This is a genomic window from uncultured Thiohalocapsa sp., assembly GCF_913062725.1.
GTDB lineage: Bacteria > Pseudomonadota > Gammaproteobacteria > Chromatiales > Chromatiaceae > Thiohalocapsa.
On the sequence record NZ_CAJXWY010000004.1, the window covers coordinates 1 to 57671 of the forward strand.

Here is a 57671-nt window from a genome sequence, read left to right on the forward strand (position 1 = left end):
TCGCGAGAAAAGGTTTCCACGTGCTTACGTCATGTCAGCATGTTTCCCCCTCTTCCAGGCTTTGCCTGGCGCAATAACTCTTCAGCGCCTCATCAGCAATCTTCCGGTCGATTGTCCCGACCTGCGCGAGCCGCGTATCCGCCATCGCCCAATCCGCTGTCACGATCAGCCGGCAGCGTCCCAACCCGCTCGGATCAATCGTGTAGGGCTGCGGGAAGCGGTACATCTTGCGGTCCCGGATGAAGCCGTCACCGTAGGAGCCGAAGCCATCGATGCCCTCGTTGATGTGTGCGGCGGCGACGGCATGATCGGCATTGATCAGATCGGTTTGAGCGATGCACAGGGAATGGACCGGCCGCGGGTCGCCGCGCGAGCCGGTGTAGAGAAAGAACACCAAGAACACGTCGCGGCCGTCCTTACGTCCGGAAGGAATCGTGCTGTTCGAGTCGTAGTCCCGCCGCGCCGGCCGGCCGTTGCTGAACGCGAGCGACTTGATCTCAAAGCCCTCGACCGGCGGGCTTCCGTCGCCCCCGACCCAGAAGTCCGGGTAGCTGTTACGGCCTTGGGCCGCGAACGGCAGCCCCAGTGCGGATACCCGATCCGCAAACCAGTCCTGCGGAAAATACTCCTTGTCGTTCGCGCTTCGCGGGGTCATGGGTATACCGGCGGCAACAGCCTGTTGCGCCGCAACGAAAATCTCGATGCTGTGCGTCATTGCCCGAGGCGAGGAATCGTTCTGTAGGAATCCACTTAAGGCCGAGCAATGTAATCCGCGGCAACGACGGCATCAATGCTAGTTCTCGGCTACGGCGCCCAGATGGCGCACTGGAGCTGCGCGAGACCCTGCGCCGGGTGCTGCGCACCCTGTACGAGCGCGGCCGGCTCTGCCGCGGCATGGTAAGCCTGCTCGACCCCGACATCGACGAGCGCGAGCGCGTCATCGCCGCCCTGGAGCAGGCCGGCTGGGTGCAGGCCAAAGCCGCCCGGCTGCTCGGCATGACCCCGCGCCAGATCGCCTACCGGATTCAGACCATGAAGATTCGGGTGAAGCAGTTTTGACGAGGCTGGACAGGACGCGTCATTTCTGATCCGATGCCGCGCAACGGCACAGGCCTCCGTGCCGACTGCCCGACCATACGCATCGCTGGAGCACCATGAAGCAGGCCAGACAACTGCTCGACGAAGCCCTTAGCCTGTCCCTGGACGAGAAGCTGCTTCTCGTCGAGGAAATCTGGGACAGTATCGCCGCCGACGGAGCGCCACCTCCGCTCACCACATGGCAGGAAGCCGAGCTCGACAGGAGGGAGCAGCGCTACCGTGAAGGCGCCGAGCCGCTGCATGCTGCCGACGAGGTTCACGCCAGGTTGCGCAAGCGCCCGTGAAGGCCGTCTATACCAGCCGTGCCGTCACAGAGCTGGAGGCTGCCCACAATTGGTATGAGCAACAACAACGCGAAGCTCTCGGGGAGGAGTTTCTCCACGAGCTTGACGCGGCTGTTGCGCGTATCGAAGCGGTGAAAGGCGGCGGTTGCTCACCCCCGGCTCATGATGAACCCGGTGCCTGTCCCGGGGCGGGCCGGTCCGCGGATTCCGGCCCGGCCTGGTCTCGCTGCTTGAGCTTTTTCATGTGGGCCAGCTGCGCGAAGGCCAAATAGACTGCAAAGGCCCCAAGGATGGTGAGTTCGGCTGCAAGGAGGGCGTTCATTTCAATGCGAGATTTTCGGTGGAGCGGTATGGCTGTGAGCGCGGGGCGCAGTAACCGCGTCGATGGTACACCGCCGGCGCTTCTACGTTCGTCCGACTTAAGGCGCGACAGCCGTATTTCAACCCGGTGCGTGATGTGCCTTTTCGGCTGACCCAGAGCTTCATCACAGACAAATCCGGGCGGTAACCGACGGCCTCGAGGTTGACCTGTCGAGCCAGCGGCCCTAGTCGCCGTTCCAACGCGTAAGTCAATGAAGATCTTGAATATTCTGCACAAGCTCATTGCCCGAATTCCTTCGCTGCTCGATCGCTGCATCACAGCACCCCACCGCTGGACTCTGCCCAACGAGCACTTCATAACATCCTGTTACCAAGGCTTGCTGGGCCGCCACCCAAGCCCTCCTGAGCTCCGGGGCTACCTCGCGTCCATGGCGCTCGGCAAATCAGAGCGCGACATTCTCGAAGCATTCATCCATTCCGACGAGTTCAGCGTTCGCCAGCAACGACTGACGGTGCCCGCCGACGACCCCGGCACACCCGCTGCGTATTTCGTGCACATCCCAAAGACCGCCGGGATGAGTGTCAAGCGCTGGATTGCCCACAGCGCGGAAAGCGTGGGCGGGCGCATGTTTCCGGGCGCGTTCATGGCCGACCTGTTCCTATTTGCGGATGCGCGCTCCTACACTCACTACGCCGGACACTTCGGAGGCTTCCTCCAGCCATTTCTGGCCCGACCAACACGCACCGCTGTCCTGCTGCGCGATCCTGTGGAGCGCGTGATCTCACACCACGCCCACGGGCTGCGTGATCCGAGTCTGCCCCTGCATGCGTTGATCGATGGCCGCTCGCTCGACGAAGCGCTGCTCGACCCTGCCACCAGCGGCTATGTTCAAAACTATCAGGCCAAGTTCCTCGCCTCACTCGACTACGGTCGCTATCTGCTACCACACACACGAGCTGCACAATCTCTCATGGCCAAGTACCGACGACGACCTGCTGCATGCCGCACAGCGCGCGCTGGACGCCATCGATATCGTTGGTGTCTTCGAAGAGCTGCCCACCTTTCTGGACCGCCTCGCCGACGGCTGGAGCATGCCCGCTTACCGTCGCCAACGCCCGCCAACATCGGCTACAATCGTCCGCGCGAGCAGCTCCAGCCAGACGTGAAACAACGGCTGCAAGCGCTGAACGCCGTGGACTATGCGCTCTACGACTACGCAGCAACGCGTGCCCGACAACGCGACCGGGCACGCTAGCGAACAGTTGCTCCGCGACTTTCCAACAACCCGCCCGCTGCGCGCTTGCGCAACCGCCATCACAAATGGTGGTCTGTGAGGCCGCGCCTTTGGCATAGCGCTTGGCATGGCGCTTGGACACAACCGAGGGCACGCATCCGGGGATACGCCATCCGAGGCCGCCATGCCGACCGTTTATCCGCCCTGGGCCACTCGGCAACGACTATCTGCGACTGTCGCGTGTATCCTGCGATACACACTTACCAAGCACCATCCCCTATCCGGGCGCACCTCCTGGCAATTGCAATGACCGCTATCCCTGGCAAGGCCGACACCTGCGTGATCCATATCGGTACAGAGAAAACCGGGACCAGCAGCCTCCAGCGTTTTCTCTCTAAGAATCGCCTGGCATTCAAAGCAGAAGGCGTCGTCTATCCCAGCTTTACCGGAGCTAATGGCGGCAGTCAATGGGGCTTTTTTGCAGCGCTGCCCCGCGAATGCTGGCAAGCTGAGGTCGGCGCGCGACTTGGCATTTCCGACCGCAGAGCCGCGGAGCGCTATGGCGAAGACCTCATAAAATCCATCGATCACGAACTTGCCAGCTGCCCGAGTCCACGCACGCTTGTGATCTCAAGTGAGCATTTTCACAGCCGCCTCCAATCCTCTGAGTCCATCGCCGCCCTAAAGCACTTGGTGAGCCGCTGGTCCGATAACTTTCGCATCATCGTTTACTTCCGCCGCCAGGATCGGGTTGCACTCAGCTACTACTCAACAAAGCTGAAGACAGGTGATAGACAGGTTCAGGTCTTCCCTGCCGCCGGCCCCAACGATCTGCCCTATTATTACGATTACGCGCGCATCTACAGTAATTGGGCGTCTGTTTTCGGCGCAAGCGCGATGCGCCCAAGGCTATACGCGCGCCACGAGCTCGCAGACGGAGACTTGATCACCGATTTCTGCCTTAGCACAGGCCTGCACCCTGGGGGGAAGCCGCGGCCCCCGCGCATTAACGAGTCTCTTAACAAGCACGGCATTGCGCTCATACACATTCTCAACGACCTCTGGCCCGCGACGACAGCACGTAAAGTCCAACCCTTCCGGCACAGGCTAGTGTCTCTGATTAGCAAAACTTTTTCGGGTCAGACGTATCCTGTCTCACGCGACGAAGCAAGGCGCTTTTATGGGCAATTTCGAGCGTGCAACAGGCAGCTCGCTTCGCAGGCCTTCCCAATGCGAAAGGCCCCCCTGTTCTCGGAAGATTTCAGTGACTATCCAGCCACGCTGGCAGACTCTGAAACATAAGCGGCCATTGTCAAGTCATATTCTATGGCAACGGCAATCCGGCTCCGCCCTATCCCTATGTCGATTCCCCAAAGACCGCGGCAACGACATTACAAAACACCCTGACCCCAAAGTGACCCGGGCTTCTCCATCGCCGCACGCGCTGTCATGATCGGCGGGCAGCGTCACGCGACAGCTGGACGTTGACGACTGGAAATCGTTGATTCAGCCGATATGCTTGACGCCGATCATGCACGTTAGGCCACCCGTTGTGAGCAAGCTCGAAGCGTATCCCCGAAGACTTTTCGTTGAGTGTACCCATACCTATCTCAAAGGCGGCTCGGATGGCATCCGACGAGTCGCGAGAGGCTTGGCCAATCAATGTCGCGACGTTTCTACCGACGATATCATGCTCGTGCCAGTGATTTGGGGCGGCATTGGTTTCTATGCTCCGCGCGCACCCTTCGGCCATGGACCCCATCCATTGCACAAATTGGCGACGAAGGGCGTCGCACTCTTTCGGCGCTTTGGACTGGCACCCAAGTCGCATCCCGCCGATAACGGCGCCACATCTCACACGCCTCGCGGCGGCGGTCTTTCCTTCCGGGATAAAATTGAACAGGCGTTTTATGTCCTTTTCGGCATTCTTGCATCAATATCCGGTCCGTTGATGGCACATCGGGTTCGCTTCCGCCCGGGGGACATCATCGTCCTCGTTGATGCTACGTGGGACTCGGACGCCATGCTCAATGCCCTGTTTTCTGCCCGGCACAAAAAAGGCATCTGCTTGGGTGTCATGGTGCATGATCTCTTCCCCCTGACCGCTCCCGAGTGGTGCGAGGAAAAGACGGTCGGTAGCTTTGGACGGTGGTTCCATCGTGTGGCTCCCAATGCGGACTTTTTCATCACCAATTCCGAGGCCACCAGACGATCACTGCATGACTTCCTCGCCGATCATCCGACGATCAGAGTACAGCCCGTGCGGAGCGCGAGCTTTCGTTTGGGCTCGGATCTGGGCCGATCGCTTGCGTCGACGGGCGACACACCAGCGAGCATCAGCGCGCTGCCTGGCTTTGTCGTGCTCGCCGTTGGAACGCTGGAGCCGCGCAAGAATTACGAGGTGCTGCTCGACGCCATGGATAAGCTATCGCTAGCCCAAAGCGTTTCGCTGCTGATTGTGGGGAAAGTCGGCTGGTCGTGCCAGAGCATCGTTCAGCGTATTGCTCAACATCCGCTGCGAGGCACCCGCATCTTTCACTTCGACGACGCTGATGATGGTGAGTTGTTAGCCGCCTACCGTCGGGCGGATTGTCTGGTGTGTGCTTCGTGGGCCGAAGGCTTTGGGCTGCCCATCGTTGAGGGGTTATTCCACGGTCTGCCCGTGATTGCGAGCGATATCGCCGTGTTTCGGGAGATCGGCGAGGATCATTGCCGGTACTTCCCGGCGGGCGATGCGTCGGGTCTCGCTCAGCAAATTCTTGCCGTTGCTCGGGAGCAATCCAAGCGAGCGCCCGCCCGCGCGGACATCGGCACGTTATGCCCATCGTGGCTGGAAAGCACCCGGCAATTCAAGGATGCGACATTCGCCATCGCCGCAGATGCTTGTGGCGGGCAGCCTTGATCATCTGCGCGACAGCACCGGCTCGTCAAGCGCCTGGCGCCCTCACACAAAGTCGGGTTGATGCTATGAAGTGCACACCGTGCTGGAGGTCGCGATGAACGTTGCTGAGCCACAGAAAAAGTTATTTTCCTTTTCCTCGATCCATTCCGTTCGCCAGTTTCCGGCCGTGTTTTTCGAGTCCGACGCAGGATTCGCTGCGGGCGTTGGCAGCGCCCGTGGTCAGGCGCAGAATAAGCGTTTGTGGAGCCTCGAGACGCCCGAAAGCTATAACCCGACAGGGATCGCGGCATTGTGCGACTGGCAGGTCATGAGCAGCAGGGATGGCAGATGCTTGTTACATCGCAACGGCACAGTCAATCCCCGCACGATTTTTTTGTCCCTCAGAGGACGCTTCGCCGCATTCGAGTACTTCAAGCATGAGGTTTTGTCATCAATCGCAAAACCGTTCGTGCTCGTCAGCGGCTCCGAGGACATCACGATTCCAAACCAGGTCGACCGCCGCCAGCCAAGATTTACTCGATCGCAGAAAATGCTATTGGAGCAGATTCGGTCTGATACCCGATTAGTCGCTTGGTTCGCGGAGAACCTGGATGAGACAAAGCCAAAGATGGTTGCGCTGCCGACCGGCTATGTGTTCGCTGGAAGTGGTGCGCCCGTAGACGCCGTTGAAGTTACAACCACGCCGTTATCCAGCCGGCCGCCACGGGTGTTGTGCGCACATCGCATTCGCAGGGGTCGCCAATGGAAGATGCGCGAGCGGGTGTCTGGGCTATGTAAAAAGCAGTGGCGCTCGTTCGCTACGTCAATAGAGCAGGAAGTATCGCTTCAAGACTTCATGGCGCTGATGCGCGCGCATCCGTTTGTATTGTGTGTGGAGGGCGGAGGGCTTGATCCTTCGCCCAAGGCATGGCTCACGTTGGCGCTTGGATCGATACCTGTGATCAGACGCAGCGCGACGTCAGCCGCCTATGAAACGGCCTTGCCCGTTGCCGTTGTCGATCAGTGGCGCCCCAATGCCCTCTCCCCTGCAACACTTCAGCGGTGGTGCGAAGAGTTCTCACCTTGGATTGCGTGCCCCGAGCGACGCAAAGCGCTGGAATGTCGATTGTCGACGCACTATTGGTGGCGGATCATCGAAGCCAGCTATCGGGACGGTCATCCTGGCTGATACAGGGGGACGTCGGCCCCTTGGGAGGGCCGACGCCTCGGCACCGCGTGAGCGCCCCCTCAGCCGTTGTCCGGCTCCTCCAGGCAGGGCAGGTCGAGTAGGCGCTGGTAGTCGTCCAGACCACCGCCGTCCAGGCAGCATTCGATGATGCGCTGGCCGGCGGGCAGCAGATCAGCGCCCAGGAAGGCCTCGAGCTCGCGCTTGAAGAAGTCGGTGAGGATCGCCGCGCCCTGGTCATAGGCGACCGTGCCCACCTCTGGCTGCAGCTCCACCTCGAAGAACCAGGCGCCGAGGGTGCTGCCCTCCACCATCATGCTGCCCGGGGTGTAGCCGAGCAGCGGACACCGGCTCTTGCGCAGGCGATTGGCGGCGAAGCGGGCACCACCACGGCGGGCGAGGTACTCGCGGGTGATCCACTGGGGCATGAAGCCCACTTCCCAGGCGCCGATGTGCTGGTTCGGGATCAGCACGTAGCGCACCTCCGGTGTCTCCATGATCTGGCTCAGCAGCAGATTGGCGTGGTCCACCATGCGCCCGGTGGCGAAGGGCCAATAGGAGCCGACCCCTTCGGAGGTCATACCGTCGGTCTCAACGATGCTCGGATTGGCATGCCCGCGGGGGGCCACCAGCCGCCACAGCCAGGCGAGCGCCGGCGGCAGCACGTGGAACAGGCCGATGATGCCGTAGCTCGGGCGCTCCGCGGTGCAGGGCGGTGTGCGCACGCCCATGCTGCGCACGTCCACGTCCACCGCGCCGCGCACCACATTGGGAATGATCTTGCGCGGAATGATCACGCGTGGGTTGGGGCAGGGCTCGCCGGGGGCGTCCTCGATGTGCTCCCAGAGCAGCGTGGTGGCGCCGGGGCGGCCATAGATGTTGAGGAACAGGAGCGGCTCCGGCGGGTGGACGGTCAGGGCCTCGATGTTCGGGTCCGTACCGTAGCGGTCGATGTGATTGCAGCGCACGAACCAGGCCTCTTCCGCGTCCATCAGGGTCAGGCGGCCGTTGCCCTTTTCCAGCGACGGATGGCACAGGGCCATGTCGTCCGTCACCGGGCGCAGCTCGCAGCCCCGCGGCAGCGGCAGACTGCGCTCCTCGCCGGTCTCCAGGTTGCGGCCGATGAGCAGCGTGCCGTCCTGCTGGCGGTGGGCGTACTCCAGCATCTCGCTCTTGCCGCCGCCGCTCGCACCCTCGTGGGAAATGACCACCCGGTTGTCGTAGGGCGTGACCACCTGCACCGTCGCACAGTGCATGGTCACCCAGCGCTCTTCCTCGCCGATGTTGAGCAGCACACCATAGACCCCCTTCTTGGCGCTGGGCCCGGGGTAGAGGTTGTAGCTGAAGAGCTCGTGCAGCCCGTCGCGACGATTGTGCACCACCACTTGCCGGCCGTCGAAATGGGTGTGCCGGAACGGCGGCGCGACATAGATGACGGCCTTGGGCGCGAAGTCGTCCGGCAGCTCCGCCACCGGCACGATGCCCTGTAAGAGGGCGAGACCCAAAGCAAAGAACCCGGCGTTGTCCGGTGCGATCACCAGCGCCTGGGTGGCGGGGCTCGGCAGCCCGGCGTAGAAGGCGAAGGCGGCCAGTGGCTGGGTCTTCAGCCAATCGAAGGTCGCCTCACGCACCGGGTCGAAGTCTTCGCCGAAGCGCTCGGTGTAGGTGGGCTTGTCCGTGGGGCGCGCGTCGCCGATCACCAGACAGTCGGGATCCCGGCGGCGCATGTAGGCCTCGTTGTAGTTGGCGCAGATGCCATTGCGGGTCCGGCAAACGGTGGCCTCCACCACCCGGCCGACGCCGGGCACCTCGTAGGCGACCTCGTGCTCGCCGGCGTGCGCGTCGCGCACGGCGAGCTGAATCAGTTGATCGTGGGTATCGGCCACCGCGACACTCGGGGCGGCGTTCAGCAGGTTGCGGGTCTCCGGCGGCAGATCGAGATCGAGCAGGCGGCGCGTTGAATGACTCGTCATAGTTGCGACTCGGTGCGTTGACGGTTTCACTGGGCGCGGGGCGCATGCTGCGCCCATGGCTTCGGGTGCTCGGGGTCAGTGGTGCTGAGCGCGATTCGACCGACGGGGATGCCGGCATTAACGGGCTGCGGCGGAGGATCGCCGGCGGCTCCTTTGGTGGGGGTTTTCCGACAATGATACGCACCTAGAACAGCGCAAGCCCTGCCTGTCCCTTCGAAATTTCTTTCTATAGCTCGAATTAATCGAGCTATTTGCTTGCGGTGTCGTCATCGACATCACGCTGCGGTGACCGCCCGGCGGGGTGGAGGCGGTGGCTGATGACGAGCGTCTCGGTGGCGGGGATGTTGGTGCGAATCCACATATAGAGTACTTCTCATCCCACATCGGTGGCCACTCGACGCGCGATACCGGAGACTGAGATCGCCATGGGGCCATGACCCAGACGGCCCGCGCAACGCACCGCGAGGGCGGCGTCGGTGTTCGACTGACGTTCACTGCATCGATCAGCTCGCCACCATACCGTCGGTCGGCCAGCACCCTGCCGAGCAGGCGCCGGATGAGCGCCGCATTCATCCACAGCGGATGCCGACAACCACGCGGCTCAGCGCCCGGGAATGGCAAATTATCCACAAGTTATGCCCAGGCCACCAACGGCTTGACCACCAGATCAATCACAATATGTTGTGATTGACAGCCTAGCCAGAGCATATATATTGCTTTGGCACCGCCCGGAGCCCGGCCCCGCGGCAGCGCCGGCCGCCCCGCGGGCCCGGCGCCGCAGCCGCAGCTCCCCGCCATCGTTCACCGCCCCGTCCGACTCACTCCCGAGTCGGAATCCGCCCCAAGGAGTGCCGCCATGTCCGCCGCCGCCGCACGCGACGACAACCCACACATTGAGCAGCCGGAATCGGACAAGAGCACCGCGACGGTTGTCCACGAGCAGGCACAACCTGGCCAATCGACGGCCCCGCGGACACCGCCGGCAGCGGCGGTGGACACGGGCGTACATCAACCGGGACGTGTGCGGGTGATCCGCCGCAACGGCAAAGTCACGCACTTCGATCCGAACAAGATCAAGGTCGCCATGACCAAGGCCTTCCTGGCGGTGGAAGGCGGCAGCGCCGCAGCGTCGTCACGTATCCATGACCAGGTGGAGCGCCTCACCGAGCAGGTGGCGAGCGCACTCACCCGCCGCCTGCCCGGCGGTGGCACCGTGCACATCGAAGACGTCCAGGATCAGGTGGAGCTGGCACTGATGCGCGCCGGCGAGCACAAGGTGGCCCGCGACTACGTGCTCTACCGCGACGCCCGCGCCCGTGAGCGCGCCGAAAAAAGCGCCGCCCAGGCCGCCGCGGCGGGCGCCGCCGAGCAGCGCATCAATGTGACGCTGGCAAACGGCGATAGCCGCCCGCTGGACACCGGGCGGCTCGCGAAGCTGGTCGAAGAGGCCGCCCGCGGGCTCGATGGCGTGGACGCCGAGGCCATTCTCAAGGACACCCTGCGCAACCTCTTCGACGGCGTGAAGGAGACCGACGTCGGCCAGGCGCTGGTGATGTCCGCCCGCGCCCTGATCGAGCGTGAGCCCGCCTACAGCCAGGCGGCGGCGCGCCTGCTGCTGGACATCATGCGCCGCGAGGCCCTGGGCTTCCTGGACATGGCGGTGGGCGTCGAGACCCAGGCGGACATGGGCGAGCGCTACGCCGATTACTTTGCGGCCTACGTGCAGCGCGCCGGCGACCTGGAGCTGCTGGACAAACAGCTGGCACGCTTCGATCTGGCGCGCCTGGGCGCGGCACTCAGGCCCGAGCGGGACCTGCAGTTCACCTACCTGGGTCTGCAGACCCTCTACGACCGCTATTTCATCCACACCGAGACTGGCACCCGCTTCGAGCTGCCCCAGGCCTTCTTCATGCGCGTGGCCATGGGGCTGGCCATCAACGAGATCGACCGCGAAGAGCGCGCCATCGAGTTCTACGAGCTGCTCTCCAGCTTCGACTTCATGAGCAGCACACCGACCCTGTTCAACGCGGGCACACTCCGGCCCCAGCTCAGCTCCTGCTACCTCACCACGGTGCCGGACGACCTCGACGGCATCTACGGCGCCATCAAGGACAACGCCCTGCTCAGCAAATTCGCCGGGGGCCTGGGGAACGACTGGACCCGCGTGCGCGGCATGGGCGCCCACATCAAGGGCACCAACGGTAAGAGCCAGGGCGTGGTGCCCTTCCTCAAGGTGGCCAATGACACGGCGGTGGCGGTGAACCAATGCTTCGCGCCGGAGACCACGGTGCTCACCGCCGACGGCCCCAAGCCCATCGCCGAGGTGAAGCGTGGCGATCTGGTGCTCGGCCAGCGCGGGCGCTATCGCGAGGTCACCGAGCACTTCGTCTACGACCAGCAGGACGCGCCGATGGTGCAGGTACGGCTCCAGCATGCGGTGGACGACCTACGCGTCACCGCCGGCCACCCGTTCTGGGCCATCCGCGGTGTGCCGCAGGGGCAATCCATCGAGCGCACGCTCGAGCGGATCGAGCAGGGCGGTCACGCGCCGGACTGGGTCGAAGCCGGCGCGCTCGGCCGCGGCGACTATGTGGCGCAGGTCATCCCGGGCGAGGTGGTGCCGGTAGACGGCTTCACCGAGGCCGATGCCCGCTTCTACGGCCTCCTGCTCGGCGACGGGCAGCTGACCCGGGGCGGCGAATTCGGCATTTCCGGCGAGCCCGCGGTGGATGGCGGTTACCTGGACTTCGTGCGCGCCTATCTGCGCGAGCGTCAGATCCAGTTCTGGGAGGACGCCCGGGGCCATGCGTCGCTTCAGATCCGGTGGTCCGTCGGCGAGGGTCTCGTGCGCTGCGCCACCACCGGCCAGTGGATTGGACAGGAGCAGACCGCCCTGCCCTTCACGCAGGACGAACTTTACGACGCCGCCCATCACAAGCGCATCGCCCGGCGCTTCAGCCACCTGCCGCACAACCAGGCGCTGGCCCTCATCCAGGGCCTGCTGGAAACCAATGGCGACATCCGCCACCGCAACGGCAACGAGCGGGCGATCGACTTCACGAGCCCCTCGGCACCACTGACCCAGGGCCTGCGCTACCAGCTGCTGCGCTTGGGTATCCCCTGTTCGGGATCAGGCGCCGGCGAGCGCAGCGACGCCGACGATGGCAGCCGCTCTGATGGCAGCGTCGTCTCAATCACCGGGAGCGGCCGCGCCTTCGCACTGCGCATCCCCGCCGTGGCGCCCATCGCCGACTTGGCGGGCGTGCCTGCGCTCGCCCGGCCAAACTGGCTGCGGCTCGGCAACTGGGTCTTCACCCGCGTCGAGGCCGTCGAGACCATCGCGCCGCTGCCCGAAGTGCATGACCTGAAGGTCGACGGTGACGCGAGCTACATGACCGCCGCCGCCCTGGTGCACAACGGCGGCAAGCGCAAGGGCGCCGTCTGTGCCTACCTCGAGACCTGGCATGTGGACATCGAGGAATTCCTGGATCTGCGCAAGAACACCGGCGACGACCGCCGGCGCTGCCACGACATGAACACCGCCAACTGGGTGCCGGACCTGTTCATGAAGCGCGTCGCCGAGGATCAGCATTGGAGCCTGTTCAGCCCCGACGAGACCCCGGACCTGCATGACCTCATGGGTCAGGACTTCGAGCACGCCTACAGCGCCTACGAGGCGCGCGGCGAGCGCGGGGAGCTGCGCGTCTACAAGCGCATCAAGGCCGTGGACCTGTGGCGCAAAATGCTGGCCATGCTGTTCGAGACCGGCCATCCCTGGATCACCTTCAAGGATCCCTGCAACCTGCGCTACACCAACCAGCATGTGGGTCAGGTGCACAGCTCCAACCTCTGCACCGAGATCACACTGCACACCAACGACCAGGAGATCGCCGTCTGCAATCTGGGCAGCGTCAACCTGGCCAACCACGTGGGCGCCCAGGGTTTGGACACCGCCAAGCTGCAAAAGACCGTCGGCACCGCCATGCGCATGCTCGACAACGTCATCGACTACAACTTCTACAACGTCCCGCAGGCGCGCAAATCCAACCTGCGCCACCGGCCGGTGGGGCTTGGCATCATGGGCTTCCAGGACGCGCTGTATAAGCTCGGCATCGCCTATGCGAGCACCGAGGCGGTGCAATTCGCCGACCAGAGCATGGAGATCCTGAGCTACTACGCCATCAGCGCCAGCACCGATCTGGCCTGTGAGCGCGGGCGCTACCAGAGCTTCGGCGGCAGCCTCTGGAGCCAGGGCATCCTCCCCATCGACAGCGTCCGGCTGCTGGCGGCGGGCCGCGGCGGCTATCTCGAGATGGACACCGGCACCACGCTGGACTGGGAGGCGCTGCGTGAGCGGGTCACCAGCGTCGGCATGCGCAACAGCAACTGCATGGCCATCGCGCCCACGGCCACCATCAGCAACATCTGCGGCGTCAGCCAGTCCATCGAGCCCACCTACCAGAACCTGTTCGTCAAATCCAACCTCTCCGGTGAGTTCACCGTCGTCAACCCCTACCTGGTGGCGGACCTGAAGGAGCACGGTCTCTGGGACAACGTCATGGTCAACGACCTGAAGTACTACGACGGCAGCGTCCAGCAGATCGACCGCATCCCCGACGACCTGAAGCGGACCTACGCCACCGCCTTCGAAATCGACCCGCGCTGGCTGGTGGAGGCGGGCAGCCGCCGCCAGAAATGGCTCGATCAGGCCCAGAGCCTGAACCTCTACATGAGCGAGCCCAGCGGCAAGAAGCTCGATAACCTCTACAAGCTCGCCTGGGTACGGGGGCTCAAGACCACTTATTACCTGCGCTCCATGGGCGCCACCCATGTGGAAAAGTCCACCATGGACGATGCGAGCAAGGCGAATCGGCTCTCGGCCGTCGGCGGCAGCTATGTCTCGCTCGGCAAGGGCAAGGCCAATGGCAAGGGTAACGGTCGCGCCGACGCGCAGCCCAGCGCCTGCTCGGTGCTCGATCCCGACTGCGAGAGCTGTCAATGAGGGACAGCGGCAGGGCAGGCACGCTTGCCCGCCGGAGGATTGCGGCGGCATTCGGGGGTATGAGCAGCTGCTCGAAACCCTGGCGGATCCTTCTCATCCTGAGCACCAGGCGATGCTCGAATGGGTCGGCGGTCAGATCGACCCAGAGGCATTTGATCTCGATGAGACCAATCGGGCATTCGCCACGCTCAAAACCCTCTGGTAGCGACTACCAGCCAGACCGCACCACGGGGCGCAAGACAGTCAAAGACACAAGCAGTCATGATCCAGATCCCCCAATATCTTCAGGTCTATATCACGACGCTCAATTCGGAGCTGGATCGCTTCTGGTCGCGCTTCAATGTGTTTTCGGCGATCCAGATCCTGGCGATCCTCGCACTGATGCTGGCATTCGATAAGGTGCAGATCCATCCCGATACGGCGCGGGCGGCGGTCATGGTGCTGTTTCTCTGGTCGTTGACCGGCACCCTGATCATCTGGCATTCCATCGAGATCCAGCAGCGCCTGGTCACGGCCATCGTCGCCGCGGAGACCAACCTGCCGGATGACGTGAGCTTGTTCCGCGAGGCATTGCAAGCGTCGACACCAGCCCAAAACTTCATCATGCGTGCCTGTTTCTCATTTGCCGTGGTCTGCGCGTTCTTCTGGGGCGGCATGATCTTTCTCGGCCCATACGGCTGAGCGACACGCATGCACCATGTGAAGACAGCGAGCGTGCGGAGGGCATTGGCGGTCCATTGGATAGACGTCAACGTCGTTTTTCCATGCTGCATAGGCTCGTGAATAACTACGGCGGGGGACTGATCATGGATGTACTGAGCAATCCGGTCTCGACCGTGCCCAGACGATCATCCGTGTCGGGGCGCTCATCTCATCTCCGATGCCGAGCGCGACGACCCGCTGAACGCCGCGCGCTTTCCTGACGGCCAATCCTGAGTCCTGAGCCATGACCCGGACCCGATCCCGGAGCCCCCTATGTCGTCCATCGACCCCTTATCCTGGTGGGAATGGCCCGATTTTGCCCGCGTCGCACTCGTGCTCGCCGCAGTGGCCGCAGCGGGGCTGCTCGGTAGCCTGCTGGTGCGCGCAGCCCGAAACTCGGCCCGGCCGCCGGCTAGGCTGTTCAATCTGTTTGGTTTTGGGCTTCTTCCCCTCACGCACTTTTCGTCTGGCAGGCCCTTGCGATTAATGCATTAAGGATCATGGCTTTAGCGCACCTGACGCGAGCCTGGTGAGCACGGAACTGTAGAATTAAAAAGTGCGTGAAAAGGGCGAGATTAAACATCCTAGCCGCCGGCGCCCCTGTCGGCGCGACTACGGCGAGTACTTGCCAGCGTACACGATAACAAGGAGGACCAGGCCGTGAGTGGCGGTCCGGCAGAGCACGAAGAGTTCCCCATCCGGGCACCCGACCCGGTGCTGCGGTTGCTGCATCGCGTCCTGCGTCTGGCCACCTATTTGCTGGCCATCGCCATGGTGGTGGTGATCCTCGAGGGCGTGGCGAGCGTCATCCACACGCTCTACGTCCACATTTCCAGACCGCCCTTCTTCATCGTGCCGGACATCGTGAAATTGTTCGGTGTGTTCCTGGCCGTGCTCATCGCCTACGAGATCTTCGCCAACATCACGCTGTATCTGCGCACGGACGTCTTTCCAGTGAAGCTGGTGGTGGCCACGGCGGTGATGGCCATTGCGCGAAAAGTGATCATCCTGGACATGGAGGCTTACTCGGCGCTGGACCTGGTTGGCATCGGCGCCGTGGTGCTGGCCCTTGGCATCGCCTACTGGCTCATCTCCCTGGCCGACGCCGGCGACGGCAAGGTACGCTGGCGCACCGGCGGAGAGCCATGATGCGAAACCTGCGCCCAGCCCAATGCGTTCGTCTGGGCTCGGCCCTGTCGGCCGTGGCCGCGGCTGCACTGCTGATGGCGGCGGCGACGCTGCGCGCCCAGGACTTGAAAGACCCGTCCGCCGCCGCCCCCGCCGCAGCGGCGGTGAGCCCCGCGCCAGTCACTGCCAGCCGAACAGCACTGTCGCGGGAGGTCATCGACGATGGCCGCGCCGTGCGGCTGTTCTACGACCGCGGCGACCTGCTGGACGTGGAAGCGGTGTACCCAGTGTTGCCTGGTGACGACCCCGCCGTGGCGCAGGCGAACGCCACCATCGCCGCCGCGTTCGCGGAGCCGGCTGCGGACCTGGTGGCTCAATACGACGCAGTGCTCGCCGAGGACGGCGGCGCGCACATCGGCAACCCCTGGGCCTTCTCCCTCGGCTACCAGGGCATCCATGTCAGCGAGCGGCTCGTCACCGTCGACGGTGGCGGCTACGTCTACACCGGCGGCGCCCACGGCGGCGCCGTCTACCTGCCACTGACGATGGCGCGGCGAAGCGGCGAGCGACTGGCGCCGGCGGCGCTGTTCCGGCCCCACGGCGACTGGCTCACGATCCTGGCACGGCACAGCCGCTCGGCACTGGCGGACCAGGAGCCCTTCCGCAGCGAGCCGGGCCTGCTCACGGATGACTGGTTCCAGGAGGGCACGGCGCCCACCGCGGCGAACTACGGCCTGCTGCTACCGACGGCCGACGGCATCCGCGTGACCTTCGGCCACTACCAAATCGGTCCTTATGCCATCGGCGACTTCCACGTCACCGTGGCCTACCAGGCGCTGAGAGATGTCTTGCATCCCGCCCTGTTTCCGCAGCAGGCGGCGGGCGATTGACCCACGCGCCATCCATGACCACCGGCGCCACGCCCGGCCCGGGCAAAACCCAGCCTACGGCCCGGCGTAGCGCCACAAACACAGCAAGCAACACAGACCCGGAGGAGATCCGATGCTGAATTGGGACGACCCCCTCGCCACCGTCAACAGCCGTGCCCACAGCGAGCCGCGGCCGCTGCCGCCGGGCGGGGCACGCCTCGACGACGATGCCGATGCCGATGCCGATGCCGCCGGGAGCGATGACTTCTCCCTCGGCGGCGACACCACGGCGGATACGGCACCGACAGCCCGCGCCGGGGCCGGCCTGGTGGCCAACGACACACTCATGCGTACCGCCGGCGCCGCGCCCGTCGTGAACCCGAATCCGCTGCCGGCCCAGCGCTCCCTGCTGGACGAGGCCCCCGCCGCAACCGCAGCGCGGCCGGGCGCCGCACAGTCGGACGCCGGCCACGACACCGGCGCCCAGGGCGGCGCCACCGGCCTCGAGAACCTGGAGATGGGCGCCGGGCGGCTGCGCGTGGACGACAAGCGCATCATCAACTGCCACGCGGACCTGAACCAGCTGGTGCCCTTCAAGTACGACTGGGCCTGGCAGAAGTACCTGGACGGCTGCGCCAATCACTGGATGCCCCAGGAAATCAACATGAACGCGGACATCGCGCTCTGGAAGGACCCCAACGGCCTCACCGAGGACGAGCGCACCATCATCAAGCGCAACCTGGGCTTCTTCTCCACCGCCGATTCCCTGGTGGCCAACAACCTGGTGCTGGCCGTCTACCGCCACATCACCAATCCCGAGTGCCGCCAGTACCTGCTGCGCCAGGCCTTCGAAGAGGCCCTGCACACCCACGCCTACCAATATGCGGTGGAGAGCCTGGGCCTCGACGAAGGCGAGATCTTCAACATGTACCGGGAGCTGCCGGCGGTGGCGCGCAAGGCCGAGTGGGCCCTGCCCTACACGCGCTACCTGGCGGACCCCGACTTCCACACCGGCACGCCGGAGAACGACCAGCGTCTGCTGCGCGAGCTGGTGGCCTTCTATGTCATCTTCGAAGGCATCTTCTTCTATGTCGGCTTCGTGCAGGTGCTCTCCATGGGCCGGCGCAACAAGATGACGGGCACCGCCGAGCAGTTCCAGTACATCCTGCGCGATGAGTCCATGCACATGAACTTCGGCATCGACGTCATCAATCAGATCAAGATCGAGAACCCCCACATCTGGACCGAGGCATTCAAGCAGGATCTGGTGTCCATGATCCGCGAGGCCGTCGCACTGGAGGCCCAATACGCCCACGACACCATGCCCCGCGGCGTGCTCGGGCTGAACGCACCCATGTTCGAAGAGTATCTCCAGTTCATCGCCAACCGGCGTTGCGCGCAGATCGGCCTGCCGGAGCAGTACCCGGGCGCCAGCAACCCCTTCCCGTGGATGTCGGAGGTGCTGGATCTCAAGAAGGAAAAGAACTTTTTCGAGACCCGGGTCACCGAGTACCAGACCGGCGGCGCCCTCAGCTGGGACTAGCGCTGGGACTGGGACTGAGGCGCGATGTCCATGGCGGGCCCGCCGCCGGCGCCACCGTCCGCACGGGGGCCATCGCCGGCGCTGAGCGGCGGCCACGACCGACCCGCGCACCGGTCAGCACCCTGAACGGCCGTCTTCGGCCGGGGGATCTGCCGCGGTGACCGGCGACGCATCGCGGCACCCGCAAGTATCCAATCCATCGGAGCGGCCCATGCGCCACACCCCACCCGCTAGCGCCACCGCGGCCGACTTCCTGTTCGACAGGGAAGAATTACAGGCACTCGCCGATGAGACCCTGCTGCGGCGCGCCTGGCGCCATGCGCGGGATAAGCGCGTCGTACAGGTGGGGCTCTACCAGGGCGCATTGCATGCGGAGGTGGAGGACGAAGACAGTGAGGAGCAGCTCACGCTGTCCCTGGGCTACGATACCGACGGCAACCTCTGGTCGGCCTGCGACTGCGACGACGACGGCGACGACGACGACGGGCTTTGCATCCATGCCCTGGCCGCGCTGCTGAGCTTCAGCACCGCCGAATCCACGGGTGTCAGCCTCGGCGATGCAGTGGCCGCGGCCATCGACGAGCGAGTCAAGCGCGGCCGCGCCGAGGTCCGGGTTGAGCCGGTGGGCAGCGCCGGCGGGACCGATGCCCGGGCCCCCTGGTTCGGGGCCTGGCGCGCACGCTCCATCGGCACCAGCGCGGGCCCCTTTCAGACCACCTGGCAGGTGCAGATTCGCTCGCTGACCGAGCGTGCCAACCACTGCACCTGTCCGGACTTCGCCATCAACCAGCTCGGGACCTGCAAACACATCGAAGCGGCTCTGCACCGCATCAGAAAACGCAAAGACTTCAGGCAAATCCGCCAACAACCGGCACCGCGGTGCTATGTCTACCTGGACTGGCAACGCGACGACGCCCCGTGCATCCGCCTGCACCGCGGCGCCGAGATCCCGGCCCACCTGGCGCCGGTCCTGACACAATGGTTCGACGCCGACGGCGCCTTCCGCGGTCGACTGCCGGACGAATTCCAGGCATTCGCCGAACAGCACGGCGGCGACGACCTGCTCATCGGCGACGATGCCCTGGGCTTCGCACGCCGGCTCGCCGATGATGCCGCCCGCGAGCTGCGCGCCCGGGATATCGGCAACCGCATCCGTGCCAGCGGCGGCCGGTTGCCGGACATCCGCGCCCGGCTCTATCCGTACCAGGTGGAGGGCGTCGCCTTTCTCGTCGGGCGCGGCCGCGCGCTGCTCGCTGACGACATGGGCCTTGGCAAGACCCTCCAGGCCATCGCCGCCGCCTATTGGCTGCACCGCAACGAAAACGTCCAACGCGCACTCATCGTGTGCCCGGCGTCGCTCAAGTTCCAATGGCAGCGCGAGATCCAACGTTTCACCGGCGCTGAGACCCGCCTGGTGCAGGGATCAGCCGACGCCCGCGCCGTCCAATACCGTCAAGGCGGTGGCTTCTACATCATTAACTACGAACTGGTGCTGCGGGATCTCAGCATCATCAATGAGACTCTGGCGCCGGACTTGCTCATCCTGGACGAGGCCCAGCGCATCAAGAATTGGCGCACCAAGATCGCCGCCGCCATCAAGCGCATCCCGTCGCGCTATGCCTTCGTGCTCACCGGCACCCCGCTGGAGAATCGCCTCGAGGACCTCTACAGCCTGATGCAGGTGGTGGACCCGCGGGTGCTGGGGCCGCTGTGGCGCTATCTGGCAGACTTCCACATCACCGATGAGCGCGGCAAGGTGCTGGGCTACCGCAATCTCTCGTCGCTGCGCCGCCGGCTCGCGCCCGTCATGCTGCGCCGCGACCGCGCGCTGGTGCGCGAGCAGTTGCCAGACCGCATCGAGCAGCGCCGGGACGTGTCGCTGTCGCCGCGGCAGGCAGAGATCCATGACGACGCACTCAACACTGCCGGGCGGCTCGCCCAGATCGTCAAGCGCCGGCCGCTGACGCCATCAGAGCAAAACCGCATGATGGCCGCCCTGCAGCGCGCCCGCATGGCCTGCAATGCCGCCGGGCTGGTGGACAAACAGACCAAGGGCTCACCGAAGCTCGAAGAGCTCGCCAGCATCTTGGAAGACGGCTGCCAGCTGGCAGGCCTGAAGGCCGTTGTCTTCTCCCAATGGGCGCAGATGGGCGAGATGGTGGAGGATCTTGTCCGGCGTATGGGCCTGGGCTGCGTGCGCCTGCACGGTGGCATCCCAAGCAGCGGGCGCGGCGCACTCATGGACCGCTTCCACGACGATGACGCCTGCCAGGTCTTCATCTCCACCGACGCCGGTGGCACCGGCCTGAATCTGCAGTGCGCCTCTCTGCTGGTGAACCTCGATGTGCCCTGGAATCCCGCCGTGCTGGACCAGCGCGTCGCCCGGGTGCATCGACTCGGCCAACGCAGCAAGGTCCAGGTCATCCATCTGGTGGCCGCCGACGCTTACGAGGACCAGGTGCTCGGCCTGGTGCAGGATAAGCGCGATCTGTTCGACAACGTGGTGGACGCGGATGCCGATACGGATGTAGTCGGCGTGTCCAAACGCCTCGCCGAAGTGCTGGCCGAGGCTCTGGCCGACGATTCGGCCGGCGAGCGCGCCCACCAGCCGCAGCCTGCCCCACACGACACAGCCGAGGACACCCGCGCCGGGGTGCCGCCTGAACCCAGCGCCGAGCCGGCGGCGGTGGCCGCCGAAACCACCGGCGCCCCGCCGGCGGCATCGGCGCTCGCGCCGGCCGAGCTCGACCGGGAAGTCCGGCGCTGCATCGACGTGCTGCAGCGAGACTTCGGCAACCGGGTTGCGCGCATTCTCGGCGCCAGCAGCGGACTACTGGTGGTGCTCGACCAAGTGGACGACACCGATGACGACCGCGCCGCAGCCATCTCGGCGCAGGTCCCCATCGCGCTCGTCGACCGCCGCACATTACGCGGGCTGGAGCGCCTCGGCACCGCCTCGCCCACCGCCGGCGCCGATGAGCTCTATCGGGCCCCGGTCGCCGCGGCACCGACGGCCCCGGCGGAGCCGCCGCTGCTGCGCCGCGCCCGCCAGAAGCTCGAGGCCGCCGAGGTCCTACTGCGCCAGGCCTGCCCTGCCCCCGCCGCCGAGCTGCTCCACGACGCCCTGCTCAACGCCGTGGCGCTGGCTTGCGGCCGAGAGCAACCGCCGGCGCCCGAAAAAGCCGTCGTCTGGCTCTACGCCGAAGCACTGCCCGCCGGCTGGCTGCAGGCAGATGACGCGACCCTCGTCATGCGCGCCCACGCCCTTGCCCAGTCCCTCGCCCAGAGCAGCGACGACGTGCCTCCCGGGCTGCTCGCAGCGCTGGCAGAGGATGTAGCCGGATTCGTGAGCACCGTGGGCCGTGCAACATGACGCCTGCCTCCCCGGAATCGCCGGCGCCCAGGCCTGCATGCCGGGTCGGCGTCTGGTCGCTGCTGGGAATCCATGACAGGTCCATGACGGGCGAGCAGCGCAGGCCGCCACAGACGCGTCAGGCTCAGGCCGCGGCGAGGGCCGCCATACCGGCGGCGCCATGCCAGTAGCCGTCGCAGGGGCCGGTGGGCATCAGGGTCGCCAGCGCCTCGTTGGCGGCGGCCGGCGCCAGCTCGCCGGCGCGCACCTTATGAAAGAGCGCCAGCACCTCGCCGGTGTACTGTGATTGCGGGCTGATGCGCAGGATGTCCACATCGAGTGCGCGCAGATCGTCCAGCGCCGGTAGCAGATTCATGGTGCGTGCCGACTGGGTCTGAATGCCGTTCAAGGCCAGGAACGGGTTAGCGTCCTGGGTCTCGACCACCATGCCGTCCGGGTGGTCGATGCAGGCGTCGCGACAGTCGTCCTTGGGCAGGTTGCGGGCGCGGGCGGTGAAACAGCGGGCCGAGTAGGCCAGCGGCAGCCGGCCGTAGGCGAAAACCTCCGTTTCCACGCCGGCGGGACGCTGCTGCTGCATGGCGGCCAGCGCCTCCCGGGTCAGCTCCACCGGCAGCACCCAGCGCTTGCAGCCGTCGGCGGCGAGCAGGGCCAGCGTGCGGTGATTGTAAACATTGACGCTATGGCCGACGGCGAAGGGCCGCCCCCGCAACAGTTGTACGGCGCCCAGGTCGTTGGCCTCCACCAGGTAGTCATCCTGGCGACAGATGGCCCGCAGGCGCTTGAGCTCCGATTCCGCCTCCAGCAGCGCCAGCGTGGACAGCACCACTTCTTTGCCGGCGGCGCGCAGGCGCGCGGCGATGGTCAGCCAGTCCTCGAAGCGCACCTGGCTGCGCTTGGCGCAGATGGTCTCGCCCAGGTAGACGATGTCCGCCGGGCTGTCGGCGACCATGGCGTAGAAGTGCTCCACCTGCTCCTTGGGCCAGTAGTACGGAATGGGGCCGAGGGAGAGGCGCGGGGCGGCGGTTGCGGTCATGGGCTGGCTCGGTGGCGCGTCGATGGCGCGGTCGGTGTGGGGTCAATGCTGAGCACCGGCGATGCCCGACGGGCCTCGCCGGTGTCTGTCCGGTGAGCCGGGCTGGCTCATTGCCAGGGCCGGTGATAGGGACCGAGCGTGGTCTGCGCCCCTTCGGAGACCTTGGCCAGCGCCGCCGTCCACGCCGGTTGCGGGGCGAAGCCGACGGGATCGCGGGCGAAGGCATCCAGCGCCTCGCGCCACACGCGCGTAACCTGCTTGACGTAGACGGGGCTGCGCTGGCGGCCTTCGATCTTCACCGCCGCCACACCGGCCGCCGCCAGCTCCGGCAGCAATGCCATGGCATTCAGGCTCACCGGGTCTTCGATGGCGTGATGGGTGCGGCCCTCGGTGCGGTAGCTGCCCTTGCACAGGGTCGGATAGCCCACGCTCTCACCCTTGGGATGGCGCTGGATCAGCACGCCGCCCAGGCGGGTATCGAGGCCGGCATCGGTCTCGATCCACGCCACATGGCTCGCCGGCGAGCAGGCGCCGTAGGTGTTGGGTGAGCGCCCGGTGGCGTAGGACGACAGGATGCAGCGCCCCTCCACCATCACGCAGAGACTGCCAAAGCCGAAGACTTCGATCTCCACCGGGCTCTGCTCGATGACGTGCCGCACCTGCGCCATGGACAAGACCCGCGGTAGCACGGCGCGCTTGATGCCGAAGTGCTCGTGATAGTAGCGCAGCGCCTCGTCGTTGGTCGCCGAGCCCTGCACCGACAGATGCAGGTTGAGCTGCGGCTGGCGCCGTGCGGCATAATCCAGCACGCCGATGTCGGCGCAGATGAGCGCATCCACGCCGAGGGCCGCCGCCTGATCCACGGCCTGCTCGAAGCGCGGGAGCCCATCCGTGCGCGGATAAGTGTTCATGGCGATGAACACCCGTTTGCCCTTGGCCTTGGCATAGCGGATGCCCTCGGCGAGCTTGCTCGCCGTGAAATTGAGCCCGGCGAAATACCGCGCATTGGTGTCGTCACGAAAGCCCGTGTAGACGGCGTCGGCGCCGTTGTCCACGGCGGCCTTCAATGACGGCAGGTTGCCGGCGGGGCAGACGAGCTCCATGGTGAGTCTCCGTTGCAGGCGTTGGTGCTTATCGGACGCGCGCCATGGGCGACCAGCGTCACTGGATTTGGTCGGGAAAGTGCTTTGTGTGTCGAGGGCCGAGTGCGCGGACGGCGGGACGCACGTCCCTCGCCGCCACCGCCCTCACGCCGCTATCCGCTCACCGGCCCGCGCCCCCTGCGCGGTACCGCGGCGGCGCAGCTCCGCTTCGATACCGTTCAGCACCGCCCATTTCTTGGCGCACCACGCGGGAGCCAGCAGGATGTCGCGGCTGGCGGTGCCGGTGACGCGGTGATAGGTCAGGTGCGCCGGGGTCCGCTCGATGAGATCGCAGGCGATGGCGATGTAGTCGTCCATGGTCAGGGGCTGGTAGCCGCCGGCACGCCAGTCCTTTGCGAGCAGCGTGTGGCGCACCACGTGCAGGGGGTGCAGCTTGAGTGCATCGGTGCCGAGCGCCAGCACCCGATCCAGGCTCGCCAGGGCCTCGCGCCGGGCCTCGCCCGGCAGACCGACGATGAGATGGGTGCAAACCGGCAGGCCGCGCCCGCGCGCCGCCAGCACCGCGTGACGATAGTCGGCGAAGCCATGACCGCGGTTGACGCGCGCGAGGGTGTCGTCGAAGGCGGATTGCAGCCCCAGCTCCAGCCAGACCTCGTGGCCGTCGTCGCGTAGCGCGCAGAGGAGATCCAACACCGCGTCGGGCACGCAGTCGGGGCGGGTGCCGACGGCGATGCCGATCACGTCGGGCTGCGCCAGCGCGGCGCGGTACAGGGCGCCGAGCCGCTCCACGTCGCCGTAGGTATTGGTGTAGGCCTGGAAATAAGCCAGATAGCGCGCCGCGCCGGTGCGCTTGCGGATCACCCGGCGGCCGGCGGCGATCTGCCCGGCCACGGACTGTTCAGGGGTCTCGGGCAGCGCCCGGGCGGCGGGGCTGAAGGAGACGTTATTGCAGAAGCTGCAACCCCCGCGGCCCTTGCTGCCATCGCGGTTCGGACAGCTGAAGCCGGCGTGAATGGCGAGCTTGTGCACCCGCCGGCCATGGCGCCGGCGCAGATCCTGGCCGAAGGTATTGACGAAATCGGACAACGGCATGGTGCGGTGGGCGGCTGCTCGCGGGAGACGGCGGGCGACCATCGCCGCCCGAGCTTGGCAGCTTCCCACACCCAAAGCAGGGGTACATTGACGACTGTCAAAGGGACACGGAGACCGGAACGTGCCGCCGCCCATTGTCCTCGCCCAGCGTCTGGCCTGGCGCCCGCTCCCAGTGCCCCAGGGCAGAGATCCCGATACCATGGTGACCTGCCGGCGTCGCCGCCATCACAATCCAGCCCCCACAGGCCAATCCCGCGGACGCCAACCCGAGGAGTGCCCATGCAAGCGTGCATCGACCACATCGAGCTGACCACCACCGCCCCCATCCAGCTCATCGACATCACCGCCCGGGTGCGCGAGCGGGTGCGGGCACGGGGCCTGCGGCACGGCCTGGTGACCGTCATCTCCAACCACACCACCGCCCGGGTGAACCTCAACGAGCACGAGGAACGTCTGCAGCAGGACATGATCACTTTCCTGCAACGCCTGGTGCCACGTGACGGCGACTATGGCCACAATGTCGCTCCGGTCGATGGCCGCGACAATGCCCATGCACACCTGCTCGGGCTCTTCGCCAACGCCTCCGAGAGTATCCCGGTGCACGACGGGGAGCTGCTGCTGGGGACATGGCAGTCGGTGTTTTTCGTGGAACTGGACGGACCGCGGCCGCAGCGTCAAGTCAGCCTGCAACTGCTCGGGGAGCTGTAAGCCATGCGCCAACACGACATCGATGGTTTCTATGCGGACCTGTCGGCGCTCGATACCGACGCCCACCTGCTGCTCGACTACCGCATCGAGTGCACCGGCAACCCGCGGGTGGCGGCGGCCCACCTGGCGAGCGAGCAGTCCACGGCGCAATGGCAGCGGATGGGTGTGGACGAGGACTACCGCCCCCGCTTCGCCGCCAAGGTGGTGGACCTGGAAGTCGAAACGACCCTGTCCGGCACCAGTTATCCGCTGCGCCCGGCGGTGGACGAGCCCGTCAGCGTCTGCCGCGTGCGTCTCGCCCACCCCTACGCCAACTTCGGCCCGCGCATTCCCAATCTGCTCTCCGCGGTGCTCGGCGAAGGCGCCTTCTTCGCACCGGGCATCCCCGTGGTGAAGCTGCTGGACGTGACGTTTCCGGACGCCTTTCTCGCCCACTTCGACGGCCCGCGCTACGGGCTCGCGGGCCTGCGCGATCGATGGCACATCCATGACCGACCCTTCTTCTTCGGCGTCATCAAGCCGAACATCGGGCTCGACCCGGCACCCTTCGCCGAGCTTGGCCTCGCCGCCTGGCGTGGCGGTCTCGACATCGCCAAGGACGACGAGATGCTGGCAGACCCAGCCTGGTCGCCCATCGCCGAGCGCTCCCGGCGCCTCGGTGCCGCCCGCCGCCTGGCCGAGCAGGAAACCGGCGTGCCCAAGGTCTACCTCGCCAACATCACCGACGAAGTGGATCAGCTCATTGCGCTGCACGACATGGTGGTCGCCAACGGCGCCAATGCCGTCATGATCAACGCCCTGCCCGTGGGCCTCAGCGCCGTGCGCATGCTGCGCAAGCACGCACGCGTCCCGCTGGTGGCCCACTTCCCCGTCATCGCCGCCATGAGCCGACTGCCGCACTTCGGCGTGCACACGCGTGTGCTCACCAAGCTGCAGCGGATCATCGGCTTCGACGTCATCATCATGCCGGGCTTCGGTCCGCGGATGATGACCCCTGAGGACGAGGTCCTGGAATGCATCGCCGCCTGCACCGAGCCCATGGGGCCGATCAAGCCGGCGCTGCCGGTGCCCGGCGGCAGCGACTCGGCGGCGACCCTGGCGACCGTACACCAAAAGATCGGCAACCCGGACTTCGGCTTCGTGCCCGGACGCGGTGTGTTCAGCCACCCCGACGGGCCAACGGCCGGTGCCGCGAGCCTGCGCCAGGCCTGGGCGGCCATCGCCACCGGGGTGCCGGTGGCCGAGCATGCCGAGGGACATCCGGCACTGGCGGCTGCCCTCGGCGCGTTCGGCTAACGGCTCGCGCGCCGGCGGGGATTACGGACTGTATTCATACCGGGCACGCCCGGCGCACGGCGATTACCCACACACGCTTCGGCGGACGACACCCATCGGCGCCGCACATTCGCTTTTGGCGGATCAGGAGGGCGGCGGCGCACGAGCGTGTCGAGCCCCGGTCGGTGCCCGGCCGGAAAACCGGCCTTTGCGCCTCAGCCGACCGCAGCGAGCGGGGGTGACGGGACGTTGCGGGTGTCCTCGTGGCCGTCGAGCAGCTCGCGCTCGAAGCCCGCCCAGTCGACCCGGGCCCCCAAATGCGCGGCCACGAGTCGCATATCCTGCTCGGCATTGCCGAGGCAGCTGGTGCCGCCGGGCGACGGCGTCATGTTGAAGACGATACCGTGGCCGTCGATGATCTTCACTTCGCCCATTTTCAGCTCGCGCGTGCGCCGATCAATGAGCTGCGGGCGCACGCCGCCGTAGCCATGGGCGTACGCGATATCCCGCACCGCAAGCTGCGGGACGATCTTGCGGATTTCACGCAGGAACAGGCGCCGGTTGAGCCAGGGCACTTCGTAGAGGAAATTGCGCAGCACATAGTTGCGCACGTCGGCGACCTTCAGCAGGTTCCAGAGCGTCGCCACCACGTCCCGGTCCAGATTCAGCACCGAGAAGAAGTCGCGGATGGTGGCGGGGTTGTAGCGCTCCAGCATGGGCAACATGAGCGCCGTGGGGCCGAAGCGGGTCTTGCCGTCGGTGGCGATGTCACGATCGCCATGGACCGCGGCGAAGGGGAGTGCCGGGTTCTGTACCGTGTAGACCTTGCCGTTGAGTGCCTGCGGCGCGAAATAGAACGAGCCCGCCATGGGCAGACAGGAATACTCGAGGCCGAAGCCCATGCGCTGCGCCATCAGGAGCGAATGCCCGCCGGCGCAGACCACCACGGAGCGCGCCAGCATGGGGCCGCGGTTGGTCTGGAGCACATAGCCGTCCCCATCCTTGGCGATGTCCGCGACGGCGGTGTTGTAGAGCTGACTGACATGCCGCTCGGGCGCCCGGTCCAGACGTTCGCATTGGGCGGAAAAGGACTCCGACAGGGCCTGGAAGTCCACCGCGCAATAGTCATCCGGCGTGCCGGTGGCGACGATCGCCTCGCGCCGATGCGCACCCTGCACCAGTGCAACATTGGGCTCCAGGTCGGCGATGTCGTCGCGCTCGAGCAGCTGCATGCGCGGATACAGGCCACGGAATTCGTCGAAGCGGCGGCGGAGATAGTCGCACTCCCGCGCACCCACACCCAGCACCATCTTCGGCATGCGGTGGATGATCCGATCGCGCTCCGCCGCCGGCAGCTTGGTGGCGTAGTTGACGATCATCGACGCGGTGCGCTTCACCGCCGCCGCCTTCTCCAGGGTGTAATTGGTCTCGATGTCGCCGCAGTGAATGGTCTGGCTGTTGTTGTGGGCGTGGGAGTTCACCTGCGCCGGGCGCTCGCGGCGCTCGACCAACAGCAGGCGCTTCAGGTCCGTAAACCGCGCCAGCTCGTAGAGCAGCGCAGTACCGCTCACACCGCCGCCGACGATGATGCAGTCGTAGTGCGTGGAGGCCGTCATCGTTTTCTACTCCTCAACGTGCGGGCACAGCGCGGGCTGCACCCCAGTGACACGCTAGGGTATGAGAGAGGCACCCCCAAGACCAGCCAATACCATCAGTTCAAAGTATTGATTTTTCCGATTATGACGCCTGTCGCCGGGCGAATGCCGTGACCAAAGCACCGCTGAGCGACACAATACGATTCGCCACCCAAGGCAACGCAATGCCCGGTGCGGCAGACGGATGCGGTCGTGGCAACCGATCTCGACGGGCCGCCGTGCTGCGGTGACGGCGAGCCCGCCGACTCGACGCGCCCCATCCGGGGCGGCTCGACGCCAGGTCGTCAGTCGATGAACGGATTTTCCGACGCTTCGCCGTTGCCCGGATGCGCCTGGCGCTCCGGCGTCATCTCGACGGCGCTCGGTTGGCGGTCCACCTCCTGGACTGCCTCATCATCGGTCACCAGGGTCGCGCTAGAGACGCCGCCCACAACCAGCGCCGCGATGGCAAGTGCTTCAAGCATGGTGTCACTCCTGCGGATTCAGTGTTCAGTTGCATAGAAGTATATTAGCAAAATCTAATTCTACAAGTAACAAATCGTAACAAGGCTCGATCATTTCCCGGAGATACCAGCGGTAAGCGGGGAGAACCCTTGGCCTTAGAACACTTAATGGGTAACGGGTCGCGCCAAACGACGCGCCCAGAAGCAGGAATAACACGAAAAGTGTTTAACGCCGGGCGCCCGTGTGGGCACCTGACGCGGTACTGCCGGCATGACGGCGGCTACCGATCGGTCGTCACGGCTCGATGCGGGCGCCCTGCGCAGGGTCTCGTCATGGTCGCCCGTGAGTGATACTGCAACGGTGCTGCTCACCAGTCGCCGGCGCGCCGCATCAGGACCCGGCCTCCAGCGCACGCTGCGAGCGCGTTCGGAAGACTCGCATCTCTTTGGCAGCCTGCACGTCACCTTTGGATTCGGCGGTGGCGATGCCATGATCGAACGCGGTCATGGCCTCTTCGTGGCGCCCGGCGGCGGCGAGCGTCTTGCCATAAAGCTTCCACGCCGCAGAGTAGCCGGCGTCCATACGCACCGCTTCGGCGAGATGCTCCAGTGCCTCGTCGAGTTGCGCCTGTTTCAGGTACTCGTTGCCCAAACTGTAACGCAGCAACGCGGAGTCCTGCCCGCGGGCGCGCATGGTTTCAAGATTATCGATGATGCTCATGCTGGCTTCACCCCTGTCGTCTCCTGCTTCGTGGCGGGCCCAGGGCACTATCCTGTCGCGGGCAGGTCGGTGAGGGCAAGGGCTTGCGCCAACACAAGCATCCATGCCGGCATCACCGGGGGCGCACCGTGCGCGGGCATGCCCCCAGGCGTGAGCACCAACGCCGCGGTGCTCAGTCGATGACCGGTCTGCAAGCCGACGGCGCGTCTCACCGCCGCCAGAACGCCGGCGTCAGCAGCACCAGGAGGGTGAAGATCTCGAGCCGCCCGAGCAGCATCGCGAAGCACAGGATCCAGATGCCCGGGTCGTGCATGTCGAAGTAGTGGGCGCCGACGGTGGCGAGGCCGGGGCCCAGGTTGTTCATGCAGGCGGCCACCGCCGAGAAGGAGGTGATCAGATCCAGCCCGGTCGCCGCGAGCGCCAGATACATGATCACGAAGGTCGCGACATACAGCGAGAAAAACCCCCAGACGGCATCGATGATGCGATGATTGATGACCTTGTTGCCGACACGCACCGGCAGTTGTGCGCTCGGGTGAATCAGTCGGCCGATCTCGCGGATGCCCTGCTTGATGAGCAGCAGGAAGCGAATCTGCTTGATGCCGCCGCCGGTGGAGCCTGCACAACCGCCGACGAACGCAAGAAACAGGAGCAGGATCTCGATGAACGGCGGCCAATAGTAGAACTGCGCGGTCGTGAACCCGGTCGTCGTGCCCACCGAGACGACCTGGAACAAGCCCTTGGTGAAAGACTCCTCCCAGTCGATGTAGGTATCGGTGTAAAACAGCGCCACCGTGACGATGCCAGTGGTCACGGCGAGCAGCAGCAGGTAGGACCTGAACTCACTGTCCTGCGCATACACGCGCACATCCAGGCGTCGTAGCGCCACGAAGTGCAATGCGAAATTTACGCCGGACAGCAGCATGAACACCACCGCGATCATCTCGATCAGCGTGCTGTCGTAGTAACCGATGCTGGCGTCGTGGGTGGAGAAGCCACCGATGGCAACGGTACTGAAGGCATGGCTGATGGCATCGAAGACCGACATGCCCGCCGCCCAATAGGCGAGTGCACAGGCCACCGTCAGCCAAAGATAGATGAACCAGAGGGCTTTCGCCGTTTCCGTGATACGCGGCGTCAGCTTGGCGTCTTTCATGGGCCCCGGCGTCTCGGCACGATAGAGCTGCATGCCGCCGACGCCGAGCATGGGCAACACGGCCACCGCCAAGACGATGATGCCCATGCCGCCCAGCCATTGCAGCTGCTGACGATACCAAAGCACCGAGTGCGGCAGCGCGTCGATGCCGAGGATCACTGTGGCCCCGGTCGTGGTCAGTCCCGAGAGCGACTCGAACACCGCGTCCGTCAGTGACAGATCCGGCTCCGGCGATAACAGAAAGGGCAAGGCACCCGCGAGCCCCAGCGTCACCCAGAACAGCACCACCACCAGGAAACCGTCCCGCAGCCGCAGATCCTCCCGGACACGCGCCACCGGCAGCCAAATGACGAGCCCGGCGCCGAGCAACACCAGAAAGGCGTAGACAAAGGGCATGCCGCCGCCGTCGCCGTACAACAGCGCCACCGCCACCGGCGGCAGCATAGTGACGCTGAACACCATCAGCAGCAGGCCGAGCACCTTCTGGACGGTGGAGAAGCGTTTCATGTGGATACGGGGGAGGCGCTGGCAACAAACAACGAATAACACACAACAAGACGCAACCCACCAGCGATCAAGCGCCGACGCCTGGCACCCCGCCGCTCTGTTCAAAAAAACGTGACGCCCACCTGGAACAATTTCTCGACTTCCGGCACCCGCAGCTTGTCCTGCAGGAACAGGATGACGTGGTCCTCGGACTCGATGACGGTGTCGTGGTGGGCGATGATGACCTCGTCGCCGCGGACGATGGCCCCGATGGTGGTGCCTTTGGGGAGCTTGATGGCCTCGATGGGCCGGCCGACGACCTTGCTCGAGCCCTCGTCGCCATGGGCGATGGCCTCAATGGCCTCGGCGGCGCCGCGCCGCAGCGAGTGCACCATCACCACGTCGCCGCGGCGCACGTGCTTGAGCAGACTGCCGATGGTGGCCTGCTGCGGCGAGATGGCGATGTCGATGGGGCCGGCCTGCACCAGATCCACATAAGCCGTGCGGTTGATGAGCGCCATGACCTTGCGCGCACCCAGTCGCTTGGCGAGCATCGCGGAGAGGATATTGGCCTCATCGTCATCGGTGACGGCGCAGAAGACGTCGGTGTCCTCGACGTTCTCCTCCAGCAGCAGTTCTTCGTCCGCGGCGTCGCCATGCAGCACGATGGTGCGCTCCAAGGCCTCGGCGATGTGCTTGCAGCGGTCGAGATCCCGCTCGATGACTTTGACCCGATAGCGCTTCTCGGTGGCCCGGGCCAGGCGTGTGCCGATATTGCCACCGCCGGCGAAAATGAGGCGTTTGTAAGGCTTCTCCAGCCGTCGCAGCTCGCTCATCACCGAGCGGATATGCTTCGGCGCGGCGACGAAGAACACCTCGTCGTCGGCGTCGATGACGGTATCCCCTTCGGGCTGGATGGCCCGGTCATGGCGATAGATGGCGGCGACGCGGGTGTCCACATGGGGCATGTGGTCGTAGAGGGTGCGCAGCTCATGCCCCACCAGCGGTCCACCGTAGTAGGCGCGTACTGCCACCAGCCGTACACGTCCGCCGGCGAAGTCTGTCACCTGCAGCGCGCCCGGATTCTCGATGAGCCGCAGGATGTAGTCCGTCACCAACTGTTCAGGACTGATGCGCACATCGATGGGCAGCGCACCGGGTCCGAAGAGCCGGTCCTGCGCCATGAAACCGGGGGCACGCACCCGGGCGATCTTGGTGGGCGTGTGAAACAAGGTATAGGCCACCTGACAGGCGACCATATTCGTCTCGTCACTGTTGGTGACGGCGATGATCATTTCCGCATCCTCGGCGCCGGCACGGGCCAGAACATCCGGATGGGCGCCGTGGCCTTGCAGCGTGCGCAGATCGAAGCGGTCGGCGAGCTCGCGCAAGCGGCCGCCGTCGGTATCCACCACGGTGATGTCGTTGGCCTCGCTCACCAGATTGGCGGCCACCGAGGTACCCACCTGGCCGGCACCGAGGATCAGGATCTTCATGCGCGGACAGTCACGCGGGGCGAGGCGCGAGGCAAAAGACGTGCGGCGGCGCCTCGAAGCACCAGACGCGTGGCTCGATGCTCATCGGCGTTCTTTGATCTCGATCCCGAGCGAGCGCAGCTTACGATACAGGTGCGTGCGCTCCATACCCGCCTCTTTCGCCATCTTGGAGACGTTGCCGGCGTGTTTTTCCAGCTGGTATTCGAGGTAGGCCTTCTCGAATTGCTCCCGCGCCGAGCGCAGTGGCTGATCAAACGAGACCATGCCCTCCAGGGGCTGGGTGGGCACCGGCGGCACGGAGCCCAGGGCGGCCTCGACCTCGGTCTGGGTGATCTCGTCGCCGGCGCCGAGGATCAGCACCCGCTGCACCAGGTTCTTGAGCTCGCGGACATTACCGGGCCAGCTGTAGTTGCGCAGGAAGTTCTGCGCGCCGACGCTGAAGCGCCGGTAGGGCAGCTTCTCGTGGGTGGCAAAGTAATCCACATAGAAGTTCAGCAGGTCCGGGATATCCTCGGCGTGCTCGCGCAGCGGTGGCACCTGCAGGGGGACCACATTGAGGTGATAGAAGAGATCTTCGCGGAAGGTGCCGGCACGCACCTCTTCTTTGAGATCACGGGAGGTGGCGGCGATGATGCGCACGTCGATGGTGACGGGGTCGCTGCCGCCGACCCGCAGGAAGGAGCCCGTATCCAGGGCGCCGCGCAACTGCCCTTGCACCTCCAAATCCATGTCCGCCACTTCGTCCAGCAGCAGGGTGCCGCCGGCGGCCTGCTCCAGGCTACCGTAGTGCAGATGACCGCCGTCCTCGCTGCCGAAGAGCTCCCGGGCGGCGTTGCCACGGGTGATGGCGGAGACACCCAGATCCACGAACGGCCGCTCGCGTCGGGCGCTCTGGGAATGCAGGAAGCGCGCGAAGGTCTCACGCCCGCTGCCGGGCTCGCCGGTGATCAGCACCCAGGTGTCGTGCTGGGCGATGCGCTTCACCTGCTCGCGCAGGCGCTGCATCGCCGCAGAACGCCCGGCGGGCTCCTGCACCAGTGGCGCACGCCGGCGCAGGCCGACATTCTCGCGCTCGAGCTTGTCCGCCTCCAGCGCCCGCTCCACGGTCAGCAGCAGCTTGGCCATGGACAGCGGCTTTTCGAGGAAATCATAGGCGCCGAGACGGGTCGCCTCCACCGCGGTCTCGACGTTGCCGTGGCCGGACATCATGATCACCGGACAAGGCAAGCCATCGTCCTCGTCCCACTCCTTGAGCAGGCTGATGCCATCGAGATCCGGCATCCAGATATCGAGCAGCATCAGGTCCGGACGACGATCGCGCAGGGCGTGCCGTGCCGCCTCGCCATTCTCGGCACTGGTCACGGTATAGCCCTCATCCTCGAGGATATCCTGCACCGTCTCGCGGATGTCTGGCTCGTCGTCCACAACGAGGATATGGGTGGCAGTCATGTCTCTCCTATCCGCCGCAGCGGCCTCGACGATGCAGCACTCGAATCGCGCCAGACCGGCAGTCTAGCCGTGAAGCGCGCCCCCTGCGCCGCATTCTCTGCCGCGATCATACCGCCGTGCTCTTCAATTATCTTCTTCACGATGGCAAGCCCGAGCCCGGTGCCCTTGGCCTTGGACGTGACATAGGGCTCGAACAGCCGGTCGAGGAGTACCGCGTCGATGCCGCCGCCGTTGTCTTCGATGGCGATTTCGAGGGCTGGTGTCTCGTCGCTGAAGGCATAGTGCGTTGCCACCCGAATGCGGCCGTCGGGACGACCTTCCAACGCCTCGATGGCGTTCTTCAGCAGGTTGTGAACGACCTGGCGCAAGCGCTTGGAGTCGCCGCGCAGCTTCGCCTCCGGCGCGCCCAGCTCGGCGTCGATACGCACCCTGCCCCCATGGTAGAGCTCCAGCACCTCGGTGATCAGGGCATCGACGGCGAACGGCTCGTCCTGGATCTCTGGTGTGCGCGCATAATTGGCAAAATCGTTCACCATGGCCTTCATGGCCTCCACCTGTTGGCCGATGGTGTGCGTGGCGCGGTCCACCACGCGTGCCTCGGCCTCGGGCAGCTTCGCCAGCAGCTTGTGGCGCAGGCGCTCCGCCGACAACTGGATGGGGGTCAGTGGGTTTTTGATCTCATGTGCCAGACGTCGCGCCACCTCGCCCCAGGCGGCATCGCGCTGGGCGCGGATCAGGGTGGTGATGTCGTCGAACACCACGACATGGCCGCTGCCGCTGCCGTCGCCGGCGACCGCCGGCAGGGGACTGCCCCGACACATCAACACCTGCCGGCCGTCGCCGCCGAGCAGCGTCACCTCTTCGCGCCATTCCGCCGCCACCATGACATGCCGACGCACGGACTCGGCCCAGGGCCCGAGCCTGTCGTCGGTCTGCTCCAGCTCGCCCAGTCCCAAGGCCGTCGCCTGGTAATCCGGCAACCGCAGGATTTGCCGGGCGGCGGGATTCAGGGTCATGAGCCGGAGCTCGCCGTCCAGGGCGACGACACCGCTCGACAGCCGTCCCAGCACCGTCTCCAGATAGGCACGCTGCTCCTCCACGGCACGCTGGCTGCGCGCGGCCTCATCCCGCGCCTGGGCGATGCGTCGGGTCATGGCATTGAAGGAGGCCACCAGGAAGGCCAGCTCGTCGTCCTGCGCAGGCAGCGGCAGCCGCTGCTCGTAGTCGCCATCCGCCACCGCCCGGGTGCCGCGGGCGATGTCGGCCACGGGTCGCACCAGGCGCTGGGCGGTGCCAAAGGCCGCGAGCAGCGCCGCCAGCAGGCCGAACACCAGCACCAGCGACAACGTGAGCGAAAAGCTGAGCTTCAGCGAGCGGCGCAGGTAGGACAGCTCGGTGTAGCGGTTGTAGGCATTTTCGAGCTTCGACGCCAGTTCGTCGATGCGCGCCGAGGTGGGGAAGATGGCCTGCATCAGCATGCGCCGCGCACGCGGGTCGTTGACCACCACCCGCACCACCAGCTGGCCGTCCTCGGCGGGCTCGAGGCCCACATAGTCCACGCCCATACGCACGCCTTGCATCACCTCGCGGCCGGGGTGATTCGGCACCAACTGGGTGGGATCATCCATGGCCGTGCCCATCACCTGCCCGTTGGGCTCGAACACACTGAGCTCCAGCGCACCGGCCTGCCGGCGCAGCTCGTCCAGGGTCAGCGTGAGGGCCGTCACCGAGCGGTCTTCGATGCCGGCGAGGATCTGCTGGCTGTACTTCAGCAGCACCCGCTGGTTCAGATCGAGCGACGCCTGATTCAGCGCCAGGGCGTCTTCCATGGCGCTGTCGATCTGCACATCGAACCAGCTGTCGATCCCGCGCAGCAAAAAGCCCAGGGAATAGTAGTAGACCACCCCCACCGGCAGCAGCGAGATCAGCGCGAACAGCAGCACCATGCGTGCCGTGAGTCGCGAGCCGGGGGCGCCGCGGCGGCGCTGATTCACCAGCCGCACCACATTGACACCCACCATTACCACCAGCGCGAACAGCCCCAGCAGCACCACCAGCAGCAGCGGCACGAAGGCGCGGCTCAGGATGTCGGAGTTCTGCACGGCGCTGCTCATCAAGTGCAGCGCGACCAAGAGCGCCAGCAGCAGGAGACCGGCGAAGAAGGTGCCGGGGTGCTTCCAGACCCGGCGCGGTGCCGGCTGCCGCGGCGGTGGCCCGGGCGGCTCACGCTGCGGCCGCTCTGACTGCGGCGTCAGGGCGTCAGCGGCCATTTGGTCCACTTGCTGGACTGCTTCCAGGACGGATACAGGTAGGCCAAGGGCCGCAGCGGCAGCGGCAGCTCTTCGATGTCGAGGGAGACGCGGAGCTGAACCTCGTACGCCGTGTCCGGCTGCAGCCGGTCGGGCGCCAGTAGCGGCAGGTCGCGAATCTCGCCGAGGGCGGCGAGTGCCGCATCGCGGGTGACATAGGTGCGACCGCGCTCACCCGGCAGCTGCGAGACCAGGTAGCGCTCAGACAGGGGCTTGTAGCGAATGCGGTAGCGCAGACGCTCATCCACCAGACTCTCTTGCCAAATCCAGGCATCCGCGGGGCGCACCTGAATGTGTACCTCCACCGTCAGGGGCACGCCGTTCTGCAGGGCTTCCAGGGCCCGCTCACTGAAATCGTAGCGAATGTTCGCATCCATGACGAAGGCCCCCTCCCCCAGTCGGGTCTCCACGCGCTCCACGTCGAAGTCGCGCGCCACCGCCTGAGCCACACCCACCAGCAACATGAGCGCGGGCATCATCACCGCGATACGCCAACGCCGGCGCCGCCTCACGGTGTGCGCTCCAGCAGCGCGAAATAAAAGCCGTCGCCGCCATCGATGGCCGGCAGCAGCTGCACGCCGGGCGCGCCGGGCAGCGCCTCGCCGACACCCGCCGGCGGCGCAAGGGGGCGCTCAAGGGCGTCGCGATGGCTGGCGAGAAAGGCCGCCACCCGTTGCTGATTCTCTTCCGGCAGCACGGAGCAGGTCGCGTAGAGCAGCCGCCCGCCGGGGCGCAGCAGCGGCCACAGCGCCGCCAGCAGGCGATCCTGGGTCGCCGCCAGCGCCGGGATGTCGGCCGCCCGGCGCAGATACTTGATGTCGGGGTGCCGGCGGATCACGCCGGTCGCCGAGCAGGGGGCGTCCAGCAGGATGGCGTCGTAGGGCGCTCCCGGCCAATCGGGGGCGGCATCCCCCGCATCCGCCACCAGCACCTGCGCGCGCAGGCCGAGCCGGGCCAGATTCTCCCGCAGTGCGAGCAGACGCTCGGCGTCCGCATCCACCGCGGTGAGCGCCAGCTCGCCGTCGGCGTGCTCCAGCAGATGGGCGGTCTTGTTGCCCGGTGCGGCACAGGCATCGAGCACACGCTCGCCGGGCTGCGGATCGAGGAACAAGGCGGCGCACTGGGCCGCCGCATCCTGCACCGACACCCGCCCCTCGGCGAAGCCCGGCAGGCGTTGCGTCGGCACCGGCTGATCCAGTATTAGCGCACTGTCCAACCCCGCCAGCAGCCGTGCGGCGATCCCTGCGGCGGCGAGCGCGTCGGCATAGTCGCGCAGCGACTGGCGCCTGCGGTTGACGCGCAGGGTCATGGGCGGGTGCTGGTTGCTGGCCGCGACGATGCGCCGCCAATGCTCGGGCCAGGCGGCCTGTAGCCGGCGCAGCAGCCAATCCGGGAACAGGGCGGGATCATCCGCTGCGCTGCCGACCTCGGCGAGGAGGCGTTCATGCTCGCGCTGGAAGCGGCGCAGGGCAGCATTCACCAGACCGGCGGCGCGCGCCCGACCCAGGGCACGGGTGGCGTCCACCGTGGCGGCCACGGCGGCGTGGGCGGGGATGCGGGTGTAGATCAGTTGGTAGAGACCCACCGCCATGAGCGCGTTCAGGACCCGGTCGGCGCGGCGAAGCGGCCGCGTCAGCAGTATAGCGACGAGGGCGTCCAGGCGCGGCAGCAGCCGCAGCGTGCCATAGCAGAGCTCGGTGAGCAGCGGCTGGTCGCGCACGCCCACATCGCCCGCCGCCGCCGCGAGCGCCGTGGTCAGGGAGCGGCCGTCGACGCGCACGGCGTGGACCACCCGCGCGGCGGCGGCACGCACTTGGGCACCGGGGGCATCCCGCCGCGGCAATTGCCGCCGATGCCCGCGCGTCCGTGGCGCGTCGGCGCGCGGCGGCTCAGCCAAGCAGGACACCGTCCATGCGGCGGGCGTTGAGAAAGTCGTGGGCCGACATGCGTCGCTTGCCAGGCGCCTGCAGCTCGGTGATGCGCAACACACCGGCGCCGGTGCCGACATCGATGCCCGCAGGGCCGGCCGCCAGCACACGGCCCGCCTCGGCGGCGGCTGTCTCCGCCGCCGCCAGCGCCTGCGCAGACCAGATGCGCAGCACGTCATCGCCGAGACGGGTCTGGGCGACGGGCCAGGGGTCGAGTGCGCGCACCGCGCGCGCGGTGACGACGGCGGGCAGTGTCCAGTCGATGGCCGCCTCCTCCTTGGTGAGCTTGCGCGCGTAGGTGGCCGCAGCATCATCCTGGGGCTGCGGGGACGTACTGCCATCGAGCACGCCGGGCAATGCCGCCAGCAAGGTCTCCGCGCCCAGCGCCGCCAGCCGTGCCGTCAGGCTGCCGGTGGTGTCTTCGGCGGCGATGGCAACCGGGGCGAAGCGATACACCGGCCCCGTATCGAGCCCTGCCTCCATGCGCATGATGCTGACGCCGGTCTCGGTGTCGCCGGCGAGCAGCGCGCGCTGGACCGGTGCAGCCCCGCGCCAGCGCGGCAGCAGCGAGGCATGGATGTTGACGCAGCCGCGCCGGGGGGTGTCGAGCACCACCTGCGGCAGTATCAGCCCATACGCGGCCACCACGAGCAGATCCGCTTCCCAGGCCGCCAGCTCGGCCTGCGCCCCCGGGTCCTTGAGGGAGGCGGGCTGCAGCACCGGCAGCCCGGCTGCCAGGGCGCGGCGCTTGACCGGCGAGGGCTCCAGCCGCCGGCCGCGGCCGGCGGGCCGGTCTGGCTGGGTGTAGACGGCGACCACCTCGTGGGCACTCGCGATGAGAGCGGACAATGCCGGCACGGCGAAGTCTGGCGTGCCGGCATAGAGGATACGGGCCGGTGTCATGGTCGTTTCGGCGGGATAGTCTCGGTGGCGGGCTCGGTGCGGGCTCGTTGGGGATTGGCTGGCACGGCTGCGTGCCCGGCTTTGCTGCAGCGCCCCCGTGGCCCTGCGCGGGGACGGGGGCCGGCCGCGCAACGGACCGGGGGCGACCGACCGGCGCTACCGGCCGACGCCGCAGGAGCCATGGCCGCGCACGAAGCGGCGCGATCTCGCCGCCACCCCGGCGTCGGTCGCCTTGGTCGGCCTGCTCAGATAGCCTGACGACGCTTGGCGGCGGGCGCCGGCGTCGCCTGGCGACGCTCTTTCTCCAGCTTTTTGCGGATGCGCTGGCGCTTCAGCGATGAGATGTGATCGACGAACAGCTTGCCGTCGAGGTGATCGATCTCGTGCTGGATGCACACCGCCAAGAGGCCATCGGTCTCCAGCTCGAAGGACTCACCGTCGCGGTCGAGGGCGCGGACCTTGATGCACTCCGCGCGCATCACGGGCTCGAAGAAGCCGGGCACCGACAGACAGCCTTCGCTCATTTCCTCCTCGCCGCTGCTGGCGAGGATCTCCGGGTTGATCAGGCAAAGCGGCTGATCCTTCTCATCGGAGGTGTCGATGACGATGACGCGCCTCGGCACGTTCACCTGGATGGCCGCGAGGCCGATCCCCGGCGCGTCGTACATGGTTTCGAGCATATCGTCTACGAGCTGACGGATCCCGTCGTCCACCTGCTCCACGGGCTCGGCCCGGCGTCGCAGACGCTCGTCGGGGAAAGTGAGGATTTCCAGTTTAGCCATGACGTTACAAGACAGTCGTGATTCGCAATTACAGGCCCTGCGGATTAGGCTAGTATGGCCATGATACACCATTGGGTGCAGTTCCCGGCATCGGTGGCGGAATGGAAAATGCCGCATCGGCAAGCGCTTGCAACACGGCTACTGGGAAGAGCGGCGCGGGCACGCATGACATTGCCCCTGCTCACGCCGCCCGCCGGCCAGCCGGCCCCAGACTAGCCCCACCAGACCAGCCCCCCCAGACCACCCCCAGAAGATCAGCCGCCCGGGGATCGCCCGGAGGAGGCGACATGCCCAGCCAGCACATCGCCCGTCGTCGTCGCACCCCGCCGCACTTTGGCCTTCGACGCCTGCGCCCGGTGCCACCCGCCAAGCGCGTCACGTCGGCGCCCGCCCTCCTCTCTCTTTTGCTGGTGGCCACGCCGAGCGCTGCGCTCGCGCAACGTGCGCTGCGTATGGACGCACCGGAACGCTATGTGGTGCAGCCCGGCGATACCCTGTGGCAGATCGCCGAGCGCTTTCTGGACGCGCCCTGGCGCTGGCCACAGGTCTGGCAGGCCAACCCGGACATCGCCGATCCGAACCGGATCTACCCCGGCGATGTGCTGGTGGCGGATCGCAGCGGCGCCAGCCCACGCATTCGTAAGGCCAATGGTGGCGACGGCCTGCGCACGGTCAAGCTGTCGCCGCGCGTGCGGGTCCGGGATCTGGACCGGGAGATTCCCGCCATTCCCATACACGCCATCGCCCCCTTCCTGTCGCGGCCGCTGATCACGACGGCACAGGCCCTGGAGGGGTCACCTTACGTGGTGGGCTTTGCGGCCGACAAGCTCATGGGCGGTCCCGGCGACAGCCTTTTGGTCCGTGGCATCAGCACCGCCGACAGCGTGCGCTGGGAAATTTTGCGCCCGGGGCGGGCATATCGCGATCCGGCCACGGGCGAGCCGTTGGGCTTCGGGGCCACCGCCGTGGCCAGCGCCGAGCTGCAGCGCCCGGGTGACCCGGCGACACTTGTGGTCACGGACGCGCGCCAAGAGATCAAACCGGGCGACCGGGCCCGCCCGGCGCGCGCCGAGGCGCCCGTCCACAGCTTTTTCCCGCATCCGGCCAAGGCCGGTGTGCGCGGCCGCATCATCGCCGCGTTACGAGGGGTGTCCCATATCGGCCAATACGACGTGATCGCGCTGAATCTCGGCCGTCGCGACGGCGTCGAGGCGGGAACGGTGCTCGCCACCTATCGTGGCGGCGAGCTGCGCCGCGATGACGTGCGCTCAGCCAGCGCACGCCAACATCCGGGCAACCAGCCTCCGGCGGAGGCCACACACCGGCACGGCGCCTGGCAGCCGGACGGCCACGAGCGCGAACGGTCCGAGCCGAACACGCCGCCACCGCGACAACGCGGGGCAGCCTCCCGGGAGCCCCAATATCGTGTGCCGGACTCCCACACCGGCACGATCATGGTGTTTCGAGCCTTCGAGAAAATGAGCTTTGCGCTGGTCATGCGCGCCCGCCAGGCGATACATCTCGACGAGATGGTCGCACCGCCAAGGCCTCGCTGAGGTGGGCGGTGCCGACGCACCCCGACCTCAGCGCTCAGCCGCCGATGGCACCCTGCCGCGTCAATCGCCATAGCCGCTGCTGCGGACCACGCCGCTGCTGCGGCGCAGCCGGAAGCCGGACGCGGCACCCGGCGGGACGCCCGCCGGGTGCCCCTGCGCGTGAGCGGCCCCAGCCCACCGAGACGATCACAGCATGACACCTCCCGCGCGCGAGCAGCTGACCGACTGGCTAGCCCTGGCCCTGGCGCCCGGGCTCGGCCCCAGACGCATCAGCCAGCTGGTGGCGCATTTCGGCAGCGCGGCCGCGGTGCGCGCTGCGGATCGCACGGCGCTGCTGGAAGCGGGTGCACCGAAAGCGGCGATTGCCGCCGTGAAAAGCCCCGACCGCGACCGCGTGGCGCACGCCCTGGCCTGGGCTGATCGGCCAAACGCACACCTTTTGACGCCGGATTTGAGCACTTATCCCCGACGCCTGCGTGAGCTGCCCGCGGCGCCGCCGCTGCTGTTCGTGCTCGGTGACACGGATCTCTTGCACGAGCCGCAAATCGCCATCGTCGGCAGCCGCAACCCCACCGCCGGCGGCATTGCGACGGCGCGCGACTTCGCCGCTTACCTCGCCGGCCTCGGGCTGGTGATCACCAGCGGTCTCGCCCTCGGCATCGACGCCGCCGCACACCAGGGCGCGCTCGGCACCGGCCACACCATCGCCGTGCTCGGCACCGGCCCGGACCGCGTCTATCCCGCCGTCCACCGCGAGCTCGCCCGACGCATCGCCGCCGGTGGCGCCCTGGTGAGCGAGTTCCCGCCCGGCACCGGTCCGCAGGCCAGCCATTTTCCGCGGCGCAACCGCATCATCGCCGGACTCAGCCTGGGCACGCTGGTGGTGGAGGCTGCAGTAGGCTCGGGATCACTGATCACCGCCCGGCTCGCCAGCGAGCAGGGCCGGGAGGTCTTCGCCATCCCCGGCTCGATCCACAATCCCCTCGCCCGCGGCTGTCACGCCCTGATCCGCCAGGGCGCCAAGTTGGTGGACAGCGCCAACCAGATCCTGGAAGAGCTCGACGCCCAGCTCCAACCCTACCTGGACACAACACCGGACACGACCAGCATCGCCGGCGAGTCAACGCGACACCACGAGGAGGCGCTGGACGACGATCATCGCCGGCTGCTGTCCGCCATGGGGTATGATCCAACGGCACCCGACGACCTGATCGCCCGCACCGGCCTACCCGCCTTCGAGATCGCCTCCATGCTGCTGTTGCTGGAACTGCAGGGCTACGTGGTCTCCCATGCCGGCGGCCGCTACAGCCGCAGCGGGACACCGCCGCAATCATCGGCCGATGCCTGAGCAGGCCCTGCCGCGACAGCCATCACTACTCATCACTCACCACCGGCGCACCGCGTCCCGCCGACGCCGGCATCCACATACAAGTCCCGACACTCAAGGAGTCAGCATGAACGAGAGCATGGTCGACGTCCTGATTTACCTGTACGAAAACTATCTGGACGGCCACTCGCGCCCGCCCGTCGACCAGGATGAGCTCGAGACCGAGCTCTCGCGCGCCGGTTTCTCCCACAGCGAGATCGCCCAGGCCCTGACCTGGCTGGACGAGCTCGCGAGCCGCATGGATACGGCCGCGTACCCGCCGCACACCGCCGGCGCCATGCGTGTCTACTCGCCCGGCGAGTGCGCCAAGCTCGACATCGAGGCCCGGGGACTCTTGCTGTTCCTGGAGCAAAGCGCCATTCTGGACCCGCCGAGCCGCGAGCTGGTCATCGACCGCGCCATGGCGATCCAGCAAACCGCCGTCACCGTCGAAGAACTGAAATGGGTGGTGCTGCTGGTGCTCATGAGCCGCCCCGGGCGCGAAACCGCCCACAACCAAATGGAAGAGCTGATCTACAGCGACGCGCCGGCACAGGTGCACTAGCGCGCAACCGTGCATCGCGGGCGCCGCACCGATTGCGCACGGCCGAGCCGCCCGTCGAGGCGCTTCAGCGCGCCCGATCGACACGCGATTCGGACCAACGCGTCCTCTGCCCGACAACAGGACGCCTTCGCCCCGCCGCAGGGCGCCGCCGCGCCGGCCACGGCTGAACGGGGCACCCGGCCGCACCTTGACGCGGGGCGCGCGTTTCGTATTTGCTAATGCCCCGTTCGATTGCGCCACGGAACCGTCATGCATCTCGTCGTCGTTGAATCCCCCGCCAAGGCCAAGACCATCAAGAAGTATCTGGGCCCCGAGTTCGAGGTGGTGGCCTCCTACGGGCACGTGCGCGACCTGGTGCCCAAGGAAGGGGCGGTCGTCCCGGAGCAGAACTTCGAGATGAAGTACCAGGTCATCGACCGCAACGAGAAGCACGTCTCGGCCATCGCCAAGCTGTTGAAGAAGGCCGATGCCCTGTATCTGGCCACGGACCCGGACCGCGAAGGCGAGGCCATCTCCTGGCATCTGTACGAGCTGCTGCACGACCGCAAGCTGATCGGCGAGCGCCCGGTCTACCGCGTGGTGTTCAACGAAATCACCGAGCGTGCCGTCAACGACGCCGTCGCCCATCCGCGGGACCTGTCCACGGACCTGGTCAACGCCCAGCAGGCGCGCCGGGCGCTCGACTACCTCGTGGGCTTCAACCTCTCGCCCCTGTTGTGGAAAAAAGTCCGCCGCGGCCTGTCGGCGGGCCGGGTGCAGAGCCCGGCGCTGCGGCTGATCGTAGAGCGCGAGCAGGAAATCGAGGCCTTCCAGAGCCGGGAGTACTGGACGCTGGAGGCGGATGCCAGCGCGGCGGACGAGAAGCTGGGCAGCAAATCCTTCACCGCCAAGCTCATCCAATTCGGGGGCGAGAAGGTCGAGCAGTTCAGCATCACCGACGAAGTACGGGCCCGCGAGGTGGAAGCCGCCCTGCTGCAAGCCGCCGGCGGCGCCCCGGGCGGGCAGCTGCGCGTGGAAAAGGTGGAGCGCAAGCAGCGCAAGCGCAATCCGGCGCCGCCGTTCATCACGTCCACCCTGCAGCAGGAGGCGGCGCGCAAGCTCGGCTTCACGGCGCAGCGCACCATGCGCACCGCCCAGCAGCTCTACGAGGGGGTGGACATCGGCGACGGCGCCATCGGGCTGATCACCTACATGCGCACGGACTCCGTCAACCTGGCCCAGGAGGCCCTTACGGAGCTGCGGGATTTCATCGGCGAGCGCTACGGCAGCGACCACCTGCCGAGCAAGCCGCGCACCTTCAAGACCAAGGCCAAGAACGCCCAGGAGGCCCACGAGGCCATCCGGCCGACGTCGGTACGGCACGACCCCAAAGCCATCAAACAGCACCTGAGCGCCGACCAGGCCAAGCTCTACGAGCTGATCTGGAAGCGCACCGTCGCCTGCCAGATGGCCCATGCGCTGATCAACCAGGTGGCCATGGACCTGTCCGCCGGCACGGGCAACCTGTTCCGCGCCACCGGCTCGACGGTGGCCGAGCCCGGTTTCATGCGCGTCTATCTCGAAGGCCGCGACGACGCCACCAGCGCCGACGACGACGAAGAGCGCATGCTGCCCGACCTGACCGAAGGCCAGCCGGTGGATCTGCAGGCCCTCCGTCCGGAGCAGCACTTCACCGAGCCGCCGCCGCGCTACAGTGAGGCGTCGCTGGTGAAGGCCCTGGAGGAGCTCGGCATCGGCCGGCCCTCCACCTATGCCTCCATCATCTCGACGCTGCAGGAACGGGAATACGTGCTGCTGGAGAAGAAGCGGTTCTTCCCCACGGATGTGGGCCGCATCGTCAACAAATTCCTCACCGAGCACTTCACCTCCTACGTGGATTACGACTTCACCGCCCGGCTGGAGGACGAGCTGGACGCCGTCTCCCGCGGCGAGGAAGACTGGATTCCGCTGCTGGAGCAGTTCTGGAAACCGTTCAAGGACCGCCTGGAGCATACGCAGGAGAACGTCGATCGCAGCGAGGTGACCCAGGAGGCCATCGACGAGCAATGCCCGGAGTGCGGCGGACAGCTGTCCAAGCGCCTGGGGCGCAACGGCCTGTTCATCGGCTGCACCAATTACCCCGAGTGCAAGTACACCCGGGATCTGAGCGAATCCAAGGGCGAGAAAGAGGAGCCACAGATCGTTGAAGGGCGCAGCTGTCCCGAGTGCGGCTCGGAGCTCGCCGTCAAGCGCGGGCGCTACGGCAAGTTCATCGGCTGCACCGCCTATCCCAAGTGCCGCCATATCGAGCCGCTGGAGAAGCCCGTCGACACCGGCATCGAGTGCCCCAAGTGCCATCAGGGCACGCTGCAAAAAAAGAAATCCCGCCGCGGCAAGGTCTTCTTCTCCTGCTCCACCTATCCCAAGTGCGACTATGCCGTCTGGAACCAGCCGTTGGCCGAAGCCTGCCCCCAGTGCGGCTGGCCCGTGCTGACGCTCAAGGTCACCAAGACCAAGGGCGCGCAGAAGGTCTGCCCGCAGAAGGAGTGCGGCTACACCGCCCCCGCCGAAGCAGCCGAAGTGGAGGCGGCGTCTTGACCGCCACGACGCGCATCGGCCCCGGCAGCCTCGCGCGTGCGCATCAGCGCGGATGCGCCACCCACCCCGCCGCATGCGTCAGATGCGGGCGGGACGCGATGGGTGGCCGGACAAGCACGCGCTGAATGCACACCCTGCGAAGCGTCGGCACCCGCCCCTTCGGCCTGCGTGAAGCGGCCCGGGTGGTCAGCCACGGCGGCGTCATCGCCTATCCCACCGAGGCCGTCTTCGGCCTCGGCTGCGACCCGCTGGACCCGGAAGCGGTGCAGCGCATCCTCGACATCAAAGGCCGCGACATCGACAAGGGCCTGATCCTCATCGCCGCCGACATCAATGCCCTGCTCCCCTACGTCGAGCCGCTGCCCCCAAACCGCATGGCCGAGATCCGCGCCAGCTGGCCCGGCCCCAACACCTGGCTTTTCCCCGCGCGCCCCGAAACCCCCAACTGGCTCACCGGCGCCCATGACACCCTCGCCGTGCGGGTCACCGCCCACCCCGTCGCCGCGGCGCTCTGTCGCGCCTGCGTCCGCTACGGCAGCCACATCGGCAGCGGCGCACTGGTCTCCACCAGCGCCAACCTGAGCGGTCTGCAGCCCGCGCGCACGTCGCTGGACGTCCGCCACCAGCTCCGTAACGCCCCGGACCTGCTGGTGGCGGGCCGCTGCGGCACCCACCCACGGCCTTCCACCATCCGTGACGGCCGCAGCGGACGCGTGCTGCGAGGCTGAGCCATCCGGCATGCCCCCGGCTCAGGCCACCCGCCGGCGAACATTCGACGGCCGGCTCGCCGACTGTCCGGCGCGATACACCCAGCCTGCTCACCGGATTGCGCGCCGAAGTGCTTGTAAGTTCGGCCCTTGGGCAATACCTCAACGCCCACAATGGAACTCACACCAGGGCCAGACATGCCAATCTCAGAAGCCAGAATCCTCGACTGGGTGGAACGCGGCCGGGTGCCGGACCCGGTGGTGCGTGCGGGCATCCGCCAGCGCCTGAAGAAAATGATCGATGAGCTGCCCGGCGCCGAGCCCGAGGCGGCCTGGGCGCACAAGCGGGACTTTCTGGCACTGATGGATGCCGCCCCCGTCGCCGCCGTGCCGGAGCGTGCCAACGAGCAGCACTACGAGGTGCCGGCGGCCTTCTTCGAGCGCGTGCTGGGGCCGCGGCGCAAGTACAGCTGCTGCTATTGGCCGGATGGCGTCGATGACCTCTCCGCCGCCGAGGAGGCCTCGCTGGCGGTGACCGCGGAGCGCGCCGGCATCGCCGAGCAGCAAACCGTGCTGGAGCTCGGCTGCGGTTGGGGCGCCTTCAGCCTCTGGGCCGCGGAGCGCTTCCCCGGCAGCCGCTTCACCGCGGTGTCCAACTCCGGCTCCCAGCGCGCATTCATCGAGGCGGAAGCCGCGCGGCGCGGCCTCGGCAACCTGAGCGTCATCACCGCGGACATGAATGGCTTCGACACCGAAGACCGCTTCGATCGCATCGTGTCACTGGAGATGTTCGAGCACATGCGCAACTGGCGCCTGCTGTTTGCGCGTGTCAACGGCTGGCTCAAGCCCGGCGGGCGCTTTTTCATGCACGTCTTCTGCCACCGCGAGCATCCCTTCCCCTACGAGGATACGGGGCCCGAGGACTGGATGAGCCATTACTTCTTCGCCGGCGGCATCATGCCGAGCGACGACCTGCCGTTGTACTTTCAGCAGGACCTGAAGCTGGTGGAGCGCTGGCGCTGGAACGGTCAGCATTACGAGCGCACGCTCAATGCCTGGCTCGCCAAACAGGACGCCGCCCGGGAGCAGGTCTGGCCCATCCTGGCGCAAACCTACGGCGACCATCAGGTGGCGCTGTGGTGGATGCGCTGGCGGCTCTTCTTCATGGGCTGCGCGGAGTTCTTCGGTTACCGCGACGGTACCGAGTGGTACGTCGGCCATTACCTGTTCGAGCGCCCCCGCTGAATGGGGGCCTGGCGAGCACGCAGCCCGGCAACCGAACGCGATGATGCACTCGGCGTCCATCGATTATCCGTTCGGACCTTCGTGGGTTGGGCGGCGGCTGGCGGGTTATTCCGGGGCCTCGGCGGGCGCTGCATCGAGGAGCTGATCCAGCCGCAGCCGGCGCTCCACGCCGCCGGCGTCGCGCACCAGCAGCCACTCCGCGCCGTCGGCGACGCCAATGTCCAGGGGCAGCGCCAGCAGCGCGCCGGCGGACGCGGGCGCGGCGGGATCAGCGGCCACCACGAGCCGCAGCCACCGCCGACGCAGGATGGCGAGCTCCAGGGCCTCGTGTCGCGCACAGGCGATGGGATGGTAGTCGTTCATGGCGCCCCGGGGAGGTCTTTCGGTCACGGTAGGGCCAACAGGTCCACGTGGCCCACTTGCAGCCGTGAATGGCCCGTCGCCAGCCAGCGGCGGCGGTGCTGGAGCCAGGCGTCCAGCCCGGCGGTCGACGCCGCCGGGCCGGGAGGCGCCGCCATGGCCGCGGCCGCATCGCGCCAGCCCGCCAGCAGCGCCCGCTGCAGGTCCGCCGACTCGGCGCCGAGCACCCAGTCGCTGGCCGCCGTGCGCACCCGCCAGCCGAGCGCACGGCAGCATCGTGCGGCGCGCTCGGCGGCGGCGGGCCCGAGTGCCGGACCAAAGCCCTTGTCGGTGCGCTGGTGTTGGTTGACCAGATCGATGACCCGGGCATCCTCGGCATGCGCCGGCGAGAGCAGACAGCGACCGTCATAGCTTAGGGCGAAGAGCAGCGCGCAGCCGGCGGCGCGGCAGCGCCCGAGCAGGGCATCCAGCCAGGGCGCCGAGACCAGGTCCAGCAGCGCGGAGGCCGTCACCAGGCCCGCCGCCGGCGGCGCCAGGGCGGGCAAGTCGTGCGCCAGATCCAGCCGCCGGACCACCACCGCGGCCCGCCAGTCGTTGCCCACGAGCCGTGCGTCCGCGAGCTCCCCGCGCCAGTGCAGACCCGCGCTCCGCGCCCATGTGGTGGTGCTGGCGGGCAGTTGCGCCAGCAGCGCCGGGTCGTGGTCCACACAGGTCCAGTGCTGGCGGCGATGACCCGCCGCCGCCAACAGCGGCGCCAGGTGGCGCAGATTGGCCCCGGTGCCGCAGCCGAGGTCGAGCACCTGCAGCCCCCCAGCCTGCACCGGCGGCGGGCCCGCGAGCCCCTGGACCAACCCGTCCGCCCGCGCCGCCCGGTCCGCCGCTGCGCGCAATGCCAGCCAGTCGGCGCTGAACTCAGACATCGGCAACCGCCGCGGCGAAGCACGCCGCCGCCGCCGGCCAATCCGGCAGCCGCGCGCGGGCGCGGGCGGCGCCGGCGGCGAGCCGCCCGCGCAGCGCCGCATCGGTGAGCAGCCGGGAGAGCGCCCGGCGCAGGGCGGCCACCGACCCCGGCGCCACCAAAAGCCCGGCATCCGCGGGCACGGTGTCGGCAACGGCGCCGCCGGTGGTGCCCAGCACCGGCAGACCGCGGGCCAGGGCCTCGGCGTAGGCCATGCCGTAGCCTTCGAACCAGCTCGCCAGCACGAACAGATCCGCCCGCTGGTAGCACTCTGCGAGCGTCGTCGGCGCCACCTCGCCCAGCAGGCGCACCCGTGCGCCCAAGCCCAGCGTCTGGATGTGCGCGCGCAGCGCCGCCGCCGTGGCCGGCTCCCGGGTCAGACTGCCCACACAATCGAGCCGCCAAGGCAGGTGATCGAGCCCGGCGAGCGCCGTCACCAGCAGGTCATGCCCCTTGCGCGGCGTCACACTGCCCACGCAGAGCAGTTGCAGGGGGGCGCCGGGCGCAGGCCCCATACCCCTGGGTACACTGCCGCGGGCCAGCGGCGCCGGGTCCGTGCCCGGCTCCACCACACGCAACCGCCCCGTCGGCACGCCATAGTCCGCCATCAGGCGTGCGGTATGGGCGCTGGTGACCACCACCCGCCGGGCCTGGCACAGGGCCGCAGTCTCCGCAGCCCGCAGGCGCGCCGCCACCGCCGCATCCAATCCCGTCTCCAGTGCCAACGGATGATGGACCAGTGCAACCAGCCGCAGACGGTCCGCGTGGCGGGCGGCGACCGCCGGCATGGCGCCGAAGGCGAGACCGTCCACCACCGCCAGCGCCCCCGGGGGCAGCCCGGCGAGCGCCGCATCCGCCGCCGCCAAGTCCTGCTCCGACGGCAACGGAAAGGCGGCACCCAAGGCCTGTAGGCCCACCTCCCAGCCCAGCCGGCGCAGCCCCTCGGCGATGCGCCTGTCGTAGAGCGTGCCGCCGGTGAGTGCCGCCGGACTGCCGGGCAGCAACAGATGCAGGCGCGCGCGGCCGTGGCCGGGCTGCGACTGCGACGGGGCGGCGTCGGACGGGAGCATCGGACGCGACTTGCTGGGCCGGGATAGGCGGTGCGGGAGGGGGCGTGGGACAGCGGCGCGACGGCGTCGTCAGCCGCCGAGCACGCCCTCGTAGGCCGCCCAGGCCACATGGGACTCCCCCAGGGTGATGCGCATCGCCGTCAGGCCGGCGGCGCCGGGGCCCAGATCGCCCGCGGCGATGCGCGCCGCCATGCGCTCGAAGATGGCCCGGGCGAGAAACTCGGTGGTGGTATTCTGTCCGGCGAAATCCGGCTCGTCGTCGAGGTTGCGGTAATTGAGGGCACCCAGCACCTCGGCGAGCACCGCCGACGCCTTGCCGATGTCCACCACCAGGCCGTCGGCGTCCAGCGCCGGGCGCCTGAACTCACAGTCCACCACATAGGTCGCCCCGTGCAGGCGCTGGGCCGGACCGAAGATCTCGCCGCGAAAGCTGTGGGCGATCATGATGTGATCACGGACGGTGAGGCTATACATGCGGCGCTGCTCCCCCAAAAACGTTCAGCCTAACGCCAAACGCCCGCCGATGGCGAGCATTCACCCAAGGAACAGATCGCCGTAGGACGCAAGATCCGCAAGCGAATCCTGCGTGCGCTGGACGAAGCGACCGATGTGGTCATCGGCCATTTCCATGGCGATCACATACCACTCATAAAAGCTTGGAATTATGAGCGGCTTCTTGCAACGTCACGACACCTGCCAGACCTCGCCATCATCCAGCCGCTTAACGTAGTCCACGCGCTCCCCATCCCAGTGATACGCGAAATGCGCCCCTTGCGTCGGGATCGGGATCACGTCGGGCCAAAAGACAGCGAGGCACTGGCCCTCGGGAAAGCGGACGCTTGGCCAGGTGATGCCGTTCGATCCGGCCGCGCGGCGCTCGGCTCCGAAGAGTTGCGAGGGGCGGTAGTCGTCCGCATCCAGCAGATCAGCGCGGCCGGTGGCGTCGTCGAGATCGGTATCGATCGCCCCGATCAGTTCGCAGAACTGCGACGTCCAGCCGGGTGCCTCGTCCGTGGCGCGCATGAAGCGGGCGTGGTGATGGATGGTCTCCGCAATGGCCACCTCGGTGCGATCGCCCGCACAGTAGAGGCCGAAGCTGCCATCCGAGAACCGTCCCGGACGGAGGGGCGAGCAATGTACGAAGGGCGCCATGACCCAGCTGGCACCGGGTCCTCTCACACGCCGGGCCACCGGCAACTTGGACAGATCGCCGATGCTCTCGCGGATGCGGGGGTTGAACTTGGCTTCGGCAGAGGCCAAAGCCTCCCAGTCGGCAGGGTCGGCGATGTCTTCGAAGAGGTCGATGGGCGGATGGATGGTGCGGATGATCCGGACCGTGCGCGGCCATGTCACGCGCCGGACAGGCGCATTCACCAGGCACCCCGTTCGGCATCGAGATAGACGCGCAGGTCGATCAGGTCGGTGATCTCTCCCCGGAGCATGACGTCCAGCGCGCTTCGGCCTGCGAAGGCAGCGTTCGGCTTGCGGATCCAGGCATAGCCACGGGCAGGGTCGGTGAACACATAGCGCAGTGCCTTATGGATCCCCATCAGGGTCGCCAGACGCGCGCGCAGGTCGCGGTCGATCCGGCCGATATCCCCGGTCTTCCAGCGCGCCCATGTGCGCTGCGCCATGTCGCCGAGCACGATGCGGGCTTCTGCATCCGTCAGCCCCCAGGCGCGGAATAGGTTGACCGTTGCGCGCGCCAGTGCTGCCGCCTCCTCGTCGGTGATCACGGGAAGGTCGGTGCGTGCGAGGACAGGCTGAACCGTGGCGAACTGCATGGCTATCTCCTTTGGCATTAAAATAGAGAATATATGCCAAAAGGCAAGGGAGGGGCAGCTTCGATCGCCTCCAGCCCTTTTTCCTGTCTTTGGCTGGAGGCAACCGGCGCACCGACCGAGGTCGGTTCACCGCCTGCAACGTCGACCTCCGGGACGCGCTCGCCGGCACGCTACCCCTGGGCCATGCTGCCGGCAGCGGCTGTTCGAGTCGCTGCCGCTGGTCTGTCCCAACTGCGGCGTGGACATGCGCATCATCGTCTTCATCACCGAGGCCGCGCCCATCAAGCAGATGCTGACCCAAATCAGTGAGCATGTGATTTCGAGGAAAACGCCGATCTGGTCGGCGCGATCAATGTTCTCAGGGCGGGACTCGCCCGTTGCGCCTGTGAAGTAAGCAATGCAGTCAGGTCGCCAGCAGCAGGAACCCACCGAAGCGACTGACCCCGGCTCGATGCTGGGATGAGCGCCGTAGGAATCCCCCGACTTTAGGCGGGGGAGGATGTCAATGGCTACAGGCTCGCCTCGCCGACACCGCAAGCACAGTCCATGTCAACGGACTATTACCCGTACCGGATGCGTTGCGTCAGGGTAGAATCCGGGGCGGATGCGAGCCGCGCCTGTATCGCCGCCAGCTCGTCGAAGGGTGCGTCATCGGTGATGAGCGCATCCAGCGCCGCGGCCTGCGACTGCGCCAGCAGCGCCAGCGCCAATTGCAGACGACGCCGATGGCCCCACCGCGGGCGCTGCGCCGCCGCGACGCTGCCCACCTGCGACGACACCAGCCGCAGCCGGCGTTGGTGGAAGGCGGCTCCCAGCGGCAGTGTCACCGCCCGGTCACCGAACCAGCTCAGCTCCAGCACCGTCGCCTCGAAACCGGCGAGCCCCAGGGCGGTGACCAGCCCCGCCGGATTACCGCTGGCATGGATCACCAGGTCCGCCTCCGGCGTCGCCGTCTCCGGGCTGCGAAACACCGCCCCCAGGGCGCCGGCAATGGCCGCTCGGCCTGCATTGGTGTCGATAAGCTCCACTTGGCAGCCGGGCACCTGCGCTGCGAGCCAGGCCGCCAGACAGCCGAGGGTACCGGCGCCGACCACGGCGATGCGATCGCCGATCCGGGGCAGCCCATCCCAGAGCCCGTTCACCGCCGTCTCCAGATTGGCGGCCAGCACAGCCCGCCCCGGCGGCAGATCAGCCGGCAGCGGTGTGACGGCATCCGCGGGTACCTGATAACAGTCCTGGTGCGGATACAGGCAATAGACCAGCCGGCCGCACAACGCCTCCGGACCGGCCACCACCTCGCCGACATTGATGTAGCCGTACTTCACCGGGGCCGGGAAATCGCCCGCCTGGAAAGGCGCACGCATGCGCTGATACTCACTCGCCGGCACCTCACCGCGAAACACCAGTCCCTCGGTGCCGCGGCTGATGCCGGAATAGCGCGTGTGCACCCGCACCCAGCCCGCGGGCAGGTCCGGCAACACCTCGCTGCGAATCTCGCCTCGACCCGGCGCCGTGACCCAAAAGGCCCGCGCTTGCGTCTCACCCGTCATAACCTCTCCCGCGCCCAGTCAATGGCCATTGCTCGCGGTACCGACACACGTCTGCAGGGACGTCTCCACGACGTCCCCCGCAAGCCGCCACAGACACCACCACAATCTTCAGTGGTCTGGGTGGCGGCTGGTGGGGGTCTCGACCGCAGGGATGCGGTCGTGAAGCCTACAGGGATGTATCCACGGCGTCCCCCGCCCGCCGCTACCCAGACCACGATCGCAGGCACACACGCCAGTCGCCACCCAAATCACGATCGCAGACACCAGCACAAGTGGTCTGGGTGGCGGCTGGTGGGGGTCTCGACCGCAGGGATGCGGTCGTGAAGCCTACAGGGACGTATTCACGGCGTCCCCCGCCAGCCGCTACCCAGACCACGGCCCCACGCACACACTAAACTGAAACGCGACGCCTCAACCCCGCAGCGCATAGATGTCGCCGGAGTTCGCCTGCGCCGGGAGCGCATCCAGCCAGGCGCGAATACCATCGGCATTCGTCCAGGCCGTATGCAGCAAATGCTGACTCTCGCCGAGCGCCGCATTGAAACGATAGGCCCCGAGCCGCTGACACTCCAGCAGCGCCGCCCTGGCCACCGGCCGCTGGATGGTGGTGAACTCGAACGAGAAGGCCGGCGGCGCCTGGCTGAGCCCCCGCAGCACCTGATCCTCATAGCCCTCGACATCGATCTTCACGAAGCGCGGCGCACCGAAGCGCTGGATGAGCGCATCCAGCGTCGTCACCGGCACCTGCAGCCGCTGCTCCCAGCGCTGGCCCTGCCAAGAGGGTGCGCCTGCGGCGGCGCGGATGAAATCGGGCGACGCCGTGCTGATGGTGGGATTATCCAGATTCAGGTGCATGGTCGCCGTGCCGGGGGCGGCCCCCACCGCCGCCTGCACGACGCTCACCTGCCCATCGCGACCGTAGAGCAGCCGCAACAGATGCGCCAGCAGCGGCTGCGGCTCCACCGCGACCACCCGCATCCCCAGGCGGCGGAAGCTCGCCACCCGGTCGCCGACGTGGGCGCCGATGTCGAACACCAAATCCCCGCGCCCGGCGAAGCGCGCGTGCATGCGGTCCAGGGCGCCGCGGCGGTGGGGCCGGTAGTAGATGCCGAGCGAGCGCAGCACGCCGAGCAGCCCGCGCACCGGCCCCGGCAGCCGCAGCCTCCCCGGCCCCGAGCCGGCCGACGCGCTGCGGCGCACCGTCAGTCCACGCGCTCGGCCGCCGCCTCGCCGAGCGGCAGGTACGGCGGCAGTGGCCGCGACGCCAGCGCCGGCAAGTGCAGGGCGGCCACCGCCGGCGCCGGCAGCGTCTCCTCCGGAATCCGCCACAGGCCGATGCGTGCGACCAAATGGCCGAGCACCGGCACCGACGTCACGACCGCCACCGGCACGGCGGCGAGGGCAATGGCGAAGAAGGGCGAGAAGAAGAGCGCACCCGGCGGGCTGAACCAGGCGAACCAAGCCACACCGATGCCCCCGAACAGCGTCTGCGGCCACAGCCGGCGCAGCGCCGCCAGGGGGCTGACCCAGTGCACCGCACGCCGCTGCGCCCCCCACACCGCCGCCCGACCGAGCGCCAATCCCGCGATGAACACCGCATGGCCCACGGCGAGGATGGGCGCCATGACAACGGAAAAGGCCATGTCGCCGACGGCACCCGCCAGCAGACGCCCACCGCCGCCGAACCGCAGCCGTCGGTCGCGATCCAGTGCCACCTCCAGCAACGCCCCGATCTTGGGCGCAAACGCCATGCCCATACTCAGCGCAAACACGGCGAGCCCGGGGCCGGCGTGGAAGCTGGGCCCGCTGTCGAAGGCCAGCGGCAGCGCGAACAACAGCATCAGCAACACCCAGGCGGTGGAGCCGATGAAGCCGCCGGTGGCGAGGGCCAGATTCACGCGGCTCACCGGGTGCAGCGCGGGCCAGCGCAGCAGCTTGAAGTACTGCATGTTGCCGTGACACCAGCGCAGGTCGCGGCGCAGATATTCCGTGAGCGTGGTTGGTGTTTCTTCCCAACTGCCGCTCTCGAGCAGCATCACCCGCACCTCGTAGCCGGCGCGGCGCATCAGTGCGGCCTCCACCTGATCGTGGCTCAGCACCCAGCCGGCCAGTGGTCCGCGTCCCGGCAGCGGCGCCAGGTGGCAATGCGCCATGAAGGGCTGCAGACGGATCAGCGCGTTGTGTCCCCAGTAGGGGCCCGCGTCCTGCTGCCACCAGGCGTTGCCGGCGGTGAAGCCGTTCATCAGCATGCGCATGCCAAACTGCAGCGGCCGGGCGAAGGCGCTGGTGGTGGGCAGGCCCGCCATCAGGGATTGCAGAATGCCAAGCTCGGGCGCCTGCTGCAGGGTGCGCACCATGCGCAGGATGACATCCGCTTCCATCAGGCTGTCGGCATCGAGCACCAGCATGAAGTCGTGCTGGTGGCCCCAGCGCTCGCAGAAGTCGCGGATGTTGCCGGCCTTGAAGCCCGGGTTGTCCAGCCGACGCCGGTAGGTGACCCCCATGCGCCCATGCCAGCGCTCGGCGAGGGCCTGCACCCGCGCCTCCTCGGCGGCGATGACCTCGGGCCAGTGGGAATCGCTCAGTACATAGACATGGAATCGATCCGCCACGCCGGAGGCCACCAGCCCCTCGATCATCACGTCCAGGTTGCGGCCCACCAGGTCCGCGTCCTCGTTACGGATACAGCTCACCAGCGCCGTGCTGGTGGTGACGGGGCTGCGGTCGGTGGCCTCCACCAGCGCCGGGCAAACGGTCCGCGCCAGATCGGGGCTGGTGCGTGCGAGTGACAGCCCGATGACGGCGTTCCAGAAGGCGATGGCGTTGAAGGGCACCGTCAGCGCGAAGAGGCCGGTGATGACCACGTCCAGGGCATCGAAGCCGCCGGCGGACAAGGTCCAGACCATGAGCGCGGTGGCGACCAGCAGGGTTGAGGTCACCAGCGCCGCAAATAGCTGACGGCGGCGGTGAACGGGCATGCCGGCAGCGATGGGCCGCCGGTCGGCGCCGCCATCGAGAGCGGTCGAAGGCTGCAGACTGCGCATGAAAGACATCCTGGATTCGGCTGGATGGCGCAGGGACCCGCGGGGCCGCGGCACGGCGAGCTCGCGGCGGGCAGACAGGAACCCGACACCCGACTTGCGCTCGTAATGAGGGAGATCCCTAATATTGCAAGGACCCCGAAGGTGCCGTGTCATCGAGCGTGCCCATCGCCGCGACTCGCCGCGCGCCGGCAAGGGCGGTGGGCTTTGAGCGCTGCTGACGCACAGGCCGGGACCTGTGCTGCGAACATCGGCAGCAGATCAGGGTTGGTGGGGCTGGTCGGCACCACCGGCGTCCGCCAGGGCTCGACGCAGGTGCTCCAGACGCGCTAGCAGATCGCCAACGGGCGCACCCCGCTCGCTCAGGCGGCGTTGCAGCGCATCGGCTTCATCCACGATGACGGCGAGCTGGGGGCCGTCGAAGAGCTCGCAGGCGGCGGCGAATTCCGCATCCGTCGCGCTCAGCAGCGACGGCGTCAGATCCTGGGGGCGGATGGGGCTCTGCGGATGCAGCAGATCGGCGACCAGGGGCTGTTCCAGGAGCCGGAAGTGGATCTCCCGCGCCGCCGTCTCGTCGGCGAGCTCCTGTTGCGCGGTCGGATCATCGCCGACATGACGCAGCAGCGTGCGCATGATGACAGCGATGAGCTTGCCCAGCCCCCGCTTCGCCTCGGTCTGGTCCTCCGGCAAGCCGCAGGCCTGCTCGTAGTGGCGCTCCAGATCGGCCTTCAGCGCCAGCACCGGATCGCTGCCCGCGT

At 67.1% G+C, this 57671-nt stretch carries 47 protein-coding genes and 1 pseudogene (1 of these 48 running past the window's edge); 22 read left to right on the plus strand and 26 right to left on the minus strand.

Annotated elements, in window-relative coordinates:
* Window positions 1-34: 34 nt before the first annotated feature.
* Window positions 35-715, minus strand: coding sequence for a hypothetical protein (locus tag QZ588_RS01615; RefSeq protein ID WP_295539015.1), 681 nt, complete (start codon window positions 713-715; stop codon window positions 35-37).
* A gap of 188 nt (window positions 716-903) precedes the next feature.
* Here QZ588_RS01615 and QZ588_RS01620 point away from each other — a divergent pair.
* The 6 genes and pseudogenes from QZ588_RS01620 to QZ588_RS01645 form a co-directional block, all read left to right on the plus strand.
* A pseudogene (locus QZ588_RS01620) lies at window positions 904-1059 on the plus strand (helix-turn-helix domain-containing protein); the annotation flags it as partial.
* 95 nt (window positions 1060-1154) lie between these two features.
* A complete protein-coding gene (locus QZ588_RS01625; protein WP_295539016.1) occupies window positions 1155-1382 on the plus strand; it encodes an addiction module protein in 228 nt (75 codons plus the stop codon).
* A 572-nt stretch (window positions 1383-1954) separates the two neighbouring features.
* Window positions 1955-2959 carry a DUF4214 domain-containing protein gene (locus QZ588_RS01630; protein ID WP_295539018.1) on the plus strand — a complete coding sequence of 335 codons (1005 nt, stop codon included), beginning with the start codon at window positions 1955-1957 and terminating at the stop codon, window positions 2957-2959.
* 285 nt (window positions 2960-3244) lie between these two features.
* On the plus strand, window positions 3245-4240 hold the full coding sequence (locus QZ588_RS01635) for a hypothetical protein (RefSeq protein WP_295539041.1): 996 nt from the start codon (window positions 3245-3247) through the stop codon (window positions 4238-4240).
* A 250-nt stretch (window positions 4241-4490) separates the two neighbouring features.
* Window positions 4491-5840 (plus strand): glycosyltransferase family 1 protein, encoded by a 1350-nt coding sequence (locus tag QZ588_RS01640; RefSeq protein ID WP_295539044.1) that lies wholly within the window; start codon window positions 4491-4493, stop codon window positions 5838-5840.
* 70 nt (window positions 5841-5910) lie between these two features.
* Window positions 5911-7008, plus strand: coding sequence for a hypothetical protein (locus QZ588_RS01645; protein WP_295539046.1), 1098 nt, complete (start codon window positions 5911-5913; stop codon window positions 7006-7008).
* A gap of 59 nt (window positions 7009-7067) precedes the next feature.
* Here QZ588_RS01645 and QZ588_RS01650 read toward each other — a convergent pair whose 3' ends face one another.
* Entirely contained in the window at window positions 7068-8978 is a 1911-nt protein-coding gene (locus QZ588_RS01650; protein ID WP_295539049.1) for a DUF4914 family protein, read from the minus strand.
* A gap of 856 nt (window positions 8979-9834) precedes the next feature.
* Here QZ588_RS01650 and QZ588_RS01655 point away from each other — a divergent pair.
* The 7 genes from QZ588_RS01655 to QZ588_RS01685 all read left to right on the plus strand — a co-directional run bounded on the left by QZ588_RS01655 (window position 9835) and on the right by QZ588_RS01685 (window position 21595).
* Window positions 9835-13980, plus strand: coding sequence for a ribonucleoside-diphosphate reductase subunit alpha (locus QZ588_RS01655; RefSeq protein WP_295539051.1), 4146 nt, complete (start codon window positions 9835-9837; stop codon window positions 13978-13980).
* Window positions 13901-14185, plus strand: a complete 285-nt coding sequence (locus tag QZ588_RS01660) for a hypothetical protein (RefSeq protein WP_295539052.1) — start codon at window positions 13901-13903, stop codon at window positions 14183-14185. The genes QZ588_RS01655 and QZ588_RS01660 overlap by 80 nt, the downstream gene beginning before the upstream one ends.
* A 56-nt stretch (window positions 14186-14241) precedes the next feature.
* Window positions 14242-14661 (plus strand): hypothetical protein, encoded by a 420-nt coding sequence (locus QZ588_RS01665; protein ID WP_295539055.1) that lies wholly within the window; start codon window positions 14242-14244, stop codon window positions 14659-14661.
* Window positions 14662-15342: 681 nt separating this feature from the next.
* Window positions 15343-15831, plus strand: a complete 489-nt coding sequence (locus QZ588_RS01670; protein ID WP_295539057.1) for a phosphate-starvation-inducible PsiE family protein — start codon at window positions 15343-15345, stop codon at window positions 15829-15831.
* Window positions 15828-16700, plus strand: a complete 873-nt coding sequence (locus QZ588_RS01675) for an RsiV family protein (protein WP_295539059.1) — start codon at window positions 15828-15830, stop codon at window positions 16698-16700. Before QZ588_RS01670 ends, QZ588_RS01675 begins: the two co-directional genes overlap by 4 nt.
* A 325-nt stretch (window positions 16701-17025) precedes the next feature.
* The gene (locus tag QZ588_RS01680) at window positions 17026-18222 is read left to right on the plus strand and encodes a ribonucleotide-diphosphate reductase subunit beta (protein WP_295539258.1); all 1197 of its coding nucleotides are present in this window, start codon (window positions 17026-17028) and stop codon (window positions 18220-18222) included.
* 211 nt (window positions 18223-18433) lie between these two features.
* A complete protein-coding gene (locus QZ588_RS01685; RefSeq protein WP_295539061.1) occupies window positions 18434-21595 on the plus strand; it encodes a DEAD/DEAH box helicase in 3162 nt (1053 codons plus the stop codon).
* Between the two features lie 124 nt (window positions 21596-21719).
* On the opposite strand, the gene QZ588_RS01690 is transcribed toward QZ588_RS01685, so the two are convergent.
* From QZ588_RS01690 to QZ588_RS01700, 3 genes are all read right to left on the minus strand, one after another.
* Window positions 21720-22628: a U32 family peptidase gene (locus QZ588_RS01690; RefSeq protein ID WP_295539063.1), complete on the minus strand. Its 909-nt coding sequence runs from the start codon at window positions 22626-22628 to the stop codon at window positions 21720-21722.
* 107 nt (window positions 22629-22735) lie between these two features.
* The gene (locus QZ588_RS01695; protein ID WP_295539066.1) at window positions 22736-23731 is read right to left on the minus strand and encodes a peptidase U32 family protein; all 996 of its coding nucleotides are present in this window, start codon (window positions 23729-23731) and stop codon (window positions 22736-22738) included.
* 144 nt (window positions 23732-23875) lie between these two features.
* The gene (locus QZ588_RS01700; protein WP_295539068.1) at window positions 23876-24823 is read right to left on the minus strand and encodes a TIGR01212 family radical SAM protein; all 948 of its coding nucleotides are present in this window, start codon (window positions 24821-24823) and stop codon (window positions 23876-23878) included.
* Between the two features lie 279 nt (window positions 24824-25102).
* Here QZ588_RS01700 and QZ588_RS01705 point away from each other — a divergent pair, with 279 nt between their 5' ends.
* Both QZ588_RS01705 and QZ588_RS01710 read left to right on the plus strand, forming a co-directional pair.
* On the plus strand, window positions 25103-25531 hold the full coding sequence (locus tag QZ588_RS01705; protein ID WP_295539071.1) for a secondary thiamine-phosphate synthase enzyme YjbQ: 429 nt from the start codon (window positions 25103-25105) through the stop codon (window positions 25529-25531).
* A 3-nt stretch (window positions 25532-25534) separates the two neighbouring features.
* A complete protein-coding gene (locus QZ588_RS01710; protein WP_295539073.1) occupies window positions 25535-26827 on the plus strand; it encodes a RuBisCO large subunit C-terminal-like domain-containing protein in 1293 nt (430 codons plus the stop codon).
* A gap of 194 nt (window positions 26828-27021) precedes the next feature.
* On the opposite strand, the gene QZ588_RS01715 is transcribed toward QZ588_RS01710, so the two are convergent.
* The 11 genes from QZ588_RS01715 to def all read right to left on the minus strand — a co-directional run bounded on the left by QZ588_RS01715 (window position 27022) and on the right by def (window position 40134).
* Window positions 27022-28422, minus strand: coding sequence for an FAD-dependent oxidoreductase (locus QZ588_RS01715; protein WP_295539076.1), 1401 nt, complete (start codon window positions 28420-28422; stop codon window positions 27022-27024).
* 323 nt (window positions 28423-28745) lie between these two features.
* Complete coding sequence (locus QZ588_RS01720; protein WP_295539079.1) at window positions 28746-28925, minus strand: hypothetical protein; 180 nt, start codon at window positions 28923-28925, stop codon at window positions 28746-28748.
* 370 nt (window positions 28926-29295) lie between these two features.
* Complete coding sequence (locus QZ588_RS01725; RefSeq protein ID WP_295539082.1) at window positions 29296-29625, minus strand: tetratricopeptide repeat protein; 330 nt, start codon at window positions 29623-29625, stop codon at window positions 29296-29298.
* Window positions 29626-29833: 208 nt separating this feature from the next.
* On the minus strand, window positions 29834-31288 hold the full coding sequence (locus tag QZ588_RS01730; RefSeq protein ID WP_295539085.1) for a TrkH family potassium uptake protein: 1455 nt from the start codon (window positions 31286-31288) through the stop codon (window positions 29834-29836).
* Window positions 31289-31389: 101 nt separating this feature from the next.
* Window positions 31390-32763 carry a Trk system potassium transporter TrkA gene (trkA, locus tag QZ588_RS01735; RefSeq protein ID WP_295539087.1) on the minus strand — a complete coding sequence of 458 codons (1374 nt, stop codon included), beginning with the start codon at window positions 32761-32763 and terminating at the stop codon, window positions 31390-31392.
* An 81-nt stretch (window positions 32764-32844) separates the two neighbouring features.
* Window positions 32845-34212, minus strand: coding sequence for a sigma-54 dependent transcriptional regulator (locus tag QZ588_RS01740; protein ID WP_295539090.1), 1368 nt, complete (start codon window positions 34210-34212; stop codon window positions 32845-32847).
* Window positions 34209-36482, minus strand: a complete 2274-nt coding sequence (locus tag QZ588_RS01745; protein WP_295539092.1) for an ATP-binding protein — start codon at window positions 36480-36482, stop codon at window positions 34209-34211. Before QZ588_RS01745 ends, QZ588_RS01740 begins: the two co-directional genes overlap by 4 nt.
* A complete protein-coding gene (locus tag QZ588_RS01750; RefSeq protein ID WP_295539094.1) occupies window positions 36464-37000 on the minus strand; it encodes a DUF4390 domain-containing protein in 537 nt (178 codons plus the stop codon). The genes QZ588_RS01745 and QZ588_RS01750 overlap by 19 nt, the downstream gene beginning before the upstream one ends.
* 29 nt (window positions 37001-37029) lie before the next feature.
* Complete coding sequence (gene rsmB / locus QZ588_RS01755) at window positions 37030-38334, minus strand: 16S rRNA (cytosine(967)-C(5))-methyltransferase RsmB (RefSeq protein ID WP_295539097.1); 1305 nt, start codon at window positions 38332-38334, stop codon at window positions 37030-37032.
* A gap of 76 nt (window positions 38335-38410) precedes the next feature.
* Window positions 38411-39352 (minus strand): methionyl-tRNA formyltransferase, encoded by a 942-nt coding sequence (fmt, locus tag QZ588_RS01760; RefSeq protein WP_295539099.1) that lies wholly within the window; start codon window positions 39350-39352, stop codon window positions 38411-38413.
* A 245-nt stretch (window positions 39353-39597) separates the two neighbouring features.
* Window positions 39598-40134: a peptide deformylase gene (gene def / locus QZ588_RS01765; RefSeq protein WP_295539101.1), complete on the minus strand. Its 537-nt coding sequence runs from the start codon at window positions 40132-40134 to the stop codon at window positions 39598-39600.
* Between the two features lie 287 nt (window positions 40135-40421).
* Between def and QZ588_RS01770 the strand changes: the two genes are divergently transcribed.
* From QZ588_RS01770 to QZ588_RS01795, 6 genes are all read left to right on the plus strand, one after another.
* A complete protein-coding gene (locus tag QZ588_RS01770; protein ID WP_295539103.1) occupies window positions 40422-41690 on the plus strand; it encodes a LysM peptidoglycan-binding domain-containing protein in 1269 nt (422 codons plus the stop codon).
* A gap of 193 nt (window positions 41691-41883) precedes the next feature.
* Window positions 41884-43038 carry a DNA-processing protein DprA gene (gene dprA, locus QZ588_RS01775; protein WP_295539106.1) on the plus strand — a complete coding sequence of 385 codons (1155 nt, stop codon included), beginning with the start codon at window positions 41884-41886 and terminating at the stop codon, window positions 43036-43038.
* Window positions 43039-43144: 106 nt separating this feature from the next.
* Window positions 43145-43621, plus strand: coding sequence for a DUF494 family protein (locus QZ588_RS01780; protein WP_295539109.1), 477 nt, complete (start codon window positions 43145-43147; stop codon window positions 43619-43621).
* A 249-nt stretch (window positions 43622-43870) separates the two neighbouring features.
* Window positions 43871-46198, plus strand: coding sequence for a type I DNA topoisomerase (topA, locus tag QZ588_RS01785; RefSeq protein WP_295539112.1), 2328 nt, complete (start codon window positions 43871-43873; stop codon window positions 46196-46198).
* Between the two features lie 125 nt (window positions 46199-46323).
* Entirely contained in the window at window positions 46324-46926 is a 603-nt protein-coding gene (locus tag QZ588_RS01790; protein WP_295539115.1) for a Sua5/YciO/YrdC/YwlC family protein, read from the plus strand.
* Between the two features lie 177 nt (window positions 46927-47103).
* Window positions 47104-48150 (plus strand): cyclopropane-fatty-acyl-phospholipid synthase family protein, encoded by a 1047-nt coding sequence (locus tag QZ588_RS01795; RefSeq protein ID WP_295539119.1) that lies wholly within the window; start codon window positions 47104-47106, stop codon window positions 48148-48150.
* Window positions 48151-48255: 105 nt separating this feature from the next.
* On the opposite strand, the gene QZ588_RS01800 is transcribed toward QZ588_RS01795, so the two are convergent.
* From QZ588_RS01800 to QZ588_RS01825, 6 genes are all read right to left on the minus strand, one after another.
* On the minus strand, window positions 48256-48513 hold the full coding sequence (locus tag QZ588_RS01800) for a transcriptional antiterminator, Rof (protein ID WP_295539123.1): 258 nt from the start codon (window positions 48511-48513) through the stop codon (window positions 48256-48258).
* Window positions 48514-48536: 23 nt separating this feature from the next.
* On the minus strand, window positions 48537-49430 hold the full coding sequence (locus QZ588_RS01805; protein ID WP_295539125.1) for a class I SAM-dependent methyltransferase: 894 nt from the start codon (window positions 49428-49430) through the stop codon (window positions 48537-48539).
* Window positions 49423-50538, minus strand: a complete 1116-nt coding sequence (locus QZ588_RS01810; RefSeq protein WP_295539127.1) for a glycosyltransferase family 4 protein — start codon at window positions 50536-50538, stop codon at window positions 49423-49425. The genes QZ588_RS01805 and QZ588_RS01810 overlap by 8 nt, the downstream gene beginning before the upstream one ends.
* Window positions 50539-50607: 69 nt before the next feature.
* Entirely contained in the window at window positions 50608-51012 is a 405-nt protein-coding gene (locus QZ588_RS01815) for a 6-carboxytetrahydropterin synthase (protein WP_295539130.1), read from the minus strand.
* Between the two features lie 210 nt (window positions 51013-51222).
* Window positions 51223-51912 carry an RES family NAD+ phosphorylase gene (locus QZ588_RS01820; protein WP_295539133.1) on the minus strand — a complete coding sequence of 230 codons (690 nt, stop codon included), beginning with the start codon at window positions 51910-51912 and terminating at the stop codon, window positions 51223-51225.
* The gene (locus QZ588_RS01825; protein WP_295539136.1) at window positions 51909-52322 is read right to left on the minus strand and encodes an MbcA/ParS/Xre antitoxin family protein; all 414 of its coding nucleotides are present in this window, start codon (window positions 52320-52322) and stop codon (window positions 51909-51911) included. Before QZ588_RS01825 ends, QZ588_RS01820 begins: the two co-directional genes overlap by 4 nt.
* A 244-nt stretch (window positions 52323-52566) precedes the next feature.
* On the opposite strand from QZ588_RS01825, the gene QZ588_RS01830 reads away from it, so the two are divergent.
* A complete protein-coding gene (locus QZ588_RS01830; RefSeq protein WP_295539139.1) occupies window positions 52567-52716 on the plus strand; it encodes a hypothetical protein in 150 nt (49 codons plus the stop codon).
* 166 nt (window positions 52717-52882) lie between these two features.
* Here QZ588_RS01830 and QZ588_RS01835 read toward each other — a convergent pair whose 3' ends face one another.
* The 4 genes from QZ588_RS01835 to QZ588_RS01850 all read right to left on the minus strand — a co-directional run.
* Window positions 52883-53872: a zinc-binding alcohol dehydrogenase gene (locus tag QZ588_RS01835; protein ID WP_295539141.1), complete on the minus strand. Its 990-nt coding sequence runs from the start codon at window positions 53870-53872 to the stop codon at window positions 52883-52885.
* A gap of 411 nt (window positions 53873-54283) precedes the next feature.
* Complete coding sequence (locus QZ588_RS01840; RefSeq protein ID WP_295539144.1) at window positions 54284-55072, minus strand: FkbM family methyltransferase; 789 nt, start codon at window positions 55070-55072, stop codon at window positions 54284-54286.
* 2 nt (window positions 55073-55074) lie between these two features.
* On the minus strand, window positions 55075-56850 hold the full coding sequence (mdoH, locus tag QZ588_RS01845) for a glucans biosynthesis glucosyltransferase MdoH (protein ID WP_295539148.1): 1776 nt from the start codon (window positions 56848-56850) through the stop codon (window positions 55075-55077).
* Window positions 56851-57174: 324 nt separating this feature from the next.
* A protein-coding gene (locus QZ588_RS01850) for a hypothetical protein (protein WP_295539152.1) crosses the window boundary here: on the minus strand, window positions 57175-57671 show its 3' portion. Its footprint extends 196 nt past the window's final position; only the last 497 of its 693 coding nucleotides appear in the window; its start codon lies beyond the right edge, outside the window — the gene reads right to left on this strand; the stop codon is at window positions 57175-57177.

Excerpts from the sequence above, each read along its gene's own strand:
- QZ588_RS01615 (WP_295539015.1), bottom strand. The coding sequence starts at position 715 with ATGACGCACAGCATCGAGATTTTCGTTGCGGCGCAACAGGCTGTTGCC.
- QZ588_RS01625 (WP_295539016.1), top strand. The coding sequence starts at position 1,155 with ATGAAGCAGGCCAGACAACTGCTCGACGAAGCCCTTAGCCTGTCCCTG.
- QZ588_RS01630 (WP_295539018.1), top strand. The coding sequence starts at position 1,955 with ATGAAGATCTTGAATATTCTGCACAAGCTCATTGCCCGAATTCCTTCG.
- QZ588_RS01635 (WP_295539041.1), top strand. The coding sequence starts at position 3,245 with ATGACCGCTATCCCTGGCAAGGCCGACACCTGCGTGATCCATATCGGT.
- QZ588_RS01650 (WP_295539049.1), bottom strand. The coding sequence starts at position 8,978 with ATGACGAGTCATTCAACGCGCCGCCTGCTCGATCTCGATCTGCCGCCG.
- QZ588_RS01655 (WP_295539051.1), top strand. The coding sequence starts at position 9,835 with ATGTCCGCCGCCGCCGCACGCGACGACAACCCACACATTGAGCAGCCG.
- QZ588_RS01660 (WP_295539052.1), top strand. The coding sequence starts at position 13,901 with ATGGCAAGGGTAACGGTCGCGCCGACGCGCAGCCCAGCGCCTGCTCGG.
- QZ588_RS01665 (WP_295539055.1), top strand. The coding sequence starts at position 14,242 with ATGATCCAGATCCCCCAATATCTTCAGGTCTATATCACGACGCTCAAT.
- QZ588_RS01675 (WP_295539059.1), top strand. The coding sequence starts at position 15,828 with ATGATGCGAAACCTGCGCCCAGCCCAATGCGTTCGTCTGGGCTCGGCC.
- QZ588_RS01680 (WP_295539258.1), top strand. The coding sequence starts at position 17,026 with ATGCGTACCGCCGGCGCCGCGCCCGTCGTGAACCCGAATCCGCTGCCG.
- QZ588_RS01685 (WP_295539061.1), top strand. The coding sequence starts at position 18,434 with ATGCGCCACACCCCACCCGCTAGCGCCACCGCGGCCGACTTCCTGTTC.
- QZ588_RS01690 (WP_295539063.1), bottom strand. The coding sequence starts at position 22,628 with ATGACCGCAACCGCCGCCCCGCGCCTCTCCCTCGGCCCCATTCCGTAC.
- QZ588_RS01695 (WP_295539066.1), bottom strand. The coding sequence starts at position 23,731 with ATGGAGCTCGTCTGCCCCGCCGGCAACCTGCCGTCATTGAAGGCCGCC.
- QZ588_RS01700 (WP_295539068.1), bottom strand. The coding sequence starts at position 24,823 with ATGCCGTTGTCCGATTTCGTCAATACCTTCGGCCAGGATCTGCGCCGG.
- QZ588_RS01705 (WP_295539071.1), top strand. The coding sequence starts at position 25,103 with ATGCAAGCGTGCATCGACCACATCGAGCTGACCACCACCGCCCCCATC.
- QZ588_RS01710 (WP_295539073.1), top strand. The coding sequence starts at position 25,535 with ATGCGCCAACACGACATCGATGGTTTCTATGCGGACCTGTCGGCGCTC.
- QZ588_RS01715 (WP_295539076.1), bottom strand. The coding sequence starts at position 28,422 with ATGACGGCCTCCACGCACTACGACTGCATCATCGTCGGCGGCGGTGTG.
- QZ588_RS01720 (WP_295539079.1), bottom strand. The coding sequence starts at position 28,925 with ATGCTTGAAGCACTTGCCATCGCGGCGCTGGTTGTGGGCGGCGTCTCT.
- QZ588_RS01725 (WP_295539082.1), bottom strand. The coding sequence starts at position 29,625 with ATGAGCATCATCGATAATCTTGAAACCATGCGCGCCCGCGGGCAGGAC.
- QZ588_RS01730 (WP_295539085.1), bottom strand. The coding sequence starts at position 31,288 with ATGAAACGCTTCTCCACCGTCCAGAAGGTGCTCGGCCTGCTGCTGATG.
- trkA (WP_295539087.1), bottom strand. The coding sequence starts at position 32,763 with ATGAAGATCCTGATCCTCGGTGCCGGCCAGGTGGGTACCTCGGTGGCC.
- QZ588_RS01740 (WP_295539090.1), bottom strand. The coding sequence starts at position 34,212 with ATGACTGCCACCCATATCCTCGTTGTGGACGACGAGCCAGACATCCGC.
- QZ588_RS01745 (WP_295539092.1), bottom strand. The coding sequence starts at position 36,482 with ATGGCCGCTGACGCCCTGACGCCGCAGTCAGAGCGGCCGCAGCGTGAG.
- QZ588_RS01750 (WP_295539094.1), bottom strand. The coding sequence starts at position 37,000 with ATGATGCCCGCGCTCATGTTGCTGGTGGGTGTGGCTCAGGCGGTGGCG.
- fmt (WP_295539099.1), bottom strand. The coding sequence starts at position 39,352 with ATGACACCGGCCCGTATCCTCTATGCCGGCACGCCAGACTTCGCCGTG.
- def (WP_295539101.1), bottom strand. The coding sequence starts at position 40,134 with ATGGCTAAACTGGAAATCCTCACTTTCCCCGACGAGCGTCTGCGACGC.
- QZ588_RS01770 (WP_295539103.1), top strand. The coding sequence starts at position 40,422 with ATGCCCAGCCAGCACATCGCCCGTCGTCGTCGCACCCCGCCGCACTTT.
- dprA (WP_295539106.1), top strand. The coding sequence starts at position 41,884 with ATGACACCTCCCGCGCGCGAGCAGCTGACCGACTGGCTAGCCCTGGCC.
- QZ588_RS01780 (WP_295539109.1), top strand. The coding sequence starts at position 43,145 with ATGAACGAGAGCATGGTCGACGTCCTGATTTACCTGTACGAAAACTAT.
- topA (WP_295539112.1), top strand. The coding sequence starts at position 43,871 with ATGCATCTCGTCGTCGTTGAATCCCCCGCCAAGGCCAAGACCATCAAG.
- QZ588_RS01790 (WP_295539115.1), top strand. The coding sequence starts at position 46,324 with ATGCACACCCTGCGAAGCGTCGGCACCCGCCCCTTCGGCCTGCGTGAA.
- QZ588_RS01795 (WP_295539119.1), top strand. The coding sequence starts at position 47,104 with ATGCCAATCTCAGAAGCCAGAATCCTCGACTGGGTGGAACGCGGCCGG.
- QZ588_RS01800 (WP_295539123.1), bottom strand. The coding sequence starts at position 48,513 with ATGAACGACTACCATCCCATCGCCTGTGCGCGACACGAGGCCCTGGAG.
- QZ588_RS01805 (WP_295539125.1), bottom strand. The coding sequence starts at position 49,430 with ATGTCTGAGTTCAGCGCCGACTGGCTGGCATTGCGCGCAGCGGCGGAC.
- QZ588_RS01810 (WP_295539127.1), bottom strand. The coding sequence starts at position 50,538 with ATGCTCCCGTCCGACGCCGCCCCGTCGCAGTCGCAGCCCGGCCACGGC.
- QZ588_RS01815 (WP_295539130.1), bottom strand. The coding sequence starts at position 51,012 with ATGTATAGCCTCACCGTCCGTGATCACATCATGATCGCCCACAGCTTT.
- QZ588_RS01825 (WP_295539136.1), bottom strand. The coding sequence starts at position 52,322 with ATGCAGTTCGCCACGGTTCAGCCTGTCCTCGCACGCACCGACCTTCCC.
- QZ588_RS01830 (WP_295539139.1), top strand. The coding sequence starts at position 52,567 with ATGCGCATCATCGTCTTCATCACCGAGGCCGCGCCCATCAAGCAGATG.
- QZ588_RS01835 (WP_295539141.1), bottom strand. The coding sequence starts at position 53,872 with ATGACGGGTGAGACGCAAGCGCGGGCCTTTTGGGTCACGGCGCCGGGT.
- mdoH (WP_295539148.1), bottom strand. The coding sequence starts at position 56,850 with ATGCCCGTTCACCGCCGCCGTCAGCTATTTGCGGCGCTGGTGACCTCA.